General features: G+C 66.8%; 50 protein-coding genes (1 of these 50 running past the window's edge). 16 read left to right on the forward strand and 34 right to left on the reverse strand.

Translation table 11 applies throughout. The features are described 5' to 3' along the window. Nucleotides 1-1111: pseudouridine synthase (locus AC1DQ3_RS25130; protein WP_477122870.1), on the forward strand; the 1111-nt coding region annotated here is incomplete at its 5' end. Between the two features lie 103 nt (nucleotides 1112-1214). Here AC1DQ3_RS25130 and AC1DQ3_RS25135 read toward each other — a convergent pair. Genes AC1DQ3_RS25135 through smc form a run of 5 tightly spaced genes read right to left on the reverse strand, consistent with a single transcriptional unit; the run spans nucleotide 1215 to nucleotide 9970 of the window. Then, nucleotides 1215-2354, reverse strand: a complete 1140-nt coding sequence (locus AC1DQ3_RS25135; RefSeq protein WP_477122871.1) for a hypothetical protein — start codon at nucleotides 2352-2354, stop codon at nucleotides 1215-1217. A gap of 39 nt (nucleotides 2355-2393) precedes the next feature. Beyond that, entirely contained in the window at nucleotides 2394-2927 is a 534-nt protein-coding gene (def, locus tag AC1DQ3_RS25140; protein ID WP_477122872.1) for a peptide deformylase, read from the reverse strand. Beyond that, a complete protein-coding gene (ligA, locus tag AC1DQ3_RS25145) occupies nucleotides 2924-5041 on the reverse strand; it encodes an NAD-dependent DNA ligase LigA (RefSeq protein WP_477122873.1) in 2118 nt (705 codons plus the stop codon). The genes def and ligA overlap by 4 nt, the downstream gene beginning before the upstream one ends. 34 nt (nucleotides 5042-5075) lie before the next feature. Continuing rightward, nucleotides 5076-6458 (reverse strand): cell division protein ZipA C-terminal FtsZ-binding domain-containing protein, encoded by a 1383-nt coding sequence (locus tag AC1DQ3_RS25150; RefSeq protein ID WP_477122874.1) that lies wholly within the window; start codon nucleotides 6456-6458, stop codon nucleotides 5076-5078. Next, nucleotides 6455-9970: a chromosome segregation protein SMC gene (gene smc, locus AC1DQ3_RS25155; RefSeq protein ID WP_477122875.1), complete on the reverse strand. Its 3516-nt coding sequence runs from the start codon at nucleotides 9968-9970 to the stop codon at nucleotides 6455-6457. Before smc ends, AC1DQ3_RS25150 begins: the two co-directional genes overlap by 4 nt. Nucleotides 9971-10498: 528 nt before the next feature. Between smc and AC1DQ3_RS25160 the strand changes: the two genes are divergently transcribed. Continuing rightward, nucleotides 10499-11302, forward strand: coding sequence for a ferritin-like domain-containing protein (locus AC1DQ3_RS25160; protein ID WP_477122940.1), 804 nt, complete (start codon nucleotides 10499-10501; stop codon nucleotides 11300-11302). 46 nt (nucleotides 11303-11348) lie between these two features. On the opposite strand, the gene AC1DQ3_RS25165 is transcribed toward AC1DQ3_RS25160, so the two are convergent. Next, nucleotides 11349-12329 (reverse strand): DMT family transporter, encoded by a 981-nt coding sequence (locus AC1DQ3_RS25165; protein WP_477122876.1) that lies wholly within the window; start codon nucleotides 12327-12329, stop codon nucleotides 11349-11351. 162 nt (nucleotides 12330-12491) lie between these two features. Here AC1DQ3_RS25165 and dapC point away from each other — a divergent pair, with 162 nt between their 5' ends. The 6 genes from dapC to prmB all read left to right on the forward strand — a co-directional run bounded on the left by dapC (nucleotide 12492) and on the right by prmB (nucleotide 17760). Then, nucleotides 12492-13709 carry a succinyldiaminopimelate transaminase gene (gene dapC, locus AC1DQ3_RS25170; RefSeq protein WP_477122941.1) on the forward strand — a complete coding sequence of 406 codons (1218 nt, stop codon included), beginning with the start codon at nucleotides 12492-12494 and terminating at the stop codon, nucleotides 13707-13709. Between the two features lie 59 nt (nucleotides 13710-13768). Next, complete coding sequence (gene dapD, locus AC1DQ3_RS25175; protein ID WP_477122877.1) at nucleotides 13769-14596, forward strand: 2,3,4,5-tetrahydropyridine-2,6-dicarboxylate N-succinyltransferase; 828 nt, start codon at nucleotides 13769-13771, stop codon at nucleotides 14594-14596. Between the two features lie 185 nt (nucleotides 14597-14781). Continuing rightward, nucleotides 14782-15141, forward strand: a complete 360-nt coding sequence (locus AC1DQ3_RS25180; protein ID WP_477122878.1) for a hypothetical protein — start codon at nucleotides 14782-14784, stop codon at nucleotides 15139-15141. Between the two features lie 23 nt (nucleotides 15142-15164). Next, complete coding sequence (locus AC1DQ3_RS25185) at nucleotides 15165-15512, forward strand: arsenate reductase (RefSeq protein WP_477122879.1); 348 nt, start codon at nucleotides 15165-15167, stop codon at nucleotides 15510-15512. A 176-nt stretch (nucleotides 15513-15688) separates the two neighbouring features. Continuing rightward, nucleotides 15689-16840 (forward strand): succinyl-diaminopimelate desuccinylase, encoded by a 1152-nt coding sequence (gene dapE, locus AC1DQ3_RS25190; RefSeq protein ID WP_477122880.1) that lies wholly within the window; start codon nucleotides 15689-15691, stop codon nucleotides 16838-16840. Between the two features lie 26 nt (nucleotides 16841-16866). Beyond that, complete coding sequence (gene prmB, locus AC1DQ3_RS25195; RefSeq protein WP_477122881.1) at nucleotides 16867-17760, forward strand: 50S ribosomal protein L3 N(5)-glutamine methyltransferase; 894 nt, start codon at nucleotides 16867-16869, stop codon at nucleotides 17758-17760. Nucleotides 17761-17840: 80 nt separating this feature from the next. Here the strand turns inward: prmB and AC1DQ3_RS25200 are convergent, their stop codons facing one another. From AC1DQ3_RS25200 to AC1DQ3_RS25245, 10 genes are all read right to left on the reverse strand, one after another. Further along, the gene (locus AC1DQ3_RS25200; protein ID WP_477122882.1) at nucleotides 17841-18920 is read right to left on the reverse strand and encodes a M14 family metallopeptidase; all 1080 of its coding nucleotides are present in this window, start codon (nucleotides 18918-18920) and stop codon (nucleotides 17841-17843) included. Between the two features lie 95 nt (nucleotides 18921-19015). Then, nucleotides 19016-19822 carry a hypothetical protein gene (locus AC1DQ3_RS25205; protein WP_477122883.1) on the reverse strand — a complete coding sequence of 269 codons (807 nt, stop codon included), beginning with the start codon at nucleotides 19820-19822 and terminating at the stop codon, nucleotides 19016-19018. 134 nt (nucleotides 19823-19956) lie between these two features. Continuing rightward, nucleotides 19957-20769 carry a M55 family metallopeptidase gene (locus tag AC1DQ3_RS25210; protein ID WP_477122884.1) on the reverse strand — a complete coding sequence of 271 codons (813 nt, stop codon included), beginning with the start codon at nucleotides 20767-20769 and terminating at the stop codon, nucleotides 19957-19959. Then, nucleotides 20766-21860: a DmpA family aminopeptidase gene (locus AC1DQ3_RS25215; protein WP_477122885.1), complete on the reverse strand. Its 1095-nt coding sequence runs from the start codon at nucleotides 21858-21860 to the stop codon at nucleotides 20766-20768. The genes AC1DQ3_RS25210 and AC1DQ3_RS25215 overlap by 4 nt, the downstream gene beginning before the upstream one ends. Before the next feature lie 21 nt (nucleotides 21861-21881). Then, nucleotides 21882-22796, reverse strand: a complete 915-nt coding sequence (gene gsiD / locus AC1DQ3_RS25220; RefSeq protein WP_477122886.1) for a glutathione ABC transporter permease GsiD — start codon at nucleotides 22794-22796, stop codon at nucleotides 21882-21884. Between the two features lie 11 nt (nucleotides 22797-22807). Then, on the reverse strand, nucleotides 22808-23728 hold the full coding sequence (gene gsiC, locus AC1DQ3_RS25225) for a glutathione ABC transporter permease GsiC (RefSeq protein WP_477122887.1): 921 nt from the start codon (nucleotides 23726-23728) through the stop codon (nucleotides 22808-22810). 155 nt (nucleotides 23729-23883) lie between these two features. Next, a complete protein-coding gene (gene gsiB, locus AC1DQ3_RS25230) occupies nucleotides 23884-25431 on the reverse strand; it encodes a glutathione ABC transporter substrate-binding protein GsiB (RefSeq protein WP_477122888.1) in 1548 nt (515 codons plus the stop codon). A gap of 38 nt (nucleotides 25432-25469) precedes the next feature. Continuing rightward, entirely contained in the window at nucleotides 25470-27362 is a 1893-nt protein-coding gene (locus AC1DQ3_RS25235) for a dipeptide ABC transporter ATP-binding protein (RefSeq protein ID WP_477122889.1), read from the reverse strand. Nucleotides 27363-27429: 67 nt separating this feature from the next. Then, nucleotides 27430-28383, reverse strand: a complete 954-nt coding sequence (locus AC1DQ3_RS25240) for an isoaspartyl peptidase/L-asparaginase family protein (protein WP_477122890.1) — start codon at nucleotides 28381-28383, stop codon at nucleotides 27430-27432. A 5-nt stretch (nucleotides 28384-28388) separates the two neighbouring features. Further along, nucleotides 28389-29504: a MurR/RpiR family transcriptional regulator gene (locus AC1DQ3_RS25245; RefSeq protein WP_477122891.1), complete on the reverse strand. Its 1116-nt coding sequence runs from the start codon at nucleotides 29502-29504 to the stop codon at nucleotides 28389-28391. A gap of 266 nt (nucleotides 29505-29770) precedes the next feature. Between AC1DQ3_RS25245 and AC1DQ3_RS25250 the strand changes: the two genes are divergently transcribed. Continuing rightward, nucleotides 29771-31717 (forward strand): ATP-binding cassette domain-containing protein, encoded by a 1947-nt coding sequence (locus tag AC1DQ3_RS25250; protein WP_477122892.1) that lies wholly within the window; start codon nucleotides 29771-29773, stop codon nucleotides 31715-31717. An 86-nt stretch (nucleotides 31718-31803) separates the two neighbouring features. Here AC1DQ3_RS25250 and AC1DQ3_RS25255 read toward each other — a convergent pair whose 3' ends face one another. From AC1DQ3_RS25255 to alr, 3 genes are all read right to left on the reverse strand, one after another. Continuing rightward, on the reverse strand, nucleotides 31804-32289 hold the full coding sequence (locus tag AC1DQ3_RS25255; protein WP_477122893.1) for a disulfide bond formation protein B: 486 nt from the start codon (nucleotides 32287-32289) through the stop codon (nucleotides 31804-31806). Nucleotides 32290-32586: 297 nt separating this feature from the next. Further along, on the reverse strand, nucleotides 32587-33948 hold the full coding sequence (gene radA / locus AC1DQ3_RS25260) for a DNA repair protein RadA (protein WP_477122894.1): 1362 nt from the start codon (nucleotides 33946-33948) through the stop codon (nucleotides 32587-32589). A 165-nt stretch (nucleotides 33949-34113) separates the two neighbouring features. Continuing rightward, nucleotides 34114-35229, reverse strand: coding sequence for an alanine racemase (gene alr / locus AC1DQ3_RS25265; RefSeq protein WP_477122895.1), 1116 nt, complete (start codon nucleotides 35227-35229; stop codon nucleotides 34114-34116). Nucleotides 35230-35658: 429 nt separating this feature from the next. On the opposite strand from alr, the gene lplT reads away from it, so the two are divergent. Next, nucleotides 35659-36978: a lysophospholipid transporter LplT gene (lplT, locus tag AC1DQ3_RS25270; protein ID WP_477122896.1), complete on the forward strand. Its 1320-nt coding sequence runs from the start codon at nucleotides 35659-35661 to the stop codon at nucleotides 36976-36978. Nucleotides 36979-37006: 28 nt separating this feature from the next. Here lplT and AC1DQ3_RS25275 read toward each other — a convergent pair whose 3' ends face one another. The 4 genes from AC1DQ3_RS25275 to tsaB all read right to left on the reverse strand — a co-directional run bounded on the left by AC1DQ3_RS25275 (nucleotide 37007) and on the right by tsaB (nucleotide 40251). Continuing rightward, entirely contained in the window at nucleotides 37007-38110 is a 1104-nt protein-coding gene (locus AC1DQ3_RS25275; protein ID WP_477122897.1) for a DUF1853 family protein, read from the reverse strand. Nucleotides 38111-38141: 31 nt separating this feature from the next. After that, a complete protein-coding gene (locus tag AC1DQ3_RS25280) occupies nucleotides 38142-38921 on the reverse strand; it encodes a uracil-DNA glycosylase (protein WP_477122898.1) in 780 nt (259 codons plus the stop codon). Then, nucleotides 38918-39403 carry a ribosomal protein S18-alanine N-acetyltransferase gene (rimI, locus tag AC1DQ3_RS25285; RefSeq protein ID WP_477122942.1) on the reverse strand — a complete coding sequence of 162 codons (486 nt, stop codon included), beginning with the start codon at nucleotides 39401-39403 and terminating at the stop codon, nucleotides 38918-38920. Before rimI ends, AC1DQ3_RS25280 begins: the two co-directional genes overlap by 4 nt. 77 nt (nucleotides 39404-39480) lie before the next feature. Beyond that, nucleotides 39481-40251, reverse strand: coding sequence for a tRNA (adenosine(37)-N6)-threonylcarbamoyltransferase complex dimerization subunit type 1 TsaB (gene tsaB / locus AC1DQ3_RS25290; RefSeq protein ID WP_477122899.1), 771 nt, complete (start codon nucleotides 40249-40251; stop codon nucleotides 39481-39483). A gap of 195 nt (nucleotides 40252-40446) precedes the next feature. Here tsaB and AC1DQ3_RS25295 point away from each other — a divergent pair, with 195 nt between their 5' ends. Next, nucleotides 40447-40716, forward strand: a complete 270-nt coding sequence (locus AC1DQ3_RS25295; protein ID WP_477122900.1) for an acyl-CoA-binding protein — start codon at nucleotides 40447-40449, stop codon at nucleotides 40714-40716. Nucleotides 40717-40742: 26 nt separating this feature from the next. Here AC1DQ3_RS25295 and AC1DQ3_RS25300 read toward each other — a convergent pair whose 3' ends face one another. Both AC1DQ3_RS25300 and AC1DQ3_RS25305 read right to left on the reverse strand, forming a co-directional pair. Beyond that, nucleotides 40743-42221, reverse strand: coding sequence for a DHA2 family efflux MFS transporter permease subunit (locus AC1DQ3_RS25300; RefSeq protein WP_477122901.1), 1479 nt, complete (start codon nucleotides 42219-42221; stop codon nucleotides 40743-40745). Continuing rightward, nucleotides 42218-42688 carry an SRPBCC family protein gene (locus AC1DQ3_RS25305; RefSeq protein ID WP_477122902.1) on the reverse strand — a complete coding sequence of 157 codons (471 nt, stop codon included), beginning with the start codon at nucleotides 42686-42688 and terminating at the stop codon, nucleotides 42218-42220. Before AC1DQ3_RS25305 ends, AC1DQ3_RS25300 begins: the two co-directional genes overlap by 4 nt. 146 nt (nucleotides 42689-42834) lie before the next feature. Between AC1DQ3_RS25305 and AC1DQ3_RS25310 the strand changes: the two genes are divergently transcribed. From AC1DQ3_RS25310 to AC1DQ3_RS25320, 3 genes are all read left to right on the forward strand, one after another. Next, entirely contained in the window at nucleotides 42835-43545 is a 711-nt protein-coding gene (locus tag AC1DQ3_RS25310; protein WP_477122903.1) for an SGNH/GDSL hydrolase family protein, read from the forward strand. 304 nt (nucleotides 43546-43849) lie between these two features. Continuing rightward, entirely contained in the window at nucleotides 43850-44431 is a 582-nt protein-coding gene (locus tag AC1DQ3_RS25315; RefSeq protein ID WP_477122904.1) for a hypothetical protein, read from the forward strand. A gap of 181 nt (nucleotides 44432-44612) precedes the next feature. Then, nucleotides 44613-45218, forward strand: a complete 606-nt coding sequence (locus AC1DQ3_RS25320) for a J domain-containing protein (protein WP_477122905.1) — start codon at nucleotides 44613-44615, stop codon at nucleotides 45216-45218. 128 nt (nucleotides 45219-45346) lie between these two features. On the opposite strand, the gene aceB is transcribed toward AC1DQ3_RS25320, so the two are convergent. Together aceB and AC1DQ3_RS25330 are read right to left on the reverse strand one after the other, a co-directional pair. Continuing rightward, a complete protein-coding gene (gene aceB / locus AC1DQ3_RS25325; protein WP_477122906.1) occupies nucleotides 45347-46933 on the reverse strand; it encodes a malate synthase A in 1587 nt (528 codons plus the stop codon). 43 nt (nucleotides 46934-46976) lie between these two features. Then, nucleotides 46977-47678, reverse strand: a complete 702-nt coding sequence (locus AC1DQ3_RS25330) for a haloacid dehalogenase type II (RefSeq protein ID WP_477122907.1) — start codon at nucleotides 47676-47678, stop codon at nucleotides 46977-46979. Nucleotides 47679-47929: 251 nt separating this feature from the next. Between AC1DQ3_RS25330 and AC1DQ3_RS25335 the strand changes: the two genes are divergently transcribed. Continuing rightward, on the forward strand, nucleotides 47930-48880 hold the full coding sequence (locus AC1DQ3_RS25335) for a substrate binding domain-containing protein (protein WP_477122908.1): 951 nt from the start codon (nucleotides 47930-47932) through the stop codon (nucleotides 48878-48880). Nucleotides 48881-48991: 111 nt separating this feature from the next. Beyond that, nucleotides 48992-49426, forward strand: a complete 435-nt coding sequence (locus tag AC1DQ3_RS25340) for a universal stress protein (protein ID WP_477122909.1) — start codon at nucleotides 48992-48994, stop codon at nucleotides 49424-49426. 213 nt (nucleotides 49427-49639) lie between these two features. Here AC1DQ3_RS25340 and aceA read toward each other — a convergent pair whose 3' ends face one another. The 7 genes from aceA to AC1DQ3_RS25375 all read right to left on the reverse strand — a co-directional run. Then, a complete protein-coding gene (gene aceA, locus AC1DQ3_RS25345) occupies nucleotides 49640-50935 on the reverse strand; it encodes an isocitrate lyase (RefSeq protein ID WP_477122910.1) in 1296 nt (431 codons plus the stop codon). A 419-nt stretch (nucleotides 50936-51354) separates the two neighbouring features. Then, nucleotides 51355-51780 carry a gamma-glutamylcyclotransferase family protein gene (locus AC1DQ3_RS25350; RefSeq protein WP_477122911.1) on the reverse strand — a complete coding sequence of 142 codons (426 nt, stop codon included), beginning with the start codon at nucleotides 51778-51780 and terminating at the stop codon, nucleotides 51355-51357. Nucleotides 51781-51782: 2 nt separating this feature from the next. After that, nucleotides 51783-52280: a ribonuclease E activity regulator RraA gene (rraA, locus tag AC1DQ3_RS25355; RefSeq protein ID WP_477122912.1), complete on the reverse strand. Its 498-nt coding sequence runs from the start codon at nucleotides 52278-52280 to the stop codon at nucleotides 51783-51785. A 72-nt stretch (nucleotides 52281-52352) separates the two neighbouring features. Continuing rightward, complete coding sequence (locus AC1DQ3_RS25360; RefSeq protein WP_477122913.1) at nucleotides 52353-54092, reverse strand: thiamine pyrophosphate-binding protein; 1740 nt, start codon at nucleotides 54090-54092, stop codon at nucleotides 52353-52355. A 74-nt stretch (nucleotides 54093-54166) separates the two neighbouring features. Continuing rightward, on the reverse strand, nucleotides 54167-55426 hold the full coding sequence (locus AC1DQ3_RS25365; protein WP_477122914.1) for an MFS transporter: 1260 nt from the start codon (nucleotides 55424-55426) through the stop codon (nucleotides 54167-54169). A 157-nt stretch (nucleotides 55427-55583) separates the two neighbouring features. Then, complete coding sequence (locus AC1DQ3_RS25370; protein ID WP_477122915.1) at nucleotides 55584-56414, reverse strand: LytR/AlgR family response regulator transcription factor; 831 nt, start codon at nucleotides 56412-56414, stop codon at nucleotides 55584-55586. A gap of 72 nt (nucleotides 56415-56486) precedes the next feature. After that, nucleotides 56487-57251, reverse strand: partial view of a sensor histidine kinase gene (locus AC1DQ3_RS25375; protein ID WP_477122943.1) — the 3' portion only. It continues 423 nt past the right edge of the window; only the last 765 of its 1188 coding nucleotides appear in the window; the start codon falls outside the window, past its right edge; the stop codon is at nucleotides 56487-56489.

Genomic DNA, 57251 nt, shown 5'->3' on the forward strand with positions numbered 1-57251 from the left:
AGGCCAGGACCGTCCACGCCGTTTCGCACCCGGCGAAGGCCAGGACCGTCCGCGGCGTTTCGGCGCAGGCGAAGGTCAGGACCGTCCCCSTCGCTTTGCYGGCGAAGGCAATGATCGTCCGCGCAACTTCGGTCCCGGTGAAGGCCRGGACCGTCCCCGCCGTTTCGCACCCGGCGAGGGCCAGGACCGCCCTCGCCGCGTTGCCGCCGGGGACAACGAGCGCCCGCGCAACTTCGGTTCCGGTGAAGGCCAGGACCGTCCGCGCCGTTCGCACGACGGCGGCCAGGGCACGGGCCCGGAGCGCGTCGCGCCCGTGCGGCACGCGCCGCAGCCGAGCTCCGATGGCCTGGTGCGCCTGTCCAAGCGGATGTCCGAACTCGGGCTGTGCTCGCGCCGCGAAGCCGATGAATGGATTCCGCGCGGCTGGGTACTGGTCGACGGCCAGCCTGTCACCGAACTCGGCTCCCGCATCAGCCCGGACGCCAATATCGAGATCCACCAGGCCGCCCGCTCGGAACAGGGCGAACGCGTGACCGTACTGCTGCACAAGCCCGTCGGCTACGTGTCCGGCCAGGCCGAAGACGGCTACGAGCCGGCCGCGGTGCTGTTCGCGCCTGAGAACCAGTGGGAACTGGATCCCACCCGCAAGCGCTTCGCCCCGTGGCAGCGCAAGAGCCTGGCCCCCGCCGGCCGCCTCGACATCGACTCCACCGGCCTGCTGGTGCTGACCCAGGATGGCCGCGTCGCGCGGCACCTGATCGGCGAAGACTCGACGGTTGAGAAGGAATACCTGGTGCGGGTGAGCTGGGATTCGCCGGAAGGCCTGGTCGAGCGCGATATCTCGAAGGTCTTCCCCGTGGAGCTGATCGAGAAGCTGCGCCACGGCCTGTCCCTGGATGGCGAGGCGCTCAAGCCCGCCAAGGTCAGCTGGCAGAATGAAGAGCAATTGCGCTTTGTGCTGCGCGAAGGCAAGAAACGGCAGATCCGCCGCATGTGCGAACAGGTCGGCCTGCGGGTCGTGGGCCTGAAGCGCGTGCGCATGGGTCGCATCGTGCTGGGGGACCTGCCGGTCGGCCAGTGGCGCTTCCTCGGGGCGTTCGAGAAGTTCTGAACGCCGTCGCAATACCGTCTGCACGGCTACCCCGCCAGCGCCCAGCTCGCCGGCGCCAGTACGCCGTACCAGGCCTGCCGGGCCCTGCCCTACGCCGCTCGCGTCACAGCTGCGGCGCCCGGCAGGCCGCGCCATCCGCATTGGCCGACTCCGCCAGCCCGAATACGGCCCGGGCCCCGCATTGCGAACCCAGCATGCGCTCCTGGTCGTGGCCGACGCCGGCCACCTCGAAGGCCTGGTGGCGGCTCGGCGGAAGCTGGCTACCCAGCGGGGCGGCCAAATAGCGCTCGTATCGCAGGTAGCCGCGCGCCCGCTCCAGGCGCGTCGGCCCCTCGGCTTCGGCTCCGCATGCCTTGTCGAGCACGCGATGGTTGGGGTCGCTGTCTTCCGATCCCACCAGGTAGGTCACCTGGCGCTGCCGATAGCGGCGGAACAACGCCTCGCCCGTTGCGCCGCGCGCATAAGGAACCATGTCGCGCATGCCGTAGCGGTACTTGTCGTAAGCCGCGCAGACGGTCGTGTCATAGGGCGCAAAACCCTTGCCGCGCGGACGGTCCGGCGTGAAGTAAAGATAGGACGAAGGGTTCGCCACCACGTAGCGCAGGTCGATGCCGCCCGCGCGTATGCGTTCGTCGACGTTGTTCAGTACCGCATAGCGGTGCACGAGCTGCGCGCCGCCCGAGTGGCCGGCGATCGTCACGCGGGTCACCGCGGGATAACGCGTCTTGTCGGTCACCATGCCCACGAGATCGTCCAGCACCTGCAGCGAGCTGACCGAGTACGGTGGATTGACCGCATCCTCGCCGCCCATCCAGCCCTGCACGCTCCACACCGGCATGCGGTCGAACACCTTGCCCTTGGCCGCATCCGGCGTACCGGGAAAATTGGGCGCCAGCAACAGCACCTCGGCGGGATTGCGCCCGGTCTGCCTGAGCAGTTCCGCGCCGGCTGCGAAGTAATCGTCGCCGTTGCGCTGCAGCCCGTGCTGGACAAAGATTACCTCGCGGATGCCACGCAGGTCGCCGTCCAGCGGATGATTGGCGTAGACGGGGAAATCGTAGGCCTGGGCGCCAGTGCCAAGCCTGACGCGCTGCCACTGCGGGGCCGCGGCCGCTGGCGCCGCGATTGGCCTGGCCCGCGCAGCGACGTCGTCCGCTGCTGGCGCCGCGCAACCGAACTGCGCCGCGGCTGCAAGCGCAAGCAGCGCGATCGAGGCGCAATGCGCAAGGCGCAAAGTCTGCATGTCCTGTCTCCTGATGCCGGCGCCGGTCAGTCGTCGCGGTCAGTCGTCGCTATTGGGTGGCAGGTCGGGGAACAGCACCTCGGTGAAGCCAAAGCGCGTGAAGTCCCGCACGCGCATGGGATAAAGAATGCCCCGCAGGTGATCGCACTCATGCTGCACCACCCGCGCATGAAAATCCTCCGCAATCCGCTCGATACGCGCACCCTCCATGTCAAACCCGGTGTACTTCAGCCGGGTGTACCGAGACACCACCCCGCGCAGGCCCGGCACCGACAAACACCCCTCCCACGCCTCGTCCTGCTCAGCCCCGATCGGCGTCAGCTCAGGATTGATCAGCACGGTCTTGGGCACGGTCGGCGCATCCGGATAGCGTGGATTGCGGTCGAAGCCGAAGATCACCACCTGCAGGTCCACGCCGATCTGCGGCGCGGCCAGGCCAGCGCCGTTGGCGTGTTCCATGGTGTCGAACATATCGTCGACCAGGAGCCGCAACTCCGGCGTATTGAAGCGCGTGACCGGACGCGCTACCTGCAGCAGGCGTGGATCGCCCATCTTGAGAATGTCACGGATCATGCTTGATCTCCGGGGTTAAGCTCGGCCAGCAACGCCAGCATGCCGGCTTCGTCGAGCACGGGCACGCCGAGCGCCTCGGCCTTTTCCAGTTTGCTGCCGGCTTCCGCGCCGGCCACCACATAGTCTGTCTTCTTCGACACCGAACCGGCCACCTTGGCGCCAGCGGCTTCCAGCCTTTCCTTGGCTTCCTCGCGTGACAGCGTGGGCAGCGTGCCGGTCAGCACGAAGGTCTTGCCGGCCAGCGGCGCGGGCGCGGCGCGCGCCGCCGGCTCGCTCTCCTGCCAGTGCACGCCGGCGGCGCGCAGTTGCTCGATGACCTCCACATTGTGCGGCTCGGCGAGGAAATTGGCGATCGACTGCGCCACCACCGGGCCGACGTCGTTGACCTCCAGCAGGGCAGCCTCGTCGGCAGCCAGCAGGCCATCGAGCTTGCCGAAATGCCTGGCCAGGTCCTTGGCCGTCGCCTCGCCCACGTGGCGGATGCCCAGCGCGAAGACAAAGCGGTTGAGCGTGGTCCCGCGCGAGGCCTCGATGGCGGCCACCAGGTTGGTGGCCGATTTGTCGGCCATCCGCTCCAGCGCCGCCAGCTTGGCCACGCCAAGCTTGTAGAGGTCGGCTGGCGTATGCACGATGCCCAGGTCCACCAGTTGCTCGACCACCTTGTCGCCCAGGCCTTCGATATCCATGGCACGGCGCTGCGCGAAATGCAGCAGCGCCTGCTTGCGCTGGGCCGCGCAGATCAGCCCGCCGGTACAGCGCGCGATCACCTCGCCTTCGAGCTTCTCGATATGCGAACCGCACACCGGGCACGTGGTCGGCATGACAAAGGCACGGGCATCGGCGGGCCGGCGCTCCGGCACCACCGCCACCACTTCCGGAATCACGTCGCCGGCGCGCCGCACGATCACGGTATCGCCGATATGCACGTCCTTGCGCCGGATCTCGTCTTCGTTGTGCAGCGTGGCATTGGTCACCGTCACGCCGCCCACGAACACCGGCGCAAGACGCGCCACCGGCGTGATGGCGCCGGTACGCCCAACCTGCACTTCGATGTCCTCGACCACCGTGGTCATTTCCTGTGCGGGAAACTTGTGCGCCAGGGCGAAGCGCGGCGCGCGCGACACAAAGCCAAGCCGCTCCTGCCCGGCCAGCGCGTTGACCTTGTAGACCACGCCGTCGATGTCGTACGGCAAGGCCGCGCGGCGCTCGCCCACCCTGCGGTAGAAGTCCAGCAGCCCCTGGGCGCCGCGCACTACCGCGCGCTCGGCGCAGACCGGCATGCCCAGTTCGGCGAACCAGTCAAGCATGGCGCTGTGCGATTCGGGACGCGGCGCGCCCTGCAGCTCGCCAAGCCCGTAGGCGAAGAACGACAGGGGACGCTTCGCGGTGATGCGCGGATCGAGCTGGCGCAGGCTGCCGGCGGCGGCATTGCGCGGATTGACGAAGGTCTTCTCCCCCGCCTCGGCCTGCCGCGCGTTGAGCTTGTCGAATTCGCGGCGGTACATGAAGACCTCGCCGCGCACTTCCAGTACCGCCGGCGTGGCGCCCCGCAAACGCAGCGGGATGGCCTTGATGGTGCGTACGTTGGCCGTCACGTCTTCGCCGGTCTCGCCGTCGCCGCGCGTGGCGGCCTGCACCAGCCGGCCATCTTCATAGCGCAGGGACATGGCCAGGCCGTCGAACTTCAGCTCGCTGGCATATTCCACGGCGTCGGCGGAGCTGAACAGGTCGGCCGTGCCCTCGGCCGGCACGGTGCGCCCCAGCCCCTGCGCGCAACGGCGGTCGAAGGCCAGCACGTCTTCGTCCTCGAAGGCGTTGTTGAGCGAGAGCATCGGAATGGCATGGCGCACTGTGTCGAAGACCGACAGCGGCTGCCCGCCCACGCGCTGGGTGGGCGACTCCGGCGTGAGCAATTCGGGATGGGCCGCCTCGATGTCCTGCAGTTCGCGGAACAGCGCGTCGTATTCCGCATCGGGAACCGACGGCGCGTCGAGCACGTAATACTGGTAGTTATGCCGTTCCAGCTCGGCGCGCAGCCAGTCGGCGCGCGCGGCGGGAGAATCGCCGGCAGGTGCGGGGGCTTGCGCCGCCGCACCTTCTCGTTTGGAACTCATGCTGAATGACCGGATCGGTTGTCTTACTGCCGTTTCAGAGACTGAACAAACGTAGCGTCACGGGCGAGCCCGCGGGCATGCCGCGCGCCTCAAGCTTGTCATAGAGCGCTTGCAGCTGGCCGAAGATGGCGACGAAGGACGACTCGCTCAGCGCACGCATATTGTCGTCGACCAGTTGGGCGCCCATGCGCTGCGCCAGGCTGTAGCCATATTCGCACACTGTCTTGAACGGCTTGGTCGCCTGCGCCGCGGACGGCACGTCGAGCAGCAGCGTGATCTGGCGGCCAGCCTTGGCCGTGAGGTCGTCGCGCAGGAAGTTCGTGTCGCCGAACTGCAGCGTGAACAAGACACGCTGCACGCCGTCGGCGCCGGCCTGGTAGCGGGTGAAGCGGGTACCGTCGCGCGACAGCACCAGCCCGTCCTGGGTCGCCACCGTCTGCACGTAGGCTGCCGACCAAGGCGCGCCATCGGAGATCACGTTGACGCCAAGCTGCACATCGCAGCTCGCGGCGAACGCATCCAGCTCGCGGCCGTTGGCGACCGTCTCGGTCATGTCGGGCAGCTCGGCCGAGGCGTCCAGCGCCTCAGCCAGCGCTTCCACCGCATTGACGAACTCGGAAAACTCCAGCGCATTGAGCGCACCGCCCCGGTTGGCGAGCTGCACCGCCACCTGCAGGTCTTCATACTGATGGCCGGCCGTGACGGCTTCCCAGGCATTGGCTTCGCTGCGCAGGCCCTCGATATGCACTTGCTTGGTCCCCGCCCGGCGCAGGCGGCCGGTGAGCGGCAGGATGCGGTCGCCCGGGCTCTTGCGCTCCAGATGCAGCGGCACGATGCAGTCGATCAGCGGATCGATCACCGCCGGCGTGGGCTGGCCTTCGGCTACGGCGGGCTCGACGTAGGCCTCTTTGCGCGGCGCGGCTTCCTGCTGTGGCGCTGCCTGGCGTTCGCCGTCCATGTGCCCGGCTTGCTCGGCTTGCCCGGCTTGCCCGGCGCGCTCCGCATGCACTGYCGCCTGGCCAGCCGCGGCTTGCGCTGCTTCGGCCTGCGCCGGCTTGCGCGCGGCTGCGTGGCCGGAAGCCGGCGCAGCCGCGATGGCGACTTCGTCGGCTACCGCCTCGTCGGCATCCGCCGAGCTGGCGGCCATGCCGGCCGCCACGGCCGCGGCGTCCAGCGGCGAGGCGGACAGGGTGGGCTCGCGCCGCTCGACCTGGTGGTCGGCGGGCGGCTCGTGCAGCCTGGCGCTGACTTCCGGCGTCACCACCGGGCTCACCACCGGCTCGCGCATGGGCGGCACGTCGTCTTCGGGCTGCAGCGCGCGCGGGCGGCGCGCCTTGCGGATCTGCCATTGGTTGTAGGCCACGACCAGCAGCAGCAGGACAATGCCTGCCACGATAAGGGCAGTCTGGAGCGTCATGCCGCCTCCGCCATCGAGATCGCTGCGTCCATATCCACGGCGACGATACGCGAAACACCTTGCTCCTGCATCGTCACGCCAATCAACTGGTGTGCCATTTCCATTGCGATTTTATTGTGGGAAATGAAAACAAACTGGGTCTTGTCCGACATGCGCGCCACCATATTGGCGTAGCGCTCGGTATTGGCATCGTCAAGCGGCGCGTCCACCTCGTCCAGCAGGCAGAATGGCGCAGGATTGAGCTGGAACATGGCAAACACCAGCGCAATCGCGGTCAGGGCCTTCTCGCCGCCGGACAGCAGGTGGATGGTCGAGTTCTTCTTGCCCGGCGGCTGCGCCATCACCTGCACGCCCGCGTCGAGGATTTCATCGCCGGTCATGATGAGCTTGGCCTGGCCGCCGCCGAACAGCGACGGGAACAGCTCGCCGAAGTGATGATTGACCTGATCGAAGGTCCCCTGCAGCATCGCGCGGGTTTCCTGGTCGATCTTGTGGATTGCGTCTTCCAGCGTGGTGATGGCGTCGAGCAGGTCGGCCGATTGCGCATCGAGGAAGGTCTTGCGCTCGCGCGCCGCCGCCAGTTCGTCCAGCGCCGCCATGTTCACCGGCCCAAGCGCATTGATGGCATTGTTCAGGCGGGTGACTTCGCCCTGCAGGTAGGACGGCTTGAGGTCCGGGGTCAGCTTCTCGGCCAGCGCGGTCTCGTCCACCTCGGCGGTGGTCAGTTGCTCGCTGAACTGCTCCTGGTTCAGGCGTGCGGCCTGTTCCTTGAGCTGCATTTCCGTAATGCGGTCGCGCAGCGGTTGCAGGCTGCGTTCGGCGGCCAGGCGCTGGTCGTCGTACTGGCGCAGTTGCGCCGACAGCGCGTCGAGTTCGGTGCGGGCCAGGCCGAGCTTCTCTTCCTTCTCGGCGCGGCGTTCGAGCGCGTCCTGCAGGCCGGTGTGGGCGGTCTGCTCGTTGATGGTTTCCAGCTCGGCGCGGGCGTCTTCCAGCGACTGGGCCAGGCGTTCCGTCTGGTCGCCGGCGGTCTGGATATTGCGGCGCAGCTCTTCGATGCGGTTGACAAGATTGCGCTCGGCGAACAGCGCTTCCTGCGCCGCGCGCTCGAAGTCGCGCAACTGGTGCCGTGCCGACGACAGCTTGCTGTCCAGCGCCTCGAAGGCCATCTGGTGGTCTTCGTGGGTGGCCTGCATCTCGGCCAGCGCGGTGTCGTGCTGCTCGAAGCTGGCTTCGGACTCGGCGCGGATGGCGCGCTGCTCTTCGATCTGCGCGGCGATTTCCGCCAGTTCCTCGCGGATCTGCCCGCTGCGCGCGGCATAGCGCTCCATGGCCTGCGACAGCTTGAGCACATCCATCTGCAGCGCGTGCACGCGGCGGGTGGCCTGCTCGCTGCGCCCGCGCGCCTCGGTGAGCGCGGCGCTGGCCTGGGTGTAGGCCGCTTCGGCGCGTACCGCCTGGCTCCTGGCCTCGTCGGACAGCAGCAGCTGGGCGCGCGCCTGCTTCTGCAGGTTCTCGATCTCCTGCTCGCGGGCCAGCATGCCGGCCTGCTCGGAATCGGCAGCATAGAGCTGGACCGAACTGCGGCCCACCAGATGGCCCTCGGCCACCACGAAGGACGCGCCTTCCGGCAGCGTGGCGCGCTGCGCCAGCGCCGAGGCCATGTCGGTGGCGGTGTAGATATCGGCCAGCCAGTCCTGCATCACGGCACGGATGCCAGGCTCGGTGATCTGCACCAGCGCCATCAGCGGGCGCAGGCCGGCAGGCACTTCCTGCGGGCGCGCGGCCGGCGGCGGCGAGTAGAAGGCCAGCTTGGCGGGCGGTGCGTCGGACAGGAAGGACTTGACCCAGTCCAGATTGGAGACTTCCAGCGCGGCGAGCTTCTCGCGCAGCACGGATTCCAGCGCGCTTTCCCAGCCCGGCTCGATATGGAGCTTCTTCCACAGGCGCGGCAGTTCGGCCAGGCCATGCCTGGCCAGCCAGGGCTGCACCTTGCCTTCGGTCTGTACGTTTTCCTGGAGCTGCCTGAGCGCGCTCAGGCGCGCTTCCAGCGACGCGATCGCGGCGGCTTCGCTCTGCACGCGCTCGTGCGCGCTGCGGCGCTCGGCGTCCAGGCGCGGCACGGTCTCGGCGGAATCGGCCAGGATGGCCTGCGCCTCTTCCACCACGGCTTCCTGCTCGGCCAGTTCGGCGCGCTGCTCTTCCAGGCGGATTTCATCGGGGCGGTCGAGCCCTTTCTCCTCGCCGGACAGGCGCTCCCTGCGCTGCTCCAGCTGCTGCAGCATCTGGTCGGCGCTGCGCTGCTGCGCGGCTTCGAGCTTGAGTGCCTGCTCGGCCTGCATGATGCTGGCGCGCTGTTCGTTGGAGAGCGTCTGGGCATCGCGCCACTGGGCTTCCAGCGTGGGCAGCTCGTCGGTCTTGTGCGCCACCGCCTCCTGGGCCTCGACGGTGCGGCCTTCGGCCACCGCCAGCTCTTCCTCGGCCTGCGCGAGGGAATCGGTGGCCTGCCCGGCCTTGCCCTGCCACTGTTCGCGCTGGCCGGTCAGGGCGGCGATCTGCGCCTGCACGCGGTTGCGCGACTCCACCACATAGCGGATCTCGGCTTCGAGCTTGCTGACCTCGGCATTGGCTTCGTACAGCGCGCCCTGCGCGGTGTGCATATTGTCCGACGCCGCATAGTGCGCGGCGCGCATGGTTTCCAGCTCGGCCTCGACGTGGCGCAACTGCGCGGTCTGCGCCTCCAGGTCGATCTGCGCCTGCGCGATGGCGCGGGTGTGCCGCTCCTGCTCGGCCTGGGCTTCGCGCTTGCGCAACAGCCACAGCAGGTGCTGTTTTTCCTCGCCGTCGGCCTGCAGCGTCTTGAAGCGCTGGGCCACTTCGGCCTGGCCTTCGAGCTTGTCCAGGTTGGCGCCGAGTTCGCGCAGGATATCCTCGACGCGGGTCAGGTTCTCGCGGGTGTCGGACAGGCGGTTTTCGGTCTCGCGGCGGCGTTCCTTGTACTTGGACACGCCGGCGGCCTCTTCCAGGAAGATCCGCATGTCGTCGGGCTTGGCCTCGATGATCCGCGAGATCATGCCCTGCCCGATGATGGCGTAGGCGCGTGGCCCCAGGCCGGTGCCCAGGAAGATGTCCTGGATATCGCGGCGGCGCACGGCCTGGTTATTGATGTAGTAGGAGGACGTGCCGTCGCGGGTCAGCACCCGCTTGACGGCGATCTCCGCATATTGGCTCCATTGCCCGCCCGCGCGCCCCTCGGGGTTGTCGAACACCAGTTCGACGCTGGCGCGCCCGGACTGCTTGCGGGCGGTGGAGCCATTGAAGATCACGTCCTGCATGGACTCGCCGCGCAGCTCGGAGGCACGCGACTCGCCCAGCACCCAGCGCACCGCATCGATGATGTTCGATTTGCCGCAGCCGTTGGGACCGACGATGCCGACCAGTTGGCCGGGCACTTGAAAATTGGTGGGATCGACGAAGGACTTGAAGCCCGCCAGCTTGATCGAGGACAGTCGCACGGTTGGTCGTGGGGTATCTAGCGTAATGCAGCGTTCAGGAAGCCGGGCCCCAACGCGAAGCGGGGCGACGCGTGCCGCTTGCGCCCCATGCCTGGCTCTTGTGCCCGATAGTTGGCGCTAATCATACCATCGCGCCTTCCGCGTCCGGGCGCTTTCCGGGCTTAGCGCGAGCCATTTCCCTGGGATGTGCAAGCCATTTCCAATGCACTTTTTCCGCCCTCCCGTCCTACACTCCGGGCGGCCCTGCGCTTGACGCGCAGGGCTCATCCCGCCTGAAAGGAAACCACCGAGACGCCACTAGATGAACACTTCAGGAAACTTCCAAGGGTTAATGCTAGTCTCTCCATTGTCAGCGTGATCCTTGATGCCCATTGCGCGCTTCACCCCGAAGCTGGCGCACTGGTCTGTTCGGTTCAACGTGAAACCTGCTTCGCGACTCTTCTGGGAGTGTTCAGCATGACCGCCTTCACACCGGCGACATCACACGAAAGCTGGCCCGGTCAGGCCGCCGACCCTGTGGCGAAAGCGCTGCCCTGGTCTCTCGACCAGATCGACTACCAGGGGATCGACATCGCCCACGTACGGCCCGATCGCGAATTGTTCTACCTGCTGGTGTCCGCCTCCTTTGTCGAGAGCGGCTCGGACACGTATGCCGGCAACCTGGCAAGCTATTACGCCGCCCATCCGGAAGCCTCCGGCTGGCTGTCCGAACACTGGGAGGCCGAGGAACTCCAGCATGGCCTGGCCCTGCGCCGCTACGTCGAACATGTCTGGCCGGAGTTCGACTGGGAGCGCGGTTACGCGCGCTTCTTCGAGGAATACCGCCACACCTGCTCGTCGGACAATTTTGAGCCGTCCGAGGCACTTGAAATGGCGGCCCGGTGTGTCGTCGAAACCGGCACCGCGGCGCTCTACCGCTCGCTGGAGCAGGCCAGCAACGAACCGGTACTGCGCAACCTGACGCGCCGCATCGCCGACGACGAAGTGCGCCACTACAAGCACTTCTACCGCTATTTCAACCACTTCAACGGGGTGGAACAGCTTGGCCGCCTGCGCGTGCTGGGCGCGCTGGTGCGCCGCTTGCTGGAAATCAAGAACGAAGACGCGGAGATCGCACTGCGCAACGTGCTGCGCATCGAGCGCGGCACCGAGCAAATTCCGCAGAAAGACGTGCGCAAGCTCAATTCCAGGGTCAGCGCGGTTATCCGGCGCAACCTGCCGATCGAGATGACGGTCAAGATGCTGCTGCGCCCGCTGCACCTGCACGCCGGTGTCGAGCGGGCCATTCGCAAGCCGCTGGTGGCGGTGGTCTCGCGGGTGATGCTTTATTGAAATTATTGAAGTTATTGAAGTTATTGAACTAGCGGGATTACCGGGATCACTGAGGCTGCAGCGCCTGGCCGCCCGCCCCCGCCTCGCCGGTCTCGCAATGTGCCCTGGTGCGGTACACCAGCCCGGACAAAGCACCGGCCGCCACGATGCACAGGCCACCGGCGGCTTCCTTCCAGCTCAGCGTCTCGGTTGCCAGCCACCACGACGAGACCGCCGCGATCACGATCTCGAACAGCATCAGCAGCGATACCCGGTTGGCCGGAAGGCGCTGCAGCCCGTACTGGACCACCGAATTGCTCAGCACCAGGGTGGCGGCCAGGCCCAGCATCAGCACCAGGCCGCCCCAGCCGATCGCCGGCGCCAGCGCGACGCCGCCCGGCTCGAGCCAGAGCGCGCAGGGCAAGCTGACCGCGGTGCAGCCCAGGTAGACCATCACGGTGCGCAGGCGCGCGTCCATTTCCGGATAGCGCTGGCCAGCCCGGCGCGACAGCACGTTGTTCACGGCGAAGCCCATGCCGCCAATCAGGCCGGACCATTCGGCGGCATGCGTCGGCAGCGGCAGGCCGACTTCCGGCGTCCACAGCATCAGGCCCGCGCCGGACAGCGCCAGCCCCACCAGCAGCAAGCCGGCCGCCGACAGCTTTTCGCCCAGGAAAGCGCGGGCGAACAGGGCCGTCCACACCGGCGTCAGGTAGAACAGCAGCAAGACCCGCATCACATGGCCGTTGACGCTGCCCCATACGAACCCGGCATTGGTCACGCCGGCCGCAAGCCCGATCGCAAGGAACAGCCAGGACCAGCGCAGGCCGCCCAGGTGGCGGGCGAAGGCCAGCAGCGCAATCAGCGCGGCCATGGCGCTCACCAGCGCCGCCGCCGTCATGCCGCCCAGTCCCCAGCCGGCCAGCAGCCGGTACGGAAACCAGGCGATGCCCCAGACCGAGGCGCCCATCAGGATGGAAAAGGTGGATTTGAAGACATGCGGCTCGGCACTGGCCGGGGCCGTGGAAGGGGCAGGCAAATTGCTCATGAAAGCGAGGTAAGGCTGCCAACCGGGCAGCTTGTCGGTGTACGGTATTGGAAAATCGTCGAGACACGGGCCACGCTGCGGGCCCTTGCGGCGCACGGGAAAGCCCGGCAATCCTTTATAATGACCGGCTTTGAGCTTGGCCCTACCGGCCTGAACCTGACCGTGAATCCCCGCCTCGACCTGCTCCAGCCCTATCCGTTCGAAAAACTGCGCGTGATGCTGGCTGACGTCAAACCGAACGGTGCGTTGCCCGCGATCAGCTTCGGCATTGGCGAACCCAAGCATCCCACACCTGAATTCATCAAGACGGCGCTGTCGGACGCCCTGGCGGGGCTGGCGAATTATCCCACAACGGCCGGATCCGATGCACTACGACAGTGCATTGCCGCGTGGCTCCAACGCCGCTACGGCCTGCCGGCGGTCAATGCCGCCACCGAGGTGCTGCCGGTGACCGGCTCGCGCGAGGCGCTGTTCGCCTTTGCCCAGACCGTGATCGACGCCGGCCAGCCTGGCGCGCTGGTGCTCTGCCCCAACCCGTTCTACCAGATCTACGAAGGCGCGGCGCTGCTGGCCGGCGCCACGCCGGTGTTTGCCAACAGCGACCCGGCGCGTAATTTCGCCCCGGCCTTCGACCGCATCCCGGCCGATACCTGGGCCAGGGTGCAACTGGTCTACGTGTGCTCCCCGGGCAACCCGACCGGCGCCGTGCTGTCGCTGGAAGACTGGCGCGAGCTGTTCGCGCTGTCCGACCGCCACGGCTTCGTGATCGCCTCGGACGAGTGTTACTCGGAAATCTATTTCAAGGAGGGCGAGCCGCCGCTGGGCGCGCTGGAAGCGGCGCATAAGCTGGGCCGCGCCGAGGGCGCCCATCCCTTCGAGCGCCTTGTGATGTTCTCCAGCCTGTCCAAGCGCTCCAATGTGCCCGGCCTGCGCTCGGGCTTTGTGGCCGGCGATGCCACCCTGCTGAAGAAATTCCTGTTATACCGTACCTATCACGGCGGCGCCATGAACCCGGCGGTGCAGGCAGCCAGTGTGGCGGCCTGGAACGACGAGGCCCATGTGCGCGACAATCGCGCGGCCTATGCGCGCAAGTTCGCCGAGGTCACGCCGATGCTGGCCGAGGTGCTGGACGTGGCGCTGCCCGATGCCGGCTTCTACCTGTGGGCGGATGTCTCGCGCACCGGCCTGTCGGATACCGGATTCGCCGCCCGGCTGCTGGCCGAGCAGAATGTCACGGTGCTGCCGGGCAGCTACCTGGCGCGCGAGGCCGACGGCATCAACCCGGGCGCCAACCGGGTGCGCATGGCACTGGTGGCCACGCCCGGGGAATGCCTGGAAGGCGCGCGGCGCATCGTCGCCTTCTGCAAGTCGCTGGGCTGAGCCAGCGCGCCACGTACCGAGTTTGTTGTAGACAACGATCAACCACTGAAAACACGCATATGACGCAAGCACTGCAAGACCTGATCGACCAGGCATGGGAAGACCGCGCCAGCCTCTCGCCCAAGTCCGCCCCCAACGACATCCGCGAAGCCGTGGCAGCCGTGATCGGCCAGCTCGACAGCGGCGCCCTGCGCGTGGCCCAGAAGCAAGGCAAGGAATGGATCGTCAACCAGTGGATCAAGAAGGCCGTGCTGCTGTCGTTCCGCCTGGAAGACAACGCGCCGATGTCCGCCGGCGGCTTCGCCCAGTTCTACGACAAGGTGCCGACCAAGTTCGCCAACTGGACCGCTGACGACTTCGCCAAGGGCGGCTTCCGCGTGGTGCCGCCGGCCGTGGCCCGCCGCGGTTCGTTCATCGCCAGGAACGCCGTGCTGATGCCGTCGTACGTCAACATCGGCGCGTACGTCGATGAAGGCACCATGGTCGACACCTGGGCCACCGTCGGTTCCTGCGCCCAGATCGGCAAGAACGTCCACCTGTCGGGCGGCGTCGGCATCGGCGGCGTGCTCGAGCCGCTGCAGGCCAACCCGGTCATCATCGAAGACAACTGCTTCATCGGCGCGCGCTCCGAAGTGGTGGAAGGCGTGATCATCGAGGAAAACTCGGTGATCTCGATGGGCGTGTACCTCGGCCAGTCGACCAAGATCTATGACCGCGAAACCGGCGAGATCCATTACGGCCGCGTGCCGGCCGGCTCGGTGGTGGTGGCGGGCAACCTGCCGTCCAAGGATGGCAAGTACAGCCTGTACTGCGCCGTGATCGTCAAGAAGGTGGATGCGCAGACCCGCGCCAAGACCAGCCTGAACGACCTGCTGCGCGGCGACTGATTCCGCCGGCAGCAAAAAGGGGAGCACGCTCCGCCCGGAACCGCGCGCATGCGCGGCCGGTCTGAACCGGAATGCCGGATCAGAACGCTAACGCTGCCAACGCTCCCCGTCCCCAGCTTCCCCACGGTGCCCGTTCCCCGGGCGCCGCCGCCGGCCTGCGCTGGCCCGCCCTTCGCAAGCGACTCATGGCCCTGGACCCTACCACCGTCACCACCGTTCTCTCGCTGTTGCCCACCATCCTCGAACAGGCCAACAAGACCATCGAGAAGATCAGGAAAGGCAAGCGCAAGGACGATGGCACCGACGCGCCAGGCCCGGACTCGCGCGATGCGGCGGCCCGCATCGCCGACCTGGAAAACGCCGCCATGCAGCAGGCCGAGGCCGTCAAGCTGCTGGCCGAGCAACACGCCATCACCATCGAGGCCCTGCGGCGCGAGGCCGCTCGGCTGGAGCGCCGGCTGCGCCTGATGACGGCGGTGGCCATGGCCGGTTTCGCGCTTGGCCTTGCCGGCCTGGTGGTCGCCCTCAACCTCTTGCTGCGCTAGCCCCTGGCTGGCCCGATTCCGCCATGACCGTCCTGCTCTACGGCATCCCCAACTGCGATACCGTCAAGAAAGCCCGTACCTGGCTCGAAGCCAATGGCGTGGCGTACACCTTCCACGACTTCAAGAAGCAAGGCGTGGACGAAGCCATGCTGCGCGGCTGGCTCGCGCATGTGCCGCTGACCACCCTGCTCAACCGCAAGGGCACCACCTGGCGCGCGCTGTCGGATGCCGACAAGGCCAGCGCCGGGCAGGAAGCCGGCGCGATCGCGCTGATGCAGCAAAGCCCGTCGCTGATCAAGCGGCCGGTGCTGGCGCACAAGCGCAGTGTCAGCGTGGGGTTTTCGCCGGATAATTACGCCAGTATTTTTTGACTGTGCTGGCTCGGCAAGCCGGGCGAAGTGCGTAGCGCGTCGCCGTTGCCAGCGCCCGCGCTCTCCCCCGGCCCTTCTCCCGCAAGCGGGAGAGGGGAGCAAACAGCCGGTTCTACAGGCCAGGCGCCTGCAGCCGGGCCCCACATCGAAGTCCGCTGGACCCATTGATTCCTCTCATGACCGCCACCCTCGCCCTCACCGAAGACCTGATCCGCCGCCGCTCCGTCACGCCCGCCGATGAAGGCTGCCAGGCCGTGCTGGAAACCCGCCTGAAGGCGCTCGGCTTTGCCTGCGAAGCCATCGTCAGCGGCCCGGACGATTTCCGCGTGACCAACCTGTGGGCCGTCAAGCGCGGCACGCGCGGCCAGGACGGCAAGCTGCTGGCCTTTGCCGGCCATACCGACGTGGTGCCCACCGGCCCGCTGGAGCAATGGGGCTCCGACCCCTTCCAGCCTTCGCACCGCGACGGCAAGCTGTACGGCCGCGGCGCCGCCGACATGAAGACCTCGATCGCCGGCTTCGTGGTGGCGGTGGAAGAATTCGTCAAGGCCCATCCGGACCACGCCGGCTCGATCGCCTTCCTGATCACCAGCGACGAGGAAGGCCCCGCGCATGACGGCACCGTCAAGGTGGTCGAAGCGCTGCAGGCGCGCGGCGAGCGGCTCGATTACTGCGTGGTGGGCGAGCCCACCTCGGTCGACACGCTGGGCGACATGGTCAAGAACGGCCGCCGCGGCTCGCTCTCGGGCAAGCTCATCGTGAAGGGCGTGCAAGGCCATATCGCCTACCCGCACCTGGCGAAGAACCCCACCCACCTGGCCGCGCCCGCGCTGGCCGAACTGGTGGGCGAGCGCTGGGACGAAGGCAACGAGTACTTCCCCGCCACCAGCTGGCAGATGTCGAATATCCATGCCGGCACGGGCGCCACCAATGTGATCCCGGGCCAGGTCGCCATCGACTTCAATTTCCGCTTTTCCACCGCCAGTACGCCCGAAGGCCTGAAGGCACGGGTGCATGCCATCCTGGACCGCCACCAGTTCGACTACGACCTGGCCTGGACCCTGGGCGGCGAGCCCTTCCTGACCGCGCGCGGCGATCTCTCCGAAGCGCTGGCCGCTGCCATCGCTGCGGAAACGGGCGTCAAGGCCGAACTGTCCACCACCGGTGGCACCTCCGATGGCCGCTTTATCGCCAGGATCTGCCCGCAGGTGATCGAGTTCGGGCCGCCCAATGCCAGCATCCACAAGATCGACGAGCACGTGGAAGTGCGCTTTATCGAACCCCTGAAAAACATTTACCGCGGTGTGCTGGAACGGCTGATCGCCTGACCGCGCCGCGTAACAAGAAAGAGCTCATGGCCACCTCCTCTCCCCTGCTCACCGTGCGCGACCTGCTGCGCTACGCGGTCTCGCGCTTCACGCAAGCCAAGCTGTCCTTTGGCCATGGCAGCGCCAATGCCTACGACGAAGCGGCCTACCTGACACTGCATACGCTGCACCTCCCGCTTGACACGCTCGACCCCTTCCTCGACGCGCGCCTGCTGCCCGAGGAAGTCGACGCCGTGCTGAAGGTCATCGAGCGCCGCGTCACCGAGCGTGTGCCCGCGGCCTACATCACCAACGAAGCCTTCATGCATGGCCTGCGCTTTTACGTGGACGCGCGCGTGATCGTGCCGCGCAGCTTCGTTGGTGAACTGCTGCATGAAGGACTGGAACCCTGGGTCGGCGACAGCGCCGGAATCGGCCCGGTGCTGGAACTGTGCACCGGCTCCGGCTGCCTGCCCATCATCGCCGCGCACGTCTGGCCGAAGGCCCGCATCGACGCAGTCGACATCTCGCCGGACGCGCTGGCGGTGGCCCGCCGCAACGTGGCGGACTACAAGATGGAAGACCGCATCAGCCTGTACGAGGGCGACCTGTACGCACCCCTGCCGGCCGGCGCCAGATATGATGTGATCCTCACCAACCCGCCCTACGTCAACGAGCGCTCCATGCAAGCGCTGCCGGCCGAATACCAGGCCGAGCCGCGCATTGCCCTGGCCGGTGGCGACGACGGCATGGACGTGGTCCGGCGCATCATCGCCGGCGCCAAGGCCCATTTGAATCCGGGTGGCGCGCTGGTGGTAGAGATCGGCAACGAGCATGCCAATGTGGAAGCGGCATTCCCAGACCTGGAGATCGTCTGGCTGCCGGTCAGCGCCGGCGAAGAGCAGGTGTTCCTGCTGACCTATGAGGCGCTGCCGGGCTGAGTCCAGCCTCCTGGCAGGCGCGTAAATGCAGCAAGGGCCGGAATCCTCCGGCCCTTGCTGCATGCGTTCAGCCGCCAGCGCTACCAGCCGGCCAGCCCCTTTACCAGCGCCTCGCGCACCTGCGCCACCACGCTCTCGCGCCAGTCATCGGCATCGCCATAGAACGCATGCCACATCGCCTGCCTGATCAGATTCCGCTGCCCCTCGTCCGCCTCCGGATGCAGATGCAGCCAATGGTCGCCACGCAGCGCCTCCAGCACCTCGGGAACCGGCAAAGTGCCAAACTCCAGCGCAATACCGCTGTAGTCCAGCGCCGGCAACGTCTGCGGCACCGCCACCCAGGCCATGCCGTGGAGATTGGCCGAAGCCGACGAGCCGTCGTAGATCGAAGTGACATTGCCGCCCCAGATCGCGCGCGCCTTGTCGATCTGCTCCGCACGGTCCGGCCCCATGTAAATCGGCTCGCCATAGCCCCACGGCCCCAGGCCGGTGTGCAGGTCGATCCAGCGCAAGGCCTCGCGTCCGGTGCCGAAGCGTGCCAGGATGCGGCGCAACGTGTAGTTGCTCCACGTCGCCTTGTGGCCGCCGAAGAACAGGCCTTCCGGCGCGTCGTACTGCCCGGCGCTCACCGCCGCCTGGTACCAGGCCATTCCCTTTTCCGCCGCAGCCTTCATCAGCCTTGCCTGGTCGGCCCCGGAGGGTGGCCATTGCACGGGCAGCAGCATCGGCGCCACCTCGGCATATGGCGCGTTCTCCGGCAGCGGCCGGGTGAAATCCATGAAATTGCGGTTGAGGTCGACGTTGTCCTCGTTGACGCGCCGCATATGCGAGAAGCCGTAGGGATTGACCGCATGCACCAGCAGCAGCGCCACGCCGGCATCGGCGCATGCTTGCAGCAACGCCCCATCGCCCAGCATGGCGACCTGCGCACCGGAGCCGCAGAAACCCTCCACGCCATGCATGCCCGAAGTCAGCAGCAGGAAGCGCCTGGCCCCGGCGTCGCCGACCCACGCCACGTCCATGGCCAGTTCCTCGCCTTCGCTGCCACGTTTGGTGGGATGGGGAAAATCGGTCAGCGCGGCGCCGGCGGCGTGCGCGGCATTGCGAAATTTTTGCCTGGCTTCGGCATAGCTGCGGGAAAAGCTGGTGTGCAAGGACATGACAGCAAGTTTCGCGCTTGGCGAGGGGTGAAGGTGCCCCTATTGAACGCCAACTTGCCCGACAATGCCATCGGAAGCCACCCGCAGCCGGACAGCTAGCCCTTGCCGCCCTTGCCGTCCCTGGGGTCCGCCGGTGCGGCCTCGCGCGGCAGCAGGGAGCGGAAGGCATGCGGATGCATCTCGATCCCGGCGGCGGCGATCTGTGCGGCGGACAGTACCAGGTGGCGCGCCAGCCAGTCATGGATGCTGCGCAGGAACCTGCGTTGCTCCAGCCGGTTGGAATCCTTGATCACGCGCTCCAGCTTGACGTGGGCGGTGTAGACATCGAGCAGGTTGATGCACTTGAGCTTGGGCGGCGTGGTCGCGCTGCGCTCGATGGCAAGAATGCGCTTGACTTGGGCATCCGGCAATTCGCCGCTTTCCATATAGGCCCGATAGGCCTCTTCCAGTGCCGGGAAGCGCACGGTCGGCTGCACGCGCGGCACGCTGGCCACCTTTTCCATGCGCAGGACCAGGTAGCGGATGGCGGCCGCGCGCCGCAGCGCGGCGTCGCCGGCCTGGCCGCCACGCGCGCCAGCGGCAACGGCTCGCGCCCGCTTCACTGCGGGGGTAGGTGCCTCGAACTCGTCGTTGTCCGCGTCAGTCGGTTCTGGCACGGGTTGGCCCGCATCTCGCTCCGTGTAGTCGGGAACGAGGTCGAGCAGGCCCGGCGAGGCCAGCACGGCACGCGCGCAGGCCTCGCCGAAGGGGTGCTCGTGACCCTGTGCGTCACGCAGGATATAGGCCTGGCCGTTGCCGAAGCCGTGATGCCGGCCACGGCCGACATGCTGCCGGCAACGCGTGCCGGGTTCGACGAAATCCTTGCGTACGGGGGTCCAGCTCCCGTCGTTGACTGCGATCATGAATCTGCGTTTGCCTGCGTTTGCCTGCGTTTGCCTGTTGCCCGTGGATACTGCCGGTGGCCCGCCGCCCAGGGCGTGCCACCCGCTATTGTCCACCATCGCGCCAGCGCCGGCCATGCAGGCCAGGCAACGCCCTACTTCAGCATGAATGACATCGCCGACAGGCAGTTCAGCATGCGCACGGCCGCCTGCACCGAGGCGGCCTCGAACACCAGCGTGACGCCATCCTCGCGTTCCAGCGTGGGCCACTGGCAGAACAGGTCGGCGAACGCCGGGCTCTGGGTCTGCAGACGGCAACGGATCGGCCCTTCCAGCTTCAGGGGGCGCCCGTGCGCATTGCGCACCGCGAGTTCGGCGGCAGCGGCGATGGCCTCGCGGGAGGCGGCAGGCGACAGCGTGGTGCCGCTGCCGTTGCCACTGGCCTCCTTGGTCTGCACATAGCGCACCCAGGACATCAGCGGGCGGGTTTCATTGACGAAGACATCGTCACCGCTGGCCATCAGCACCGGCACGCCGAATTCGCCCGCCAGCGCGCCATACAGCCCGGCCTCGCCCAGCTCCTGTCCGTTGAGCCAGATGCGCGCGAACGCGCCGCTGTTGATGGTGTGGGCCAGGATGCCGCGGCTCTGCGCGCGGCCGTGGTAGCCGATCATGAAGACGCCATCGCAGCCCTGCACGCCGGCCATCATGCCGAGGTAGCGCGGCTTGCCCAGCACCAGGCGCGCACGCGGGTCGAGCTGGTCGGGCAGCAGGTTGCGGAAACCGCCGTGGGAGTCGTTGACCAGCACATCGGTGGCGCCGCCGGCCAAGGCGCCCTGCACGGCCGCATTGGCCTCCGCCGTCATCCAGGCGCGGGCGCGTTCGTACTCGCCGTTGCCGGCACGCGTCTGCTCGGGATGGAAAACGCCGGCTACGCCTTCGATGTCGGCGGAAATCAGGATCTTCATGGATGAGGGAGATTCGGTTCGTCGGTGCCGGAGCGCTGCAGCCATTGCGGCAGGCCGGGCATCAGTTCGCGCAGTGCGACGCGCTGGTGGCCATCGCGGCCTTGCACGGTTTCGGCCTGCCACAGCGCATGCAGGATGGCCTGCTCGATGCTGTCGGCGGCGGCGTGGAACAGCGCATCGAGCCGCGTCTCATGCAGCATGGCCAGGGCCGGCATGGGTGCGTCGGCTTGCTGGGGCACGGTGTAGGCGGTAGAGAAAGCGAGCGCGATATCGCCCGAGCCGTGGCCGAACACCGAGCCTGTGCGCGCCAGGCCCGCGCCCGCGCGCAGCGACAGGCGGCGCAATTGCCGGGCGTCGACCGGCGCGTCGGTGGCCAGGATCATGATGATCGAGCCTTTTTCCGGGCCGGATTCCACTTGCGCCTGTGTATGCGCCTGCAGCCGCTCGGACAGCAGGCCGCCGATGCGCGTGCCGGCCACGGTGAAGGTGGGCATGGTACCGAAGTTCGCCTGCACCAGCGCGCCCACATGGTGTTCGCCCACCTGGCGCGAAGCGGAGCCGATGCCGCCCTTCAGCCCGAACGACGACATCCCGCGCCCTGCCCCGACCGCGCCCTGCGCGAAGTCGGCGCCGGCCGCGGCGCAGGCATCCGTGTAATGCATTTCCCGTACCGCCATCGCCTGGATGTCGTTGAGGTAGCCGTCGTTGCACTCGAACACCAGCGGGTTGACCGTGGGCCAGGCCCGGCCGATCTCCGGATTGGCCGCAATGGCCTGGCGGATCTGCGCCTGCGCAAGCGCGCCCACGGCAAAGGTATTGCTCAGCGCGATGGGCGTCTCCAGCACGCCGAGCTCTTCCACCTGCACCAGGCCCACGCTCTTGCCGAAGCCGTTGAGCACGGTCGCGGCGGCCGGCACCTTGGCGGTGAACAGGTTGCCGCCGTGCGGCAGCACCACCGTCACGCCGGTCTGGCAAGCGCCGTCGGCCAGCGTGCAGTGACCGACCGTCACGCCCGGCACGTCGGTGATGCTGTTGCGCGCGCCGGCTGGCAACCCGCCGATATGCGGCATGTGCGGCATGCGTTCGGACATGTGCGTGCGTTCCTTGCGTCGTCAGCGGCGGTCGATCTTCGGATCCAGCGCGTCGCGCAGGCCGTCGCCCAGCAGGTTGAAGGCCAGCACGGTCAGGAAGATCGCCAGGCTGGGGAAGATCGCCACGTGCGGCGCGGTCACCATGTCGGCGCGCGCCTCATTGAGCATGGCGCCCCACTCCGGCGTGGGCGGCTGCGCGCCCAGCCCAAGGAAGGACAGGCTGGCGGCGGTGATGATGGAGGTGCCGATGCGCATCGAGAAATACACCACGATGGACGAAATGGTGCCCGGCAGGATATGCCGCATCAGGATGGTGAAGTCGGACGCGCCGATGCTGCGCGCCGCTTCCACATAGGTCAGGCGCTTGAGCATCAGCGTATTGCCCCGCACCAGGCGGGCAAAGGCCGGGATGCTGAACACCGCCACCGCGAAGATCACATTGGTCATGCCGTTGCCGAGGATGGCGACGATGCCGATCGCCAGCAGGATGCCGGGGAAGGCAAACAGCACGTCCGAGATACGCATCACGATGCGGTCCCACCAGCCCTCGTAGTAGCCGGCCAGCAGGCCAAGCACGGTGCCGACGATGGCGCCGATGATGACCGAGAAGAAACCGGCCGCCAGCGAGATGCGGGCGCCGGCCAGGATGCGGCTGAAGATATCGCGCCCGAGCGAATCCACGCCGAACCAGTGCGCGGCGGAGGGGCCGGCATTGAGCGCGTCGTAGTCGAAGAAATTCTCCGGGTCGTAGGGCACCAGGTGCGGCGCGAAGATCGCCACCGCCACCAGCAGCAGCACGAATACGCCGGCGCCCAGCGCCAGGTGCTGCTTGCGGAATTTGCGCCAGAACTCGGTCCAGGGCGTGCGCACGGCCTCTTGCGCGATGGCTGCGGCCTCGACGGCATCGCCGTTGACAGGCGTGGAAAGCTGGGTCATGCCGGCCTCTCTTACTTGTAGCGAATGGCGGGGTTGATGACGGTGTACAGCACGTCGACCACCAGGTTGATCAGGATGAACTCGAGCGAGAACAGCAGTACCTCGGCCTGGATGACCGGGTAGTCGCGCATCTCGACCGCGTCCACCAGCAGGCGTCCAAGGCCGGGCCAGTTGAACACCTTCTCCACCACGATCGAGCCGCCCAGCAGGAAGCCGAACTGCAGGCCCATCATGGTCACCACGGGAATCATGGCATTGCGCAGGCAGTGCTTGGCCACCACCAGGAACTCGCCCACGCCCTTGGCGCGCGCGGTGCGCACGAAATCCTCATTCAGCACCTCGACAAAGGAAGCGCGGGTAAAACGGGCCATCACGGCGGCCACCGCGGCGCCCAGCGTGATCGACGGCAGGATGTAGTGCTTCCAGGAATCCGCACCGATCGACGGCAACCAGCCCAGTTGCACCGAGAACACTTCCATCAGCAGCATGCCCAGAGCAAAGGCGGGAAAGGAAATACCCGACACCGCCAGCGTCATGCCGAGGCGGTCGGGCCAGCGATTGCGCCATACCGCCGAGCTGATCCCGATCACCATGCCGAAGATTACCGCCCACATCATCGACGCCAGCGTCAGGTACAGCGTCGGCTTGAAGCGGTCGCCGATTTCCTCGCTGACCGGGCGCTTGGTGCGCAGCGAATTGCCGAACTCCCAGCGCAGGGCGTTCGAGAAGTATTTCACGAACTGCTCGGGCAGCGGCTTGTCCAGGCCGAGATCGCGGCGCACCAGTTCCACCGTGGCCTGGTCGGCCTCGGGGCCGGCCGCGAGCCGGGCGGGATCGCCGGGCAACAGGTGGACGAACAGGAACACCAGCACTGCCACGATCAGCAATGTGGGGATCACGCCCAGGAATCGTTTAAGAAAGTAATTCAGCATGGAGCACCGGATGATTGGAGACCGCGGGCCGCCTGCCCTGCCCCCGCATCTGTGGACAGGCGGCCTTGCACGGCTTACTGCGCTTTACCGCCAAGCGATGGCTGAGAGAGCGTGGCGCCTGCTGCCGGGACGCGCCACGCGTCACGCCGAACCGCTTACTGCTTGATATCGATGTCGTCGAAGTTGAACGAACCGTCGGGCATCACGTAGGCGCCGGTCAGGCGCTTGCTGCGTGCAAACAGCACCTTTTCCGTCACCAGGAAGGCCCACGGCGCATCCTTCCAGATGCGCTCCTGCGCGTCCTTGTACAGACGAGCCTTCTCGCCACGGTCGGTGGTACGCAGGGCATCGGCGATATCGGCATCGACATGGTCGTTCTTGTAGTACGCCGTATTCATCAGCTTGGGCGGCATGGCCTCGGAAGCCAGCAGCGGACGCAGTGCCCAGTCGGATTCACCGGTCGACGACGACCAGCCGGTGTAGTAAATGCGCACGCCGGCGTCTTCCGCCTTCTGCACGCTCTCCACCCGCTCGACGCGCTGGCCGGCTTCGAGCGCCTGCACCTGCGCCTTGATGCCGACCTGCTGCAACTGCTGCTGCACGAACTGGATCACCTTCTGCGCGGTGGTGTGGTTATACGCGGACCACAGCGTGGTCTCGAAGCCGTTCGGGTAGCCGGCTTCCTTGAGCAGCGCGCGTGCCTTGGCCGGGTCGTACGGCCACGGGCCCAGCTTCTCGGCGTAGTCCACGCCCGCGGGCACCACGCCGTCAGACGGCGTGGCGTAGCCGGCAAAGGCCACCTTGGCCAGCGCTTCCTTGTTGATGGCGTAGTTGATGGCCTGGCGCACCTTCGGGTCGTTGAACGGTTTGACCATGGTGTTCATGGTCAGGTAGCGCTGGATGATCGACGGCGAGGCGATCAGGTCCACCTTKGGATTGCCCTTGAGCACGGCCGCCTGTTCGAACGGAATGCTGAAGGCAAAGTCCGCTTCGCCGGTCTGCATGATGGCGGCGCGGGTGTTGTTGTCCACCACCGGCTTCCAGGTGATGGTGTCGATCCTGGGATAGCCGGTCTTCCAGAATCCGGCAAACTTCTTGCCCTTCAGGTAATCGGGCTGCTTCCATTCGACGAACTCGAAGGGGCCGGTGCCGACCGGGTGGAAGGCGATGTCCTTGCCGTACTTCTGCAGCGCGGCGGGCGAGATCATCACGGCGGACGGGTGGGCCAGCACGTTGATGAAGGGCGAGAACGGCTCCTTGAGCGTGACCTTGACGGTGTTGGCGTCGATCACTTCGGTCTTGGCCACGCGGTTGAACAGCGTGTAGCGCTTGAGCTTGTTGGCCGGGTTGGTGACGCGGTCGAGGTTGGCCTTGACGGCGGCGGCATCGAACGTGGTGCCGTCGTGGAACTTGACGTTCTTCTTCAGCTTGATGGTGTAGGTCAGGCCATCCTTGCTGGCTTCGTAGCTCTCGGCCAGCACGTTGACCAGCTTCATATCCTTGTCGAAGCCGAACAGGCCCTGGTAGAAGGACTTGGCGGCGGCTTGCGACAGCGTGTCGTTGGCATCGTACGGGTCGAGCGTGGTGAAGGTGGAATACACCGCCATCACGGCATCCTTGGCGGCAAAGGCGGGACCTGCGCCGAGCGCGGCCAGGGCCAGGCCACCGGCGATCAGCTTCGAAGGGACCAAACGGGACATCATCGATTCTCCTTGGGAAATGCTTCGGTTCATGCGTAGGTTCAGTAGGCGCCGCCAATGGCGTGCCGGGCGACAAAATGATGGGAAGCGGCGTTGCCGCCGACCGCCACGAGCGGCTGCACCAGCGGCTCGTCGCCAAGCGCGCGGATCGGGCTTGGCATCTCTTCCAGGAGCGGCTCGCGCTTGAGATGGCGGCGCGCCGGATCGGCAATCGGCACGGCCGACATCAGCTTCTTGGTGTACGGGTGCTGCGGGTTTTCAAAGATGGCGCGGCGCGGGCCGATCTCGACGATCTGGCCCAGGTACATCACCGCCACGCGGTGGCTCACACGCTCCACCACCGCCATGTCGTGCGAGATGAACAGGAAGGCGATGCCCATCTCGCGCTGCAGGTCGAGCATCAGGTTGACGATCTGCGCCTGGATGGAGACATCGAGCGCGGAGACCGATTCGTCGGCCACCACCACCTTCGGGTTGAGCGCCAGGGCACGCGCGATGCAGATACGCTGGCGCTGGCCACCCGAGAACTCGTGCGGATAGCGCGAGGCGTGCGCGGCGGGCAGGCCCACCTTTTCCAGCAGCCACGCCACGCGTTGCTCGGCCTCCTTGCCGCTGGCGACCTTGTGCACCAGCAGCGGCTCCATGATGGAGTAGCCCACCGGCACGCGCGGATCGAGCGAGGCGAACGGGTCCTGGAAGATGAACTGGATATTGCGGCGCAGGGCTTGCAGGCCAGCGCCGCGCATCTGGCTGATGTCTTGCCCGTTGAATTCGATGGTGCCGCTCTGGCTGTCGACCAGACGCAGCAGCGAGCGGCCGGTGGTGGACTTGCCGCAGCCCGATTCGCCCACCAGCGCCAGCGTCTCGCCGGGGTAGAGGTCGAAGCTCACGCGCTCCACCGCATGCACGCGGCGCGCCACGCGCCCCAGCAGGCCGCCCGGCACGTCGAAGCGGGTCACGAGATCGCGCACGCGCAGGATGGGCGAGACATCGGCCGGCACCGTATCCTGGGGCACCGGCGCCACCGGCTCGCCCTGCTGGTCCAGTTGCACCAGCGGGAACTTGGCCGGCCAGTCGGTGCCGCGCATGGCGCCCAGCTTGGGCACCGCGGACAGCAGCGCGCGGGTGTAGGGATGCGCGGGCTTGCCGAACACCTGGTCGGACGTGCCCTCTTCCACCTTCTCGCCGCGGAACATCACCAGCACGCGGTCGGCCACCTCGGCCACCACGCCCATGTCGTGGGTGATGAAGACCACGGCCATGTCCATCTCGGCCTGCAGGTTGCGGATCAGTTGCAGGATCTCGGCCTGGATGGTGACGTCGAGCGCCGTGGTGGGTTCGTCGGCAATCAGCAGCGCCGGCTTGCACGACAGCGCCATGGCGATCATCACGCGCTGGCGCATGCCGCCGGAGAGCTGGTGCGGGAAGCGGTCCAGCACGCGGCGCGCCTCGGGGATGCGCACGATCTCCAGCATGCGCAGCGCTTCGGCGCGTGCCTCGGCGCGGCCCTTGGCCTGGTGCAGGCGAATCGACTCGGCTATCTGCTCGCCCACCGGGAACACCGGGTTGAGCGAGGTCATCGGCTCCTGGAAGATCATCGCCACGTCGCTGCCGCGCACGCCGCGCATGGTGGCGTTGTCGGCGCTGGCGAGGTCGAGCACCTGGCCGTTGCGCCGGCGCAGCGCCATGCTGCCGCTGGCGATCTTGCCGCCGCCGTGCTCCACCAGGCGCATCAGCGCGAGCGAGGTCACCGACTTGCCCGAGCCCGATTCGCCCACCACGGCCAGCGTTTCGCCGCGATCGACGTGGAAGGACAGGTTGCGCACCGCGTCCACCGTGCGCTCCGAAGTGGAGAAACGCACGCTGAGATCGTTGACGGAAACCACCCGTTGCGGTGGCAGGATGATGGTCGACTTGGAAGAGGATGCAGCCACTGGGCCCCCTTGGTGCCTAGGTTGATGCTTAGCTTGGTGCGTTGTCCGGTGTCGTGCCATCGCACGCTCAGCCGTAGATCCACACATTGGCCGCTTCGCCCACCCGGGCGAAACCGCGATACATGCCTTCGGTATTGAAAGGCAGCGTGACGTTGCCTGCGCGGTCCACCGCGATCAGCCCCCCGCGTCCAGCAATGGCGGGCAACTTCTCCATCACCACCCGGCGCGCGGCTTCCTCGAGCGGCAGGCCGGCGTAGCGCATCTGCGCCGCCACGTCGTACGCGGCCACGGTGCGGATAAACATTTCGCCGGTGCCGGTGGTGGACACCGCGGCCACGTCGTCGGCAAAACAGCCGGCGCCGACGATGGGCGTATCGCCCACCCGCCCCACCTGCTTGTTGGTGACGCCGCCGGTGGAGGTCGCCGCGGCCAGGCGCCCTTGCGCATCGAAGGCCACGGCCCCTACCGTGCCGAACTTGTTGTCCGGGTCGATGGGTTCGGCGGCCAGCGTGGCGGCATCGTGGTCCAGCAGGGTCATGCCGCTGGCGGCGCGGGCACGTTCCCACTGATCGGTACGCGCCTGGGTGAAGTAGTAGTCGGGCGTGACGAGTTCCAGGCCCTGCGCCTGCGCGAAGGCCTCGGCCCCGTCGCCGGCGAACAGCACGTGCTCGCTCTTTTCCATGACCGCGCGTGCTGCCAGTACGGGATTGCGCAGGCGCTTGACGCAGGCCACCGCGCCGGCGCCCAGCGTGGCGCCGTCCATGATGGCGGCGTCCAGTTCGTAGCTGCCCGCATGGGTCAGCACGGCGCCCTTGCCGGCATTGAACAGCGGGCAGTCTTCCAGCAGGCGCACGGCCTCGGTGACGGCGTCGAGCGCGCTGCCGCCCGCGGCCAGTACGCGCTGGCCGGCTTCCAGCACGGCGCTCAGCGCGGCGGTGTATTCGGCCTCCTTGGCGGGATTCATGGCGGCACGGGTAATCGTGCCGGCGCCGCCGTGGATGGCGATGACTGGGGTATTCATTGGATTCACGATGCGTTCGGGGAAGTTTTCTTGCGGCGTGCAGGAGCACTCCTGGCACGGCCATCGGCCGCTTCGTCGTGGCGTTGCTCGCGCGCGTCGCGCCCTTGTCCGGGCGGGGCGCCGTGCAGCCACGGCAGCAGGAATTCGGTCATCTCGGCGGCCGCCTTGACGGCATGCGCGGCGCGATAGGCCACCGCGCCGCACAGCGCTTCGATATAGGCCAGCACCGCGGCGTCCGAGTTGGCGGAGAGCTGGCGTCCTGTATGCGCATACAGCGCGATGTCGGCGAGCGATGCCAGCGGCGAGGTAGGTCCATCGGTCAGGGCGAGGATGCGCGCGCCGCGCGAGCGGGCGCGCCGGACAATGCTCACGGTGTCGTACACATAGCGCGGGAAGCCGATCACGATCAGCAGGTCGCTCGGTTGCAGCTTGAATAGCTGGCGCGCCGCGGTGGACGCGCCCCCCGCACCCGACACGGAGATCACGGTGCGGCAGGACATGTCCAACCCATGTTGCAACAAGCCGGCCAGAAAGCCACTGGCGCCGAAGCCCACCACGAAGATGCGATCCGCCTCCAGGATGGCCGCCACCGCGCGCTCGCATGCGTCCGCGTCGAGCGCGCGCCGCGTCGCTTCCAGGTTGCGCGCTTCCTCTTCCAGCGAGGCAGCAAACACCTGTGCCACCGTGGCCGGCCGCTCCAGTTCGGTGCGCAATTTCTCAACCGGTGCAAGCGTGGCTTCGAAACCGCGCACCAGTTCGGCGCGGAATTGCGGAAAGCCCTCGAAGTCCAGCGCGCGCGCGAAGCGATTGGCGGTGGCCACCGACACCTCCACCGCGTCGGCGAATTCGTCGATGCGCATGGTGGCGGCACGGAACGGGTTGCCGAGCACGTACTCCGCCATGCGCTGGTGCGCCGGCGTCAGCGTGGGCAAGGCGCGGGCAATGCGCTCCGAGATCGAAGCGCCGCCGTTGTCACCTGTGTTGCCTGTGTTGCCGCCGCTGCCATTGCTGGCATTGCTGCCGTCAGGGGCGGCGTTGCCGGAGGAGCCTTGGGTACCGTTGGACATGGCGCACGACTTGGGTTGGTTGGAGATGCGCGCGCCGGGAAGCAAAGCTTTCATCCGCTGCGCATGTAAATAAATTTACACGCAAAGCATGTTCCATGAAAATAGAGTTTTACCTCCCCAAGGGTTTCCACCTAGGATCACCATCGACAAGCCGGGCTCCGCGCCATGGATGCATCACTTTTATGGCAAACCCGGGCCGCACTGCCCAGTGCGATCCAGGGCATCGCCATGCGAAGCGGCTACAATGGCGGGTTGCCCCGTGCCATGCCGGGGCCGGACTGACAGAACGCCCAGACCCGCACCTCTCCAGCCTCCCTCCCGTGATCCGAATCGACCAGCTAGTCCTCCAGCGCGGCACCAAGGTGCTGTTCGACCACACCAGCGTGACGCTGAACCCCGGCGAGCGCGTCGGCCTTGTCGGCGCCAACGGCAGCGGCAAGTCGACCCTGTTTGCCATGCTGCGCGGCGAGTTGCAGGCGGACGGCGGCGACGTGGCGATCCCGCCGCAGTGGCGCACCGCCCACGTGGCGCAGGAAACCCCGGCGGTGATGCGCAGCGCAGTGGAGTACGTGATCGACGGCGATACGCAGTTGCGCGATATCGAGGCACGCATCGCCGCGGCCCAGGCCAGCGGCGACGGCACCGCGGAGGGCGACGCCCACGCCGCCTTTGCCGATGCCAGCGGCTATACGGCACCGGCGCGCGCCGAGGCGCTGCTGCTGGGCCTGGGCTTCACGCTGGCGCAGGTGTCGCAGCCAGTGGCCTCCTTCTCGGGCGGCTGGCGCATGCGCCTGAACCTGGCGCAGGCGCTGATGTGTCCGTCCGACCTGCTGCTGCTCGATGAGCCGACCAATCACCTGGACCTGGACGCCATCGTCTGGCTGGAAGACTGGCTGGCGCGCTATCCCGGCACGCTGGTGATGATTTCGCACGATCGCGAATTCCTCGATGCGATCTGCAATGTCACGGTACATATCGAGAACCAGCAACTGCGCCGCTACGGCGGCAACTACAGCCAGTTCGAGACCTTGCGCCTGCAGCAGATGGCCTTGCAGCAATCCGCCTACTCGCGCCAGCAGAAGGAAATCGCCCACCTCGAATCCTTCATCACCCGTTTCAAGGCCAAGGCCAGCAAGGCGCGCCAGGCACAGAGCCGGGTCAAGGCGCTGGAGAAGATGGAGCGGCTGGCGCCGGTGCATATCGCCGCGGGCTTTGCCTTCGAGTTTCGCGAGCCGGATTCGGCGCCCAACCCGATGATGTTGCTCGAAGGCGTGAACTGCGGCTATCCCGCACCCGCGCCGGACGCCTCGCCCATCACCATCCTGCATAACCTCACGCTATCGATCCAGACCGGCCAGCGCATCGGCCTGCTGGGCGCCAACGGCCAGGGCAAGTCCACGCTGGTGAAGACGCTGGCCGGCTCGCAGGAAGCGCTGGCCGGCACGCTGCGCCTGGGCAAGGGCCTGCAGATCGGTTACTTTGCCCAGCACCAGCTGGAAACGCTGCGCGACCAGGATTCGCCGCTGCAGCACCTGGCCCGGCTCGCGCCGGACACGCGCGAGCAGGAACTGCGCGACTTCCTCGGCAGCTTCAACTTCCGCGGCGACATGGCCACCGCCTCGATCGAGCCGTTCTCCGGCGGCGAGAAGGCCCGCCTGGCGCTGTCGCTGATCGTCTGGCAGAAGCCCAACCTGCTGCTGCTCGACGAACCGACCAACCACCTGGACCTCGACACCCGCGAGGCACTCACCATGGCGCTGGCGCAGTTCGAGGGCACGCTGATCGTGGTCTCGCACGACCGGCACCTGCTGCGCGCCACCACCGACCAGTTCCTCCTGGTCGCGGACGGCACCATCAAGCCCTTCGACGGCGACCTGGACGACTACCGCGACTGGCTGCTGCAGCAAGCCGCCGCCAAGCGCAACGCGGCCAGCGCCGCGCACGCGCCGGCGGACGGCGAAACGCCGGCCGCATCCAGCGGCAACCGCCGCGACCAGCGCCGCGCCGAAGCCGACGAACGCCAACGTCTGACGCAGTTGCGCAAGCCGCTGACCAAGGAACTGGAAAAGGTGGAAAAGCGCATGGCCGTGCTGCAGCAGGCCAAGGCCGGGATCGACGCCTTCATGGCCGACGAGAGCAGCTATGCGGAGGCCAACAAGGCCAGGCTGATGGAGATGCTCAAGCGCCAGGGCGAGGTCGGCGGCGAGCTGGACACACTGGAAGAGCGCTGGCTCGAACTGCAGGAGCAGATCGAACAGATCGTGTGAGCATGCGAGGGATGCCGGGGGCGCCAGCCCCCGGGATGCGCGCGCCGGCAGCAGCCGGCCGCGCCAGGCAGATCAGCGGTAGTTCTTCAGCGGTAGTTCTTCTCGCGCCGGATCATGCCGATCGCCAGGGTGGCGGTCAGGATGAACAGCCAGATCAGCGACCATGCCGGGATCGACAAGCCGAAGATCGGGGGCAGCGGCGTGGTGCACATGCCGTCCGAGTAGAACACCTGCGGCAGGATCTTGGCCGTGGGCAGGTGGTTGACCCAGTTTTCCAGCGGATCGATGCCGCAACTGGCCTTGGGGTTGAGCAGCAGCGATACGTGATAGCCCGCCACCGCGATGCCGGCCACGCCGGACAGCATGCCCAGCCCTTGCCACAGGGTGCGCGTGTTCTGCGCGATGGCAGCCAGCAGCGAGAACAGGCCGATGCCGACGAAGGCAAAGCGCTGCATCACGCACAGCGGGCACGGCTGGTAGCCCTCGACATGCTGCAGGTAGAGGGCATAGCCGACCATCCCGAACGAAATCGCGGCGATCAGCAAAAAGAAACTACGAGAATTGGCTTGCATGGCTCACTGGCAAAAAAGGCCGGGCGGCACCCGTCGAAGCACAAATAGGGCACCGCGAGGCCGTCCATCGGTCGTCGGCCGGCTTGATGCCGTCCGGCGCAATACGAGGCACATTATTACCGATTTTGGGAAAGATGCCCTCCTCATCCCGCGCGATACGCCAGCCGCCACTTGCGGCGGATTGACGCAGGCCACCATGGCGCTGCATGGGCGCGCAGCGCCGGGCTCAAGCGGGCTCAAGCGGGCTTAAGGGGCCTTAAGCGGCGCCTGTGCCGGAAGTCCGTTGATGGGAGCGCTTCACTCCAGGTGCCGAACCCGGTCGATGGCTTGCTCCAGCCGTTCCACCGCCATCACCTCCAACCCGTCGATCTTCTGCTTGGGCGCATTGGCCTTGGGGATCACCGCCATCGAGAAGCCCAGCTTGGCCGCCTCGCGCAGGCGCTCCTGCCCGCGGGGGCTGGGCCGGATCTCGCCGGCCAGGCCGACTTCGCCGAAGACCACCAGCCCGCGCGGCAGCGGCTTGTTGCGCATGGAGGAATGGATGGCCAGCAACACCGCCAGGTCCGCCGCCGGCTCGGAGATCTTGACCCCGCCCACGGCGTTGAGGAACACGTCCTGGTCGAAGCAGGCAATGCCGGCATGGCGGTGCAGCACCGCCAGCAGCATGGCCAGCCGGTTCTGCTCCAGCCCCACCGCCAGGCGCCGCGGGTTCGGCACGTGCGCGGTATCCACCAGCGCCTGCACCTCCACCAGCAGCGGCCGGGTGCCTTCCTGCGTCACCAGCACGCAGGAACCGGGCACCACCTGCTCATGCTGCGACAGGAACAGCGCCGAGGGATTGCTGACCCCGCGCAGGCCACGTTCGGTCATGGCGAACACGCCCAGTTCGTTGACCGCGCCAAAGCGGTTCTTGAAGGCGCGGATCAGGCGGTGCGAGGAATGCGTATCGCCCTCGAAGTACAACACGGTATCGACGATATGTTCCAGCACGCGCGGGCCGGCCAGGCTGCCGTCCTTGGTCACGTGCCCGACCAGGATGATGGTGGTGCCCGTGCTCTTGGCAATGCGGGTGAGCTGGGCCGCGCACTCGCGCACCTGGGCCACCGAGCCCGGCGCCGAGGTCAGCGCCTCGGAGAACAAGGTCTGGATCGAATCGATCACCGCTACCTCGGGCTTCTCCACCTCCAGCGTGGCCTGGATCTTCTCCAGCTGGATCTCGGCCAGCAGCGCCAGCTGCGGGCTGTCGACGCCGAGGCGCTGCGCCCGCAACGCGATCTGCGCGCCGGACTCCTCGCCGCTAACGTACAGCACGCGCCGCGCCGCGGCCAGGTTGGCCAGCGCCTGCAGCAGCAAGGTGGACTTGCCGATGCCGGGGTCGCCGCCGATCAGTACCACGCCGCCGGAAACCAGGCCACCGCCCAGCACGCGGTCGAATTCGTCGATGCCGCTGGAAAAACGCGGCACGTCGGCGGCGTCGATCTCCGACAGGCGCTGCACCAGCGCGGAAGCGGCCAGCGGCTGGAAGCGCTTGGCCGAGGCGGTTTCCGCCACGGTCTCCACCAGGGTGTTCCATTGCTGGCACTGCGGGCACTGGCCTTGCCAGCGCGGCGAGGTGCCGCCGCATTCGGTACAGGTGTGGACGTTCTTGGACTTGGCCAACTGGAATCCTCGGGAATGGGGGGTGTATATGGCGCCAGCGGCGGATGGAAGACCCGCGTGGGCCGGCCACGCGGCCTGGCCACCCCGGCTGCCCGCCAACGAGCCCGCCGGGCCTGGACGCCAGCGCGGGCACCAGGGTTGTTGCCCCTGGCCCCGCCCGGCCGCTCAGGCCAGCGTCTGCTGCTCCGGCGCGGTCAGCGTGGCCACGGTCACCGGCACGCGGGGCGCCAGTGCGCACATCAGCTCATAGCCCACGGTGCCGCTGGCCGCGGCAACATCGTCGATCGGCAGGCCTTGCCCCCACAGCGTCGCGGCGCTGCCCACCTTGGCCTTCGGGCAAGGGGTCAGGTCGACGCAGAGCATGTCCATGGAGACCCTGCCCACCAGTTGGGTGCGCACGCCGTCGACCAGCACCGGCGCCGGCTTGTCGCCCCAGCCCGCCGCATGGCGCGGATAGCCGTCGGCATAGCCGCAGGCCACCACGCCGATGCGCATCGGCCGCTCGGCCTTGAACATCGAGCCGTAGCCGACGGTATCGCCCGGCTGCAGGTCCTGTACCGAGATCAGCTCGCTGTGCAGCGACATCGCCGGCTGCAGGCCGAAGCTGGTCACAGCGGCCGCCTGGCCCGAGGGCGAGGCGCCGTACAACACCACCCCGGGCCGGACCCAGGCGCGATGGGCCTGCGGGTGCCACAGCGTGGCGGCCGAGTTGGACAGGCTGGCCTCGCCCGGCAGGTTCGCTGTGGCGGCATCGAACACTGCAAGCTGATGCGCGATGCCGCGTGCGCTGTCGGCGTCCGAGAAATGGGTCATATGCACGATACTGCCCACGCATGACAGGGTCCGCGCGCGCTCCCAAGCCGTACGGTACTGGTCCGCACGGAAGCCCAGGCGGTTCATGCCAGTATTGAGCTTGAGCTGGATCGCCAGCGGCCCCTTGGGCCGTGCCACCTCCAGCATGCGCAGTTGTTCGTCGCAATGCACCACCGTGGTGAGGCGGTACTGCTCCAGCAGAGGCACATCCTGCGGCTGGAAAAAGCCTTCCAGCAGCAGGATCGGGCCCTGCCAGCCCAGCTCGCGCAACAGCACGGCTTCGTTCAGGTCGAGCAGGCCGAAGCCGTCGGCGGCGCGCAGGCCGGCGAAAGCACGGCGGATGCCGTGGCCATAGGCGTTGGCCTTGACGACGGCCCAGACGCGTGAATGGGGCGCGCAACGGCGCACTACGTCCAGGTTGTTGGCCAGGGCCGGTTGATGAATGACGGCGTGGATGGGTCTTGGCATGGAATCGCTTCTAGAGGCTTGCGGCACCGCGGCATGGCGGGGGTCCTGGCTGGTTGGCCGAAGCACTCCCGCCCGCTGGTTGCACCATATCCGGGAAGACCCGGTACGCGCGGCGCGTTGCACAGGCGTTATTTGAACACATTGGAACAGACATTTAGGGAATCGCTGCGCGCTTGCGCTGTCCAACCGGCGGCCCGTGGAAGATCGGAATCGCCATATTTTCGTGTTATAAAGCCGGACACTCCGGCCATGTTTTCAAAGTGATGCAATATGTCAAGCACAGTCAGGCAAGCTGCACGGCACTCCCGGATCTGGCACGAGCATCACTTTGACAACGACACGGGCGCAGGTTCCCCACGGGCAGTGACAGCGCCGGGCGGCGCGCTGCCCGTCACATACGGTAATAGCGATGGAGACAGAGTTCAAAGTATGAAGAAGGGTTTTTATACCATCATGGCCGCGCAGTTCTTCTCGTCGCTGGCCGACAATGCGCTGCTCATCGCCGCCATCGCCCTTCTCACCGAGCTACATTCCCCGCAGTGGATGACGCCGCTGCTCAAGCTGTTCTTCGTGCTCTCCTACGTCGTGCTGGCCGCCTTCGTCGGCGCTTTCGCCGACTCGATGCCCAAGGGCAAGGTGATGTTCATCACCAACACCATCAAGATCGCCGGGTGCGCCATCATGATGTTCGGGCTGCATCCGCTGCTGGCCTACGGCATCGTCGGGTTCGGCGCCGCGGCCTACTCGCCGGCCAAGTACGGCATCCTCACCGAACTGCTCCCCCCCGAAAAACTGGTGGCCGCCAACGGCTGGATCGAAGGCCTGACGGTGAGCTCGATCATCCTGGGCACCGTGGTGGGCGGCGCGTTGATCTCGGTGCACATCTCGAAGCTCCTGCTGGGCATCGACCTCCCCTTCATCGACACCGGCATCAACACGCCGGCCGAAGCCGCCATGGTGGTGATCATGCTGTTCTATGTGATCGCAGCCATCTTCAACCTGTTCATTCCCGAGACCGGCGCGCGCTACCCGCAGCAGGAAAAGAACCCGATCAAGCTGATCGCGGAATTCGCCGACTGCTTTACCGCGCTATGGCGCGACAAGCTCGGCCAGATCTCGCTGGCGGTGACCACGCTGTTCTGGGGTGCCGGCGCCACGCTGCAGTTCATCGTGCTGAAATGGGCGGAAAAATCGCTCAGCCTGAACCTGTCGCAAGGCGCCCTGCTGCAGGCGGTGGTGGCGGTGGGCGTTGCGGTCGGCGCGATCATGGCGGCCATGCGCATCCCGCTGCGCAAGTCGCTCTCGGTGCTGCCCTTCGGTGTCGCGATGGGCGTGGTGGTGATGCTGATGGCCTTCTACACCAAAAGCAGCATGCCAGATATCAAATTCGCGTTCTTCGGCATGCACATGCCGCTGTACATGGCCGTCGCCTACTTGTTCCTGATGCTGGTGGGCGGCATGTCCGGCTACTTCGTGGTGCCGATGAACGCCCTGCTGCAGCACCGCGGACACGTGCTGTTATCGGCCGGTCACTCGATTGCCGTGCAGAATTTCAACGAGAATGTCTCCGTGCTGCTGATGCTGTGCCTGTACGCACTGCTGATCAAGCTCAATGTGCCCATCGGCATCGTCATCGTGGCGTTCGGTATCTTTGTCTGCATCACCATGCTGCTGGTGATGCGCCAGCACCGCTACAACATGCGGAACTTCAATTCGCTGGCCATGATCGGCGAAGACAAGCACCACTAGCGGGCCAGGGAGCTGTGGGGGTGGGGATTTACCCCACCGGCCTGGCGATGCGCTGGCGCGCCCGCTCCTCCCAGCCTGGCGGCACCACAAAGCCGCGTGAGCGTTCCCGCCACACGCCGGCCTGCCCGGCCGGTTCCACCTCGCACAGCATCACCGGGGCCTCGCGCCGCCAGTTCTTCTCGTGGTGCGTTTCGGCAAAGCGCTGCGCCAGTGCCTCATGCACCGCCTCGGCCGTTTCCGTCTGGGCTTGCGCCACCCTGGCCGGCGCCATCCACGCCGAGCGCGGCAGCCGGTACCAGCGCGATCCTTCCCGCTTGCGTGCCCATTCCAGCCAGTCCTGCAAGGCAGACCACCAGCCATGCAAGTGGTCGGGCGCGATGCCCAGATCGCCGATGGCCGCGGGCACCACGCCATCCCGGTAGAACAGCCAACCCAGCAGGTAGACCTCGCTGCGGTCGACCGGCCGCCCAAGCAATGCGCGAGCCTCCGGGGTGTGCGATAGCGGCAGCTGGCGGCGCACGATATGTTCGAGCTTGTCGCCCAGCCGGTCCACCAGGTTGGGGCCGACGAAGCAATGCCGGTCCAGGACGGCGGTGCCGGTTCCGCCGCCGCGTGGCGCGGCATCCGCCGCGGGCTCGACCAGCAGGTAGAACTTGGCCGCCATCTCCCAGTGGACGGTGGCGCCGCTGGCCACGTCGCGCCAGACGAAATCCAGCTCCCCCAGCGTTTGCACGCCATGGGCGCCGGCACGGCGCACCGGCAGATTCGCCGCGAGCAGTTCCAGCCCCTCGGTGTGTTCCAGCGTGAATTGCAGCAGGCGTTCCGCATGCCGGCCCAGGCGCAGGCTGGGCGCGGGCGATGGACCCCGCACGCGTTGCTGCTCCAGGCCAAGCGCAAGTTCGGCGATGGTGGGCGGCAGCGACACGGGATCGGCAGCCGGCAGCCAGCGCTGCCAGGCGGCCAGCGCGCCTTCCGGCCAGCGTGCCAGGGCGGCCTGCGATGGCGCCGAGCCGTTGACGATGGGACTAATCGCGTCGGCCTCGGGCAGGAACGCCAGCAATGGAGGCGAAAGCGAGCACCAGGCAAGCTCGCGCAGGCGCTGCGAGGCGGCATGGCGCCAAAGCGGCGCCATCGGGATGGCGCCACCGGGACTTAGCGCGAACTCAGGCCTTGGCGCCCGCACGATCGTGTACCTCGCGGGCCAGGCACAGGTCCTCCCATGCGCGCGCCTTGTCGGACAAGGTGCGCAACAGGTAGGCGGGATGGTAGGTCACCACCACCGGGATGCCTTCATAGCTGTGGACGGTGCCGCGCAGCTTGCCGATCGGCGTGGCGGTGCGCAGCAAGGACTGGGCGGCAAAGCGGCCTAGCACCACGATCAGCCTGGGCTGGATCAGGGCGATCTGGCGTTTCAGGTAGGGCTCGCATTGCGCGACCTCTGCCGGCTCGGGATCGCGGTTGCCGGGCGGGCGGCACTTCAGCACGTTGGCGATATACACATTGCGTCCCCGTGCCAGGCCGAGGGCAGCCAGCATATTGTCGAGCAGCTTGCCGGCCTGGCCGACAAAGGGCTCTCCCTGCTTGTCCTCGTTCTCTCCGGGCGCCTCGCCGATCAGCATCCATTCAGCCTGGCGGTCGCCCACGCCGAACACGGTCTGGGTGCGGGCGTTGCACAACTGGCAGTCCATGCAGCCGGAAACGCGCTGTTCGAGCGCGGCCCAGTCCAGCGCGGCGATGGCGCCGGAACGCGCATCCGCGTCCACCCCCGGTTGCCCCGCCGGCACGGGATCGAAACCGGCCTCGGCCTCGATCGCAACGGGTGCCTCGGGAGGCAGACGGGTCAGCCCTGCCGGTTCAGCGGCCTGCGGCAAGGACGGCGCGCGGCGCAGCACCCATTCGTCGGCAATGCCGAGCACTTCGAGAAACCTGGCGCGGCGGCTCATGGCATGGCCTCCCTGGGCGCCCAGGCGCGGCGCAGCACCAGTGCGTCCTCGCGCGCCTTGCCCACGGCCGGATAATAGCCCTTGCGCCGCCCGATCTCGGCAAAGCCCGCCTGGTGGTACAACGCGATCGCACCGGTGTTGGAGGGCCGCACTTCCAGCAGCATGGTATGCAGGTGATGCCCGTGCGACGTGGCCAGCGCGACGGCCAGCAGCAGCCGGCCAAACCCGCCGCGCTGGCGCGCCGGATCCACGGTGATATTGAGCAGGTGCATCTCGTCGACCACCGGCATCAGCACCGCGTAGGCAACCAGCACGCCGCCGGGATCCCGCAAGGTCAGCCCGATATGTCCGGCCTTCACGGAATTCTCGAAATTGCCCCGCGTCCACGGATGGCTATAGGCCCTGGCTTCGATCTCCGCCACGGCTTCGAGATCCAGCGCGCTCATGCGGCCGACGCTCCAGCCTGCCGGCACGCTCGGCATCACCGGCACGTCGGGCCACGCGTAGCCGGCACCGGGATGGGCCGCGCCGGCGGCGGCGGGCAGTTGGCGCTCCGCGCTCACGGTTGCTCCCCCGCCGCGGCCAGCGAAGCGCGCTGCGCCGCCGTGGCCTGGCGCTCGGCGATGGTCTGGGCAACTTTGTCGCGCAGGTAGATCGGCATGGCGTCCGCCGCCGCGACGGTTTCATGGCGTGCCAGCGCGCGCAAGGCGATCGATACCAGCGCCGGCGCGGCGGGCAAGGCGTCGGGCACGCTCTGCAGCGCCAGCCCCGTGGCCTCGAGGCGATCGCCAAATACGGCGGCAGCGCTGCCCGCCAGCCAGAAGGGGCCGGCAGGCAGGCTCACCGCCTCGGGCGGGCACACCTGCATCCCGGTCGCCGCCTGCCACTCCTGGGCGCCGGCATCCCAGCGGAAGGCGCCGGCATAGGCTTCATCCATGCGCGCGTCCAGGGCAATCAGCACGGACACATCGGGCGGCAAGGCGGGCATCCCTTCCCCGCCAAGGCGCACGCGCTCGGCGCAAGCCATCAGGGAATTGACGGGAATCACCGGCAGGCCGGCCCCGAAGGCCAGCCCCTGGGCCACCCCGCAGGCGGTGCGCAAGCCCGTGAAGGAGCCAGGCCCGGCGCCAAACGCGATGGCGGCACAGTCGGACAAGGCAATGCCGGCCTCGGCCAGCAGCTCGCCAACGGCCGGCAGCACGCGGGAAGAAGAGCGCGGGCCGGTATGTTCATGACGAACCAGGCACTCGAGGGCGCCGCCATCGGCAATGCGCCCGAGCGCGACCGAACACCACTCGGTGGAGGTTTCAACTGCAAGAATCCAGGACATGGGGAGATTGTATCCGGAGCGACCTCAAAAGCTGAACTTGCACGCGTGCGGGCCAACCCGCAGCCGCGCCTCCCGGACTGCGGACTGAGGTGTTCCTCGGTTTATTTCGGCGCGAATGCCGGGTGGCGGGCGCTATCATCGCTGCGTTCGGATGCATCCCCAATGCTTCCCCCGCAAACCATCCAGGAGAATCCCATGAGCGACCTGCAGGCACGTTTCGACCAGGCCCAGATCGACGTCAGGCAACTGGCCGAGCGCCCCAGCAACATGACCCTGCTGCGCCTGTACGCGCTGTTCAAGCAAGGCAGCGAGGGCGACGCCCATGGCGACAAGCCGGGCATGACCGATTTCGTCGGCCGCTACAAGTTCGAGGCCTGGGAAACGCTCAAGGGCACGGCCCAGGACGACGCCAGGGAAAAATATATCGCGCTGGTCGAGGAACTGCGCAGCGGCGCCAACGCCTGAAGCCGGACCGGGGGCACACCGCCCCCCTAGGCCTGCGCCGTGTCCGCCAGCGGCCTTGGCCGGATCCGCCAGGCGGCCAGCATCGCGGTGGCGATCACCAGGCCCACCGCCAGGAAGGTCTCGTCAAAGGCGCGGATGCGTGCGGCAGCATCCCCTGCCGGACCAAGCACCGAGCCCTGCGCCGCCAGCCGCCACTGCAGGCCCACCCCGGCCAGGCTCACGCCGATGGCGCCACCCAGCTGACGCACGAAATTGATGCAGCTGGTGCCCTGCGCGATCAGCGAATAGTCCACGCCGCGCATTGCGCCCAGCGTCAGCGAAGGCAGGATGCAGCCCAGCCCGATTCGGCCGATGATGGCAAATCCCACCAGCAACAGGTAAGGCGTGGCCTGGCTGCCCGTCGCCATCAGCAGGAAGGACATCGCCAGCAGCGCGAGGCCGAACGACACCTGCAGGTGCGGCGCGATGCGATTGGTCAGGCGCCCCGCCGCCACGATGGTCAGGGCCAGCACGATGCCCGCCGGCAACAGCACCATGCCGGCGCGCGACGGCGTATAGGCCAGCGCCATCTGCATATAGACCGGCAGCAGATAGGTGGAACCGAACAGCCCCGCGCCGTAGATGAACGCTACCACTGCCCCGGCTGCGAACTGCTGGTAGCTGTACAGGCGCATATTCATCAGCGGATGGGCCGCGCGCAACTGCCACAGCACGAACACCACCAGCATCAGCACCCCGAAGCCCGCCAGTGCCAGCCCGGCCGGCAGGCTTTCACGCATCTGCACCAGCCCGTTGAGCAAGCTGAGGGTGGCAACGCCGACCAGCCCCAGGCCCTGCCAGTCGAGCGGCTTGCGCTCGCCCATCATGGACGAGTCCACCGCCATGAAGCGGCGCGCCATCCACAGCCCGATCAGCGTCAGCGGCACCACCACGAAGAAAATCGAGCGCCAGCCGAAGGCTTCCACCAGGAAGCCGCCAAGGCTGGGGCCCAGCGCCGGCGCCAGCACCACGCCGAAGCCGAACAGGCTGATCGCCTTGCCCTGCTCGCGCTCCGCGAACACCCGCAGGATCAGGATATTCGGCAACGGCTGCAGGATCCCCGCGGCAATGCCCTCGGCTGCGCGCATGGCGATCATCACGCCGTATGTCGGCGAGAATCCGCCAATCAGCCCGCCCGCGCCCAGCAGCAGCAGGCTGCCCATGAAGGTGCGGCGCAGGCCATAGCGGTTGAGCAGCCAGGGCGTGAGCAGCATCGACAGCGTCATGGCAATCATGAAGCTGGCCGCCACCCATTGCGCGCGCTCCTGCCCCAGCACGAAATGCTGGCTCAGGGCCGGAATGGCCACATTGACGATGGTCGACGACACGAACGACGAGACCGTGCCCAGCATCAGCGTGAGCAGCACCAGCCAGCGCAGGCGGTCGCCATAGCGCGTCCGCAGCGATGCCAGGGTGGGCCCGCCCGGCTGCCCGCCGGCGGCGGGCGACGAAGGCTGCCCGCTCACCCCAGCCGCCCGAGGGCTGCCAGCTCGCGAATCTTGCGCACGGTGTCGAGGTCGGCCTCGTGATAGGCCGATTTGACGATCTCGGCGTAACGGTCGTCACCGAGATCGTCCACCGCAGGCATGGTGGTCTCGTAGATAAAACGCAACAGCAGCGCGCCAGGGCCAGGCGTCTCAATCGCCATGGTCAGGGTGCCGCCTGCGTGTTCGTCGGTGGGAGCGGTTTCATAGCGCACCACGCGGCGCCCCTCGAACACCACGCGGTCGCGGATCGTGGCCTTGCCGAAATGCAGCTTGCGCTCGACCCAGTCATCCCCCCGGCCCACGATTTCCGCGCGGTCCAGCCCCATGACAAACAGCTCGGGCTCGGCACTGCGCAGTACCAGCCCTTGCCAGAGCTGCTCCGGCGTGAGCGTGTCCAACTGGATATTTTGTGGATCGTTGATCTCCACCAGGTGCTCGAAACGCAACTTCACTCTCCGGATCTATTGTTAGCCGATATTATGAGGGTTTCGAGCCAAGGTTCTCAGCAAAACTTCCCGCACCCGACGCCTTGCTGCAACGTTGCGACGCACCCTTTGGCCAACCTGTGCTTCCCGTCCCCCGGAGATCGCCCATGAACCAGCCGCTGCCCGCCGCCCCTGCCTGCGCATGCGCCGACCCGCTCCAGGTACTGGTCTATGCCGACTCGCTATCGTGGGGCATCGTGCCGGGTACGCGGCAGCGCCTGCCCTGGCCGGTACGCTGGCCAGGACGCCTGGAGCTTGCCCTGAACGGGCCGGCCACTGGCGTGCAGCGCCCCGTGCGGATACTGGAAGACTGCCTCAACGGCCGCCGCACGGCCTGGGACGACCCCTTCAAACCCGGCCGCAACGGCATCCAGGGCCTGGCGCAGCGCATGGAAATGCATGCGCCGCTGGCCCTGGTCATCCTGATGCTCGGCAGCAACGACTTCCAGTCCATGCACCCGCACAATGCCTGGCATGCAGCGCAAGGCATCGGCGCGCTGCTCGACACGATCCGCGGCGCGCCCATCGAACCCGGCATGCCGGTGCCGCCGGTGCTGGTGCTGGTGCCGCCGCCCATCACGACGCCGCGCGGGCCGCTGGCGCCGAAGTTCGCCGGGGGCGAGCACAAATGCGCCGGGCTGGCGCAGGCCTGCGAGGAAGTCTGCCGCGCGCGCGGTTGCGACTGGTTCGACACCGGCACGGTGATCCACAGCAGCGAGGTCGACGGCGTGCACCTGGATGCCGCAGAACATATCGCACTCGGCGATGCGCTGGCGCCCATTGTCGGCTCGCTGCTGGCGCCGGCGCGCGCCGCATAGCCGCAACTTCCGGCAGATCAAGGATTTCCCGGCATTACCATTTGTTCCATTTGTTCCATTTGTTCCATTTGTTCCATTTGTTCCATTTATTCCATTTGTTCCATTTGTTCCATTTGTTCCATTTGTTCCAATAGGCCACGGAAAAAATAGCGCTCCCGAAAATGATGTGCGAGATGCTACCCCTCCCAGACTTCAGCGAAAAGGACAGAAACCGCTTTTCGGATTGTTTCTATATCACCCCGACGCCCGGCGCCCATACCCTGCGAGCTTCAGTCACGATGATGGATCAGGGGAAGGAGCGTTTATGCCAGGACTAATCAAATGGATCAAAGGCATCGGGCGGGAGCGCCGGGCCATGGGTCGACATGAACAATATATCGAGGATGGGTCGGCGGCCGAAAGCACGCAGATCTGGCTGACATTCGAGGAATTTGTGACTCGTGAAAGATTCGTCCCTGAAGCCGGATATCTCGCGAACCGGTACCGGGAAGACATGCTGCGAAAGCTGGGGCACACGGCTGATATGCCTGCGGGAACGTCGTTCCTGAATGCGTTTCGTCGCGAAGACGGGACCTGTTTCGTTGCCTATTGGGTGTGGAAGGGCGGCAACATGTTTCATGGTCTGAAGCCATATTATTTCCCCGCTCATTCAGAGCTGGCAGGAGCCCAGGCCACGCAGGCCGATTTTGAAAATAGAATTTGCGAGGAAGAACACGAGCCCATGCAGGCGCACTCGATAAGCGTAAGCGAACTTCTGTCCCTGGCATCAGGGCATCACGATTCGCATAAATTAACCCAGCTCCTGTCTCAGATGGATGCCGCCACGATCAGTCATTTGACGACAACCAGCTCGAGTGCGAGACGGCACGGTATTGTGCTGGATTAGGATTCTGCCGCAATCAGGCCCCGTCGGCCTGGTCGTGCACGCTCAAGCGGTGCCATGCAGGGCATTGCTCTCACAGCAGGCGTGAGGTTCTGGCCGGCTCACCACGTCGACGTGGCGGCGACCGTGCTGGCGGGTCGCGACGTGCTAGGATAAACGCTCCCGCAGCAGCCGCCCCAGGCCCATGACCACCCTTTACGCGACCCTCGGCGTGCAATCGGACGCCACGATGGACGAGATCAAGCGCGCCTACCGCCGCGCCGCGATGAAGTGGCACCCCGACCGCAACCTTGGCCGCGAGGCAGAGGCGCACGCGGCATTCCAGGAAATCCGCGATGCCTACGCCATTCTTTCAGATGCCGGGCAGCGCCAGATCTACGACGAGGTATTCGAGCAGGAGATGCAGCGCTGGCAGGCCGAGCGCGAGGCGCGGGAAGAACAGGAGCGCGAGGCGCAACGCGAGGGCCAGCGGGTCGCGCAGGAGCGCTACGAGAAGATGGTCGCTATCGCGATGCGCTTTGCCGACGACGGCCACAACCGGGACGTCATCTTCGGCGTGCTGCTCGGCCGAGACTGCGAGGTGGAATTGGCGGCACGCGTCGCGGACAGCGCATGGGCCTTGCAGGAGTCGCGGCGGGCAAATGCGCCGGCCGCGGAAGCGCCTGACACCGAGGCCGCCCCGACACCCGCAGGGGCAGCGGCGTCAAACCCCGACGATGTGACGCGGCCCAGGCGTCACCCCGGCGCCTTCGATTCATTCTGGCATGGCTTGTTCGGCATCCGCTCGTAGCGGGGGAGCCATGTCACTCGGCGGTACTCTTGACGCCTGAGTCAGCTTGAAATAAAAAACCGCAGCACCAGGCTGCGGTCTTTAACGCCGAGGCGGAAAACCTCGTCAAGGCGGCTGTAACAGCCCGGTCAGATTTCTTCGTACAGCGGCAGCGTCAGGAACTCGGCAAAGTCCTCCGACGTGGACATCTCTTCGAAGATCTGCGCGGCGCGGTCATAGGTGCTGGTGTCGCCGCCAACGAATTCCTTGACCTTGGCCAGCTCTTCCGGGATCAGCGCGCGCACCATCGCGGCGGTCACCTTGCGGCCATCTTCCAGCTTGCCCTTCGGCGAGCGGATCCACTGCCACACTTGCGAGCGCGAGATTTCTGCGGTGGCGGCGTCTTCCATCAGGTTGTGGATGGGCACGCAGCCGTTGCCGGCCAGCCAGGAGCCGAGGTAGTGGATGCCGACGTTGATGTTCATGCGCAGGCCGGCTTCGGTGATCGGGGCTTCCGGCTGGAAGTCCAGCAGGTCCTTGGCCGCCACGTTGACGTCGTCGCGCTGCTTGTCGAACTGGTTGGGCTTGTCGCCCAGCACCGCCACGAATTCCTTCATGGCCGGCTCGACCAGGCCCGGGTGGGCTACCCAGCCGCCGTCGTAGCCGTCGGTGGCATCGCGCTTCTTGTCGTTGATGATGCCCTGCATGGCGATGGCGTTTTTCTCCGGATCGTTCTTGATCGGGATCAGCGCGCTCATGCCGCCGATGGCGGGCGCGCCGCGCTTGTGGCAGGTCTTGAGCAGCAGCAGCGCGTACGAGCGCATGAACGGCGCGGTCATGGTGACCTTGGCGCGGTCGGCCAGGCAGAAGTTCTTGTCGACCTTGAACTTCTTGATGCACGAGAAGATGTAGTCCCAGCGGCCGGCGTTCAGGCCGGCGCTGTGCTCGCGCAACTCATACAGGATTTCTTCCATCTCGAAGGCCGCCAGGATCGTCTCGATCAGCACGGTTGCCTTGACGGTGCCCTGCGGCAGGCCGCATTCGTTCTGGGCCATGACGAAGACGTCGTTCCACAGGCGGGCTTCGAGGTGGCTTTCCATCTTCGGCAGGTAGAAGAAGGGGCCGGCACCGCGTGCGATCTGTTCCTTGGCGTTATGGAACAGGAACAGAGCGAAGTCGAAGATGCCGCCGGAGACGCGCTGGCCGTCAATGGTGACGTGCTTTTCGTCCAGGTGCCAGCCGCGGGGGCGCACCTGCAGCGTGGCGATCTTGTCGTTGAGCTTGTAGTGCTTGCCGTTGGAGTCCAGCGTGAGCGTGCGGCGCACGGCGGCCTTGAGGTTGACCTGACCCTGCAACTGGTTGTGCCAGTTGGGGGTGTTGGAGTCCTCGAAGTCGGTCATGTAGCTGTCCGCGCCGGAGTTGAACGCGTTGATGACCATCTTGGCTTCCACCGGGCCGGTGATTTCCACGCGGCGGCAGTGCAGTGCCGGGGGCACCGGGGCAACCATCCAGTCGCCTTCGCGGATGCTCTTGGTTTCCGGCAGGAAGTCGGGCAGCTCGCCGGCGTCCAGGTGCCTGGTGCGCTCGACGCGGGCGGCCAGCAGTTGCTGGCGGCGCGGTTCGAAGGCGCGGTGCAGTTTGTCCACCAGGGCCAGGGCCGCCGGCGTGAGGATGTCTTCGTAGGCCGGCAGGATTTCGCCGGTAATCTTCATGCCCGCAGGCAGCGTGATGGCCATCAGTGTTCTCCTGTGATCGATGGTTGATTGAGGGTGCCTGCCGTCAAACCGCCGCACCGCGGGTGCGGGCGAATTCGAGCAGGTCGTTCATGTCGTGCCCGGTACCGGAGGGGCTCACGTCGAGCCGCTCCGCCGGATGACCGGCGCGATTGATCCAGAACGTGGTGTAGCCGTACCAGGTAGCGCCGCATGCGTCCCATCCATTGGACGAGACGAAGAGGATTTCCCCGGCCGGCACGCCGAAAGCCTTGGGGCCCAGTGCATAGGCTTCGGGCGCGGTCTTGTACATGCGCACCGCATCCACCGACAGCACGTGGTCGAACAGCCCGTGCATGCCGGCGCTCTTGACCGAGATGTCCAGCATCTCGGGATTGCCGTTGGACAGGATGCCCAGCGGCAGTCCGGCGGCCCGCAGGCGCTTGAGCGCCCCAAGGTTCTCCGGGAAGGCCGACAGGCAGGCGTATTCCTTGAGCATCTGCGCTTGCGCGGCGGGGTCCAGCATCAGTTCCAGGCGCTCGGCTGCATAGCGCAGCGCGTCCACCGTGATCGCCCAGAACGGTTTGTAGTATGCGCCGTCCGGAGCGGCCAGGGAGCGGATGCGGGTGTAGTCGATCTGCCGCTCGCGCCACAGCAGGGCCAGCGCTTCGCCCTTGCCCGGAAACAATTGCTCCGCGCGCGCGGTCACGGAATACACGTCGAACAGCGTGCCATAGGCATCGAAGACGACTGCGCGGATCTTGTGCATGAGCTGAAGCGGTTCCCTTGGGCAAGCCCGACAGGCCGGCGCAATGCGTGCAATGCGTGGGCCTGTACACCAATGAATGCATGCATTGTAGGGAGGCGTTGCGGTGCCGCAAAGTCGGCCCGGGTCACTTGATCTTTTACTTTTGCCCCACTAATCTTTGCAAACGCTGTAAAGAATAGGCACCAAATCCACCCCATTGCCTCACGCACCCTGATTTTTGGGTGGCATGCAGCACAAAACCGGCGAGCACCGTGGATCATTTCAAGCAACTGGAGACCTTCGTCTCCGTGGCCGCGCGCGGCAGCCTGTCGGCGGCGGCGGCGGCGGAGGGCGTGGCACCCGCCATCATCGGCCGGCGCATCGATGCGCTGGAAGAGCGCCTGGGCGTCAAGCTGCTGCTGCGCACCACGCGCAAGATCAGCCTGACCTTCGAGGGCTCGGCCTTCCTGGAGGACTGCCAGCGCATCCTCAACGACCTGCACAACGCCGAGGCCAGCGTCTCGGCCGGCGGCGTCAAGGCCAGCGGCCACCTGCGCGTGACCGCGCCGGCCGGCTATGGACGCAAGCACGTGGCACCGCTGGTGCCGCTGTTCATCGAGTCGCACCCGGACGTCACCATCACCCTGGACCTGTCCGACCGCGTGGTCGACCTCGTCAACGAGGGGTTCGACTGCGCCATCCGCCTGGGCGACCTGCCCGACTCCAGCCTGGTATCGATCCGCCTGGCCGAGAACCGGCGCGTGGTGGTGGCCTCTCCCGGTTACCTGTCGCGCCACGGCGTACCCGCCCTGCCCGAGGATCTGACCCGCCACAATTGCCTGGCCTTTGGCGTCAGCGCCAACGTCCAGCGCGGCTGGGCCTTCCAGCAGGAGGGGCGTCCCCTCACTGTCAAGGTAAGCGGCACCATGGAATGCTCGGACGGCGCGGTGCTCCACGCCTGGTGCCTGCAAGGCCACGGGCTGGCCTGGCGTTCATGGTGGGAGGTGGGCCAGGAGATCGCGAGCGGCCGGCTGGTCACGGTGCTCGATGCGTTCCAGGCGCCGCCGATCGGCATCCATGCCGTCTTTCCACAGCGCAAGCACTTGCCGCTGCGCGTGCGGCTGTTCATCGACCACCTGAAGAACACCTACGGAAACCCGGCTTACTGGCGGCGCGCGGAACAGGCTGCCGCCGCCAGGCCGCAACTTGCGGTCAATCAGTAATTCGATTTAAGCCAATGACGCATGCGCCACCCCTGCCTACAATGAAATCTGACAGGTGCCCTGCGACCTGCCCTCCCACACCCGTTCAACCGCGTCCCAAAGGAGTCCAGCATGTTCAAGCACATCCTGCTACCCACCGACGGTTCGGAACTGTCCAAGAAGGCCATCGACGGCGCGCTGGAGCTGGCCAAGACAATCAATGCGCGGGTCACCGCCTATGTCTGCCTGGAGGAATATCCCTATACGCCGTTCAGCGAGATCGTGGTTGAAGCGCCCCAGGCCTTCAAGGACCGCATCGAAAGCCAGGCCAAGCTGTACCTGAAGGAAGTGGAAACCGCCGCCAGGGCGGATGGCATCAGCTTCGACTCCGACATGAGCACCTTTGCGGTGCCCTACCTGGGCATCATCGACGCGGCCGAGCGCCATGGCTGCGACGTGATCTTCATGGCATCGCACGGCAGGCGCGGGCTGTCGGGACTGTTGCTGGGCAGCGAGACGCAGAAGGTGCTCACGCACACCGACATCCCGGTGATCGTGTACCGCTGAGCGCGGGCGCCAGCCCTGGCTTCAGCCGAACCCCGTTGAAAAAGGATGGCTGCCCGCATCGGGCGGCGTTCAGGCGGGGCATTGCCGGCTGCCGCCAAAAAGCAAAAAACCGCGCGGTCCCCCGAGAGAGACACGGCGCGGCGCCTGAATGAAGGGCGCGATGGTCGCGCGCCCTCCAGGTGATCCGGCTATTGATCCAGGAATGTAAAAGCTTCAGGCCACCTTCTTGTCGTCGAAGAATTGCTCGTCTTCGGTCGAACCCTTCAGAGCGGTCGTCGACGACTGGCCGCCTTCGATGGTCTGGGTCACGGCGTCGAAGTAGCCGGTGCCGACTTCGCGCTGGTGCTTGACGGCGGTGAAGCCCTTCTCGGCTGCCTTGAACTCGTTTTCCTGCAGTTCCACGAAGGCGCTCATCTGGTTGCGGGCATAGCCGTAGGCCAGGTTGAACATCGAGTAGTTCAGCGAGTGGAAGCCAGCCAGCGTGATGAACTGGAACTTGTAGCCCATGGCGCCCAGTTCCTTCTGGAACTTGGCGATGGTGGCGTCGTCGAGGTTCTTCTTCCAGTTGAACGACGGCGAGCAGTTGTAGGCCAGCATCTTGCCCGGGAACTTGGCGTGGACGGCTTCGGCAAACTTCTTGGCGAATTCCAGGTCTGGCTTGCCGGTTTCGCACCACACCAGGTCGGCCACTTCCGCGTAGGCCAGGGCGCGGGCGATCGATTGCTCGATGCCGGGCCTGGTGCGGTAGAAGCCTTCCACCGTACGCTCGCCGGTGCAGAACGGGCGATCGCGCTCGTCCACGTCGGAGGTCAGCAGGTCGGCGGCTTCAGCGTCGGTACGGGCGATCACCAGGGTCGGCACGCCGGACACGTCGGCGGCCAGGCGCGCGGCGGTCAGCTTGGCGACGGCTTCACGCGTCGGCACCAGCACCTTGCCACCCATGTGGCCGCACTTCTTGACCGAAGCCAGCTGGTCTTCGAAGTGAACGCCGGCGGCGCYCGCGTCGATCATGGACTTCATCAGTTCGAAGGCATTCAGCACGCCGCCGAAACCGGCTTCGGCGTCGGCCACGATCGGCGCGAAGTAGTCAGTGTCGCCCTTGCCTTCGCTCCACTGGATCTGGTCGGCGCGCTGGAAGGTGTTATTGATGCGGCGGACCACTTGCGGCACCGAGTTGGCCGGGTACAGCGACTGGTCGGGATACATTTCGCCAGCCAGGTTGGCGTCGCCAGCGACTTGCCAGCCCGACAGGTAGATGGCCTTCAGGCCAGCCTTGACCTGCTGCATCGCCTGGTTGCCGGTCAGCGCGCCCAGCGTGTTGACGAAGGGTTCGGTGTTCAGCAGGTGCCACAGCTTTTCGGCACCGCGGCGGGCCAGGGTATGCTCGATCTGCACGGAGCCGCGCAGGCGCACAACGTCATCAGCGGTGTAGTGACGCGCGACGCCCTTCCAGCGGGGGTTGGTATCCCATTCCTTTTGCAGCTTCTGAGCTTCGATTTCGCGGGACATTTCACTCTCCTAGTGATTGAGACGGGTATGGCATTGGAAACTTGCGACAGGCTTGCCGGACTGTGCTGCCGGCTTGCCGACCGGGCGCTTTCGGGGGGTACTTGCGAGGCTGGATCCTGCTTGCCTCGCCACCCCCTGTTTTTCGCCGTTCAGGTCATGTGTCTTATATAAGAGTGTAGGAAATGTCCCGCACCGCAACAGCTCCGAATGCAGCCTTCGCTTTGTTTTTTTCTTGTTTATAATCAATTGGTTGCGAAACATATTTCACGATGCGGCAAGTTATCCTCCATCATGAGAAATGGATGTTGTGCTTCGCACTTGCATTTTTTGCCGCACAAAACGACTTTCCGCATTGTGGAAATCGCGTGGCTGGCGCGGTGCGCCTGCGCCCGGGGCGGCGTGAGCCGCCCGGCAAGTCTTCAAGCTGCGGCGGACGGATCGTTTTCGCGGGCGCGCCGGTAGGCCACCCAGTCCCCGCAGGCGATCGGCGGCAGGCCGACGACCGCATCCTCCCCCACCGGATACAGCAGGCAGCGCACTTGCCGGTCCCCGGCCGTCACCGTGTGCTCCGCGCGGATGAATAGCGAGGCCTGGCCCGGATACACCTCCTCGATCTCATCGAGCACCGGCACCAGGGCGTCTTCGACCTCGTACAGGTCGCCGGCCACGCGGGGCGCGGCGGCATCCAGCACCAGGCCGGGATAGGTGCCAAAGTCATAGAGCCGGCCCGGCACGGTGGCGCCGCCGAGCAGGCGCGGCGCGGCAATGCCGTGCTTGCGCGCGGCCGCGTTGAGATCGTTGACCTCTCCCGTGCGCAGCGTGCCATAGACAAATACCACGGGCATGCTCAGCCCTCCAGCTTGCTGTCCGCCACCAGTACGCCATCGGCGTCGGCATAGATCCAGTTGCCGGGCCGCACCACGGCGCCGGGCATCTGCACCGTCACTTCGCGCTCGCCCAGATTGCGCTTCTGGCTCTTCTGCGGATGCAGGGCCAGGGCGCGCACGCCGATATCGCATACGGCAAGCTCGCCGCTGTCGCGCACGCAGCCATTGACGATGATGCCGGCCCAGCCGTTCTTCTCGGCCAGCACGCCGAGGTTGCCGCCCACCAGCGCACAGCGCAGCGAACCGCCGCCGTCCACCACCAGCACGCGGCCGTTGCCGGGCGACTCGACCGCTTCGCGCACCAGCGAGTTGTCCTCGAACAGCTTCAGCGTGGCGGCCGGGCCGGAGAACGCGGCGCGCTTGCCGAAATGTTGAAATACCGGCTCCAGTACACGAAGCGAGCCGTCGGCCAGGCGTGCCTCATTGGCATCGCAAAGATCGGTGGTAGCAAAGCGCATGAAGGACTCCCAGATCAGAAAGGTGAAACGCAAAGGCGAAAGGTGGAAAGGCAGAAAGGAGCATGCAAGCGGTCAGGACCCGCCCCGTGCGGCCAGCGCCTGGTCGCGTATGGCTGTCAAGGTAGTGCGCGGCGTAATCTGATCCGGGTCGATGCGGATCTCAATCAGGCTGGCAACCGGTGCGGCCAGCGCCTCGCGCAAGGCCGGCTCGAATTCTTCATTGCGGGTCACGACGGCGCCGCGCGCGCCGTAGGCCCGCGCCAGCGCGGTGAAATCGGGGTTGCGCAGTTCGGTGCCGCTTACGTGGCCGGGATACTCACGTTCCTGGTGCATGCGGATGGTGCCGTACATGCCGTTGTTGACGACGATGATGATCACGGCGGCGTCATACTGCATCGCGGTGGCCAGTTCCTGGCCATTCATCAGGAAGCAGCCGTCGCCCGCCAGCGCCACCACCGTACGGCCGGGGAAGGCGATCTTGGCGCCCACGGCCGCCGGCACGCCGTAGCCCATGGCGCCGCTGGTCGGCGCCAGCTGGCCACGACCGCCCCCGGCAAAGGGGCGATAGCGGAAATAGCGGTGCAGCCAACTGGCGTAGTTGCCTGCGCCGTTGGTCACCACGGCATCCGCGGGCAGCACGGCATCCAGTGTGCGCACGATGGCGGCCATGTCCACGCCCTGTCCGGCATAGGGCTGCGGCTCCAGGTAGGTTTCGTAGTCGGCGTGCGCGGCAGCGGTCCATGCCTGCCAGCGTGGCGCGGCCGGGGCATCGAGCTGGGCCAGCCGTTTCGCGATGGCCGGCATCGAGGCCTGCACCATCAGGTCGGCCTGGTAGACGCTGCCCAGCTCCTCGGCGCCCGCATGGACATGGATCAAGGCCTGTGCCGGCCGCGGCGCGGCCAGCAGCGCATAGCCGCCGGTGGTCATCTCGCCCAGGCGCGGGCCGATGGCCAGCACCAGGTCGGCGGCGCGGATGCGTTCGGCCAGCTTCGGGTTGATGCCGATGCCGACATCGCCCGCATAACTGGCGTGGCGGCTGTCGAACAGGTCCTGGAAACGAAAGGCGCAGCCCACTGGCAACTGGTAGCGTGCGGCAAAACGCTGCAGGTCCTGGCAGGCCTCGGGCGTCCAGCCACTGCCGCCGGCAATCACAAAGGGCCGTTGCGCGCTGGCGAGCATGCCAGCCAGGCGGGCCAGGTCGGCCTCCCCCGGCCAACTCATGACGCGCTGGTAATGCGCCAGCTGGGTCGCCGCAACCTGCTGGGCCAGCATATCCTCCGGCAGCGCCAGCACCACCGGCCCGGGCCTGCCGGAGGTGGCGGTCTGGTAGGCGCGCGCGATGTACTCCGGAATCCGCTCGGCCCGCTCGATCTGCGCCACCCACTTGGCCATCTGGCCGAACATGCGGCGGTAGTCGATCTCCTGGAAAGCCTCGCGATCGGCAAAGTCGCTGCCGACCTGGCCGATAAAGAGAATCATCGGCGTGGAATCCTGGTACGCCGTGTGCACGCCGATGCTGGCATTGGTGGCGCCGGGGCCGCGCGTGCAGAACGCCAGGCCGGGCTGCCCGGTCAGCTTGCCATACGCTTCGGCCATGACCGCCGCGCCGCCCTCCTGCCGGCAGATCACGAAGCGCAGGCGGTCGCGCCGCGCGTGGAAACCGTCGAGCACCGCCAGGTAGCTCTCGCCGGGGACTCCGAACGCCAGTTCGGCGCCGTGCGCCAGCAGCGCATCGACCAGGATCTGGCCGCCCGGCTGGGATAGCGGCACCCCGTCGGGGGCGGATTGCGACGTAGCGTCAGGATTGGCCATGGGCAGCGGACAGTTGATGGTTCCGTGCGGAACCGTGGATCAGGGAAGCGGGACCGGCACAGGCGCGCAGCGCGTCAGCCGGCAGCCGCGCGGCTGCCGCCCGCTGCGCGGCGCGCGCGATTGCCATTGCCCACCGTGACGGCGGTGAAGATCGCCAGCATCTGGAAGGCGCCGATCATGAAGAAGACCCAGCTCGGCCAGTGCGCGTCCATCAACATGCCGAAGAACAGCGGCCCACTTGCCAATCCGATATCCAGGCCGGAGTAGACCACCCCATAGACCCGCCCGGTGGCGCCGGCCGGCGCGGCGGCGCGCACCAGCAGATCGCGCGACGGCCCGGCCGTGCCGGCGCCGAAGCCGATCACGCCCATCAGCACCGGCACCATCACGCCCGGCACCACCCCCAGCCCGACGACGATGGCGACGCAGCCCGACAAGGTGAAGCTCATCGCGATCAGGCGGTCGTGGTTGCCGGTGCGGCCCGCGGCGAAGCCGCCCACGATCATGCCGCCCGCGCTGCACAGCATATAGACGGTGTAGGACGCGGTGGCCAGCGTCAGCGGCATGCCATAGAGCTGGGTCAGCGCGGTCGGCGCGAAACTCTGGATGCCGGAAAACGAAAAGGTGGTGACCAGGAAGAAAGCCCAGCAGATCCACACCTGCGGCAGCTTGAGAAATGCCAGCATGCTGCCGCCCGCCCTGGCCGCGGCAGGCCTGGACGTTGCGCCGGCACCGCCGCGCGGGTCGAGCACGTGGCGCAAGGCCAGCAGCACCGCCAGCACGCCGAAAGCCACCACCGAGGCGCAGGCCAGCGCCGTGCGCCAGTTGCTGAGTTCGGCAATGGTCACCAGGAAGATCGGCGCGGCAGCCCAGCCGAGGTTGCCCGAAATGCCATGCACCGAGAACGCATGGCCCAGCCGTGGCTGCGACACATGTTTGTTGAGCAAGGTGAAATCGGCGGGATGGAACACGCCGTTGCCGATCCCGGCCATGCCGGCGCCGAGCAGCAGCAGCGCGTAGCTGGGACTGACTGACAGCAGCAAGGCTGCCGTGCCCAGCAGCGCCAGGCCGCCGAACAGCACCGGCCTGGCACCGACGCGATCCACCACGAATCCCGACGCGGTCTGCACCACCGCCGAGACCGCAAAGAACACCGTCATCAGCAAGCCCAGTTCCGCGTAGCTCAGGCCGAACTCGGCCTTGATCCATGGAAACAGGGGCGCCAGCAGCAGATGGAAGAAGTGGGAAACGCCGTGGGCCAGCCCGACCAGGCCAATAACCTGGGCATCGTGGCGCAGCGGATTGCGAACGGGATCGAGAGTGGCGGCAGTCATCGGGCGGCTATCCTGCTGGGCTTGGCGCGCCGGCCACGGCTGTCCGGCCAGGTCCTGGACCAGGGGACCGAGGCGCGCTGCGAAACCAGCATCATAGAGTAAAACCACCTACGGCAGGAGTGCCCTGCGCACGACATCCGCTCGTTACATCCACTCGTTACATCTGCTTGAACAGATAGGCGTACTGGCGTGCCACCGGCAAGGTCTCGGCGCGATTGCGCAGCTTGAGCGCGAGTCGTCCAAGTGACTGGTTCACGGCGCTGGACACGCAGTCGATATTCACCACCGTGCCACGATGGATCTGCCAGAAGCGCTCCGGATCGAGCTGCTGCGACAACTCGCGCAGGCTGGTGCGGATCAGCGCTTCGCCGCTGGCGGACACGACGTTGACGTACTTGTCGGTCGCCTCCAGGTAGATCACTTCATCCACCGGGATGATGCGGATCTCCTGCCCGACCAGCGCCTTGATAAACCGCAGGTAACCATGCTGGGGCGAGCCTGCTTGTGCCTGTTGCACTGGCGAGCCACCCGGCTCCAGCGTCTCGAGCCGGGCCAGCAATTGCGCCAGGCGATCGGTGTCGAGGCCGGCGCCGCCCTCCTCGCTCGCCTGCGTATTGGCCGCCAGCCTGGCCTTGAGGCGGTGCACGGTGGCCTCCAGCCGGTCGGACTGCACTGGCTTGAGCACGTAATCGACCGCCTCGCGCTCGAAGGCTTCCAGCGCAAACTGGTCGTACGCCGTGACGAACACCACCAGCGGCGGCGGATCGAACGTCATCAGCTCGTGCGCCACCTCCATGCCGCTCATGCCTGGCATGCGGATATCGAGGAAGGCCACCTGGGGCGCATGTTGCCGGGCCGCCTCCAGCGCGGACACGCCATCGTGCACCACGGCAACGATCTGCGCCTCGGGCCAGAGACTGGACAATTCGGCATGCAAGGCGCGCGCGAGCAGCGGCTCGTCGTCGGCGATCAACAAGGTCGGGGACATGGAAGCGGCAGTAAGGAGGCGGATCGGTCGAGACAGCGGTTGCGTTTGAGGCGGCCGCGGCAGTCAGCCGCCTCAGGAATGGGAAACGCCTGGCACGGCACGGGTAACGGGGGCCATCCCGAATCCGGCTGCGGCATTGACCGGCGCCGTTGCGGTTGCCGGCACGGCGGCTTGCGCCGGTATCCGCGCGACGGGCAAGGTCAGCCGGACAATCACGCCGCGCGGCGTGTTTTCTTCCATCTGCATGCTGGCGGCGACCCCGAAAATACGTGCCAGGCGCTCGCGCACATGGGCCAGGCCCAGCCCGGAGCCCTTGGTCATGGCATGCCCGAATCCAACCCCGGTATCCCGGATCATGACCTGTACCGCGTTGTCGCCCTGTGCGCGTGCCGACAGCACGATACTGCCGCCACGCATGCATGGCTCGATGCCGTGGGTGACCGCATTCTCCACCAGCGGCTGGATCAGCATGGGCGGAATCTCCACTTCGGCCAGTTCGGGCGGAAGCTCGAACTCATAGGTCAGGCGCTTGCCGAACCGAAGTGCCTGGATGTCGAGATAGCTGCGCAGCAGTTCGAACTCCTGGCGCAGCGTGCACTGCTCGGCGCGCGTATGCGACAGCGACATGCGCAGGAAGCCGATCAGCCGCTGCAGCAGCCGCCGGGCGGCCTGCTGGTCGGTGGCGATCAGGCAATCCAGGTTGGCCAGGGAGTTGAACAGGAAGTGCGGCTCGATCTGCGCCTGCAAGGCCATCAGCTGCGCGCGCACCAGTTGCTTTTCCGCCTCCTCGCGCTGCAGGGCGTCGAGCGCGGCCTGCCGCTCCAGGTGGGCCAGCTT

This window comes from Cupriavidus sp. 01T418, from assembly GCF_056398885.1.

What these genes read in the sequence shown, in the direction of transcription:
- AC1DQ3_RS25240 (WP_477122890.1), bottom strand. Translation starts at nt 28,383, where the DNA reads ATGAATACCCCAGTCATCGCCATCCACGGCGGCGCCGGCACGATTACC.
- alr (WP_477122895.1), bottom strand. Translation starts at nt 35,229, where the DNA reads ATGCCAAGACCCATCCACGCCGTCATTCATCAACCGGCCCTGGCCAAC.
- aceB (WP_477122906.1), bottom strand. Translation starts at nt 46,933, where the DNA reads ATGGCCATCACGCTGCCTGCGGGCATGAAGATTACCGGCGAAATCCTG.
- AC1DQ3_RS25185 (WP_477122879.1), top strand. Translation starts at nt 15,165, where the DNA reads ATGACCGTCCTGCTCTACGGCATCCCCAACTGCGATACCGTCAAGAAA.
- gsiD (WP_477122886.1), bottom strand. Translation starts at nt 22,796, where the DNA reads ATGACCCAGCTTTCCACGCCTGTCAACGGCGATGCCGTCGAGGCCGCA.
- lplT (WP_477122896.1), top strand. Translation starts at nt 35,659, where the DNA reads ATGAAGAAGGGTTTTTATACCATCATGGCCGCGCAGTTCTTCTCGTCG.
- dapE (WP_477122880.1), top strand. Translation starts at nt 15,689, where the DNA reads ATGACCGCCACCCTCGCCCTCACCGAAGACCTGATCCGCCGCCGCTCC.
- AC1DQ3_RS25210 (WP_477122884.1), bottom strand. Translation starts at nt 20,769, where the DNA reads ATGAAGATCCTGATTTCCGCCGACATCGAAGGCGTAGCCGGCGTTTTC.
- AC1DQ3_RS25205 (WP_477122883.1), bottom strand. Translation starts at nt 19,822, where the DNA reads ATGATCGCAGTCAACGACGGGAGCTGGACCCCCGTACGCAAGGATTTC.
- AC1DQ3_RS25365 (WP_477122914.1), bottom strand. Translation starts at nt 55,426, where the DNA reads ATGACTGCCGCCACTCTCGATCCCGTTCGCAATCCGCTGCGCCACGAT.
- AC1DQ3_RS25340 (WP_477122909.1), top strand. Translation starts at nt 48,992, where the DNA reads ATGTTCAAGCACATCCTGCTACCCACCGACGGTTCGGAACTGTCCAAG.
- rimI (WP_477122942.1), bottom strand. Translation starts at nt 39,403, where the DNA reads ATGCCGAGCGTGCCGGCAGGCTGGAGCGTCGGCCGCATGAGCGCGCTG.
- prmB (WP_477122881.1), top strand. Translation starts at nt 16,867, where the DNA reads ATGGCCACCTCCTCTCCCCTGCTCACCGTGCGCGACCTGCTGCGCTAC.
- AC1DQ3_RS25350 (WP_477122911.1), bottom strand. Translation starts at nt 51,780, where the DNA reads ATGCCCGTGGTATTTGTCTATGGCACGCTGCGCACGGGAGAGGTCAAC.
- AC1DQ3_RS25330 (WP_477122907.1), bottom strand. Translation starts at nt 47,678, where the DNA reads ATGCACAAGATCCGCGCAGTCGTCTTCGATGCCTATGGCACGCTGTTC.
- AC1DQ3_RS25165 (WP_477122876.1), bottom strand. Translation starts at nt 12,329, where the DNA reads ATGAGCAATTTGCCTGCCCCTTCCACGGCCCCGGCCAGTGCCGAGCCG.
- def (WP_477122872.1), bottom strand. Translation starts at nt 2,927, where the DNA reads ATGATCCGTGACATTCTCAAGATGGGCGATCCACGCCTGCTGCAGGTA.
- AC1DQ3_RS25310 (WP_477122903.1), top strand. Translation starts at nt 42,835, where the DNA reads ATGAACCAGCCGCTGCCCGCCGCCCCTGCCTGCGCATGCGCCGACCCG.
- AC1DQ3_RS25315 (WP_477122904.1), top strand. Translation starts at nt 43,850, where the DNA reads ATGCCAGGACTAATCAAATGGATCAAAGGCATCGGGCGGGAGCGCCGG.
- AC1DQ3_RS25370 (WP_477122915.1), bottom strand. Translation starts at nt 56,414, where the DNA reads ATGTCCCCGACCTTGTTGATCGCCGACGACGAGCCGCTGCTCGCGCGC.
- AC1DQ3_RS25275 (WP_477122897.1), bottom strand. Translation starts at nt 38,110, where the DNA reads ATGGCGCCGCTTTGGCGCCATGCCGCCTCGCAGCGCCTGCGCGAGCTT.
- AC1DQ3_RS25320 (WP_477122905.1), top strand. Translation starts at nt 44,613, where the DNA reads ATGACCACCCTTTACGCGACCCTCGGCGTGCAATCGGACGCCACGATG.
- ligA (WP_477122873.1), bottom strand. Translation starts at nt 5,041, where the DNA reads ATGAGTTCCAAACGAGAAGGTGCGGCGGCGCAAGCCCCCGCACCTGCC.
- AC1DQ3_RS25255 (WP_477122893.1), bottom strand. Translation starts at nt 32,289, where the DNA reads ATGCAAGCCAATTCTCGTAGTTTCTTTTTGCTGATCGCCGCGATTTCG.
- AC1DQ3_RS25200 (WP_477122882.1), bottom strand. Translation starts at nt 18,920, where the DNA reads ATGTCCTTGCACACCAGCTTTTCCCGCAGCTATGCCGAAGCCAGGCAA.
- AC1DQ3_RS25360 (WP_477122913.1), bottom strand. Translation starts at nt 54,092, where the DNA reads ATGGCCAATCCTGACGCTACGTCGCAATCCGCCCCCGACGGGGTGCCG.
- AC1DQ3_RS25295 (WP_477122900.1), top strand. Translation starts at nt 40,447, where the DNA reads ATGAGCGACCTGCAGGCACGTTTCGACCAGGCCCAGATCGACGTCAGG.
- dapD (WP_477122877.1), top strand. Translation starts at nt 13,769, where the DNA reads ATGACGCAAGCACTGCAAGACCTGATCGACCAGGCATGGGAAGACCGC.
- tsaB (WP_477122899.1), bottom strand. Translation starts at nt 40,251, where the DNA reads ATGTCCTGGATTCTTGCAGTTGAAACCTCCACCGAGTGGTGTTCGGTC.
- AC1DQ3_RS25280 (WP_477122898.1), bottom strand. Translation starts at nt 38,921, where the DNA reads ATGAGCCGCCGCGCCAGGTTTCTCGAAGTGCTCGGCATTGCCGACGAA.
- AC1DQ3_RS25135 (WP_477122871.1), bottom strand. Translation starts at nt 2,354, where the DNA reads ATGCAGACTTTGCGCCTTGCGCATTGCGCCTCGATCGCGCTGCTTGCG.
- rraA (WP_477122912.1), bottom strand. Translation starts at nt 52,280, where the DNA reads ATGCGCTTTGCTACCACCGATCTTTGCGATGCCAATGAGGCACGCCTG.
- gsiC (WP_477122887.1), bottom strand. Translation starts at nt 23,728, where the DNA reads ATGCTGAATTACTTTCTTAAACGATTCCTGGGCGTGATCCCCACATTG.
- AC1DQ3_RS25215 (WP_477122885.1), bottom strand. Translation starts at nt 21,860, where the DNA reads ATGTCCGAACGCATGCCGCACATGCCGCATATCGGCGGGTTGCCAGCC.
- AC1DQ3_RS25245 (WP_477122891.1), bottom strand. Translation starts at nt 29,504, where the DNA reads ATGAAAGCTTTGCTTCCCGGCGCGCGCATCTCCAACCAACCCAAGTCG.
- AC1DQ3_RS25180 (WP_477122878.1), top strand. Translation starts at nt 14,782, where the DNA reads ATGGCCCTGGACCCTACCACCGTCACCACCGTTCTCTCGCTGTTGCCC.